This is a genomic window from Microbacterium sp. ProA8 (assembly GCF_039905635.1).
GTDB classification, from domain to species: domain Bacteria; phylum Actinomycetota; class Actinomycetes; order Actinomycetales; family Microbacteriaceae; genus Microbacterium; species Microbacterium chionoecetis.
Map to the genome: position 1 here is coordinate 2452936 of NZ_CP157000.1, position 57671 is coordinate 2510606.

At 71.1% G+C, this 57671-nt stretch carries 48 protein-coding genes and 3 tRNA genes (2 of these 51 only partly in view); 14 read left to right on the forward strand and 37 right to left on the reverse strand.

Annotated features, from left to right (window positions below; all coding sequences use genetic code 11):
• The 3 genes from leuD to ABG085_RS10935 all read right to left on the reverse strand — a co-directional run.
• Positions 1 to 277, reverse strand: the start of a protein-coding gene (gene leuD / locus ABG085_RS10925) for a 3-isopropylmalate dehydratase small subunit (protein WP_347975771.1). It extends 344 nt beyond the left edge of the window; the window shows 277 of its 621 coding nt (coding positions 1-277); the start codon lies at positions 275 to 277; the stop codon falls past the left edge of the window.
• Position 278: 1 nt separating this feature from the next.
• Positions 279 to 1751, reverse strand: a complete 1473-nt coding sequence (gene leuC / locus ABG085_RS10930) for a 3-isopropylmalate dehydratase large subunit (protein ID WP_347975772.1) — start codon at positions 1749 to 1751, stop codon at positions 279 to 281.
• Positions 1752 to 1957: 206 nt separating this feature from the next.
• Positions 1958 to 3028, reverse strand: a complete 1071-nt coding sequence (locus ABG085_RS10935; RefSeq protein WP_347975773.1) for a TerC family protein — start codon at positions 3026 to 3028, stop codon at positions 1958 to 1960.
• Positions 3029 to 3276: 248 nt separating this feature from the next.
• Here ABG085_RS10935 and ABG085_RS10940 point away from each other — a divergent pair, with 248 nt between their 5' ends.
• From ABG085_RS10940 to ABG085_RS10955, 4 genes are read left to right on the forward strand one after another with little or no spacing between them, the layout of a single operon-like run.
• The gene (locus tag ABG085_RS10940) at positions 3277 to 3846 is read left to right on the forward strand and encodes a sigma-70 family RNA polymerase sigma factor (protein ID WP_347975775.1); all 570 of its coding nucleotides are present in this window, start codon (positions 3277 to 3279) and stop codon (positions 3844 to 3846) included.
• On the forward strand, positions 3843 to 5057 hold the full coding sequence (locus ABG085_RS10945; protein WP_347975776.1) for a DUF4349 domain-containing protein: 1215 nt from the start codon (positions 3843 to 3845) through the stop codon (positions 5055 to 5057). The genes ABG085_RS10940 and ABG085_RS10945 overlap by 4 nt, the downstream gene beginning before the upstream one ends.
• Positions 5058 to 5078: 21 nt before the next feature.
• Complete coding sequence (locus ABG085_RS10950) at positions 5079 to 5441, forward strand: DUF202 domain-containing protein (protein WP_347975777.1); 363 nt, start codon at positions 5079 to 5081, stop codon at positions 5439 to 5441.
• Positions 5438 to 5794, forward strand: a complete 357-nt coding sequence (locus tag ABG085_RS10955; RefSeq protein ID WP_347975778.1) for a DUF202 domain-containing protein — start codon at positions 5438 to 5440, stop codon at positions 5792 to 5794. Before ABG085_RS10950 ends, ABG085_RS10955 begins: the two co-directional genes overlap by 4 nt.
• A 77-nt stretch (positions 5795 to 5871) precedes the next feature.
• On the opposite strand, the gene ABG085_RS10960 is transcribed toward ABG085_RS10955, so the two are convergent.
• A tRNA-Glu gene (locus ABG085_RS10960) sits at positions 5872 to 5944 on the reverse strand.
• Between the two features lie 42 nt (positions 5945 to 5986).
• A tRNA-Glu gene (locus ABG085_RS10965) sits at positions 5987 to 6062 on the reverse strand.
• A gap of 119 nt (positions 6063 to 6181) precedes the next feature.
• Between ABG085_RS10965 and ABG085_RS10970 the strand changes: the two genes are divergently transcribed.
• Positions 6182 to 6820, forward strand: a complete 639-nt coding sequence (locus ABG085_RS10970; RefSeq protein WP_347975779.1) for an MBL fold metallo-hydrolase — start codon at positions 6182 to 6184, stop codon at positions 6818 to 6820.
• 130 nt (positions 6821 to 6950) lie between these two features.
• Here ABG085_RS10970 and ABG085_RS10975 read toward each other — a convergent pair whose 3' ends face one another.
• From ABG085_RS10975 to ABG085_RS10990, 4 genes are all read right to left on the reverse strand, one after another.
• On the reverse strand, positions 6951 to 7220 hold the full coding sequence (locus ABG085_RS10975) for an HPr family phosphocarrier protein (RefSeq protein ID WP_347975780.1): 270 nt from the start codon (positions 7218 to 7220) through the stop codon (positions 6951 to 6953).
• 63 nt (positions 7221 to 7283) lie between these two features.
• Positions 7284 to 9365, reverse strand: coding sequence for a fructose-specific PTS transporter subunit EIIC (locus tag ABG085_RS10980; protein WP_347975781.1), 2082 nt, complete (start codon positions 9363 to 9365; stop codon positions 7284 to 7286).
• Positions 9366 to 9398: 33 nt separating this feature from the next.
• Entirely contained in the window at positions 9399 to 10355 is a 957-nt protein-coding gene (locus ABG085_RS10985; protein ID WP_347975782.1) for a 1-phosphofructokinase family hexose kinase, read from the reverse strand.
• Positions 10352 to 11131, reverse strand: a complete 780-nt coding sequence (locus ABG085_RS10990) for a DeoR/GlpR family DNA-binding transcription regulator (protein WP_347975783.1) — start codon at positions 11129 to 11131, stop codon at positions 10352 to 10354. Before ABG085_RS10990 ends, ABG085_RS10985 begins: the two co-directional genes overlap by 4 nt.
• An 86-nt stretch (positions 11132 to 11217) precedes the next feature.
• On the opposite strand from ABG085_RS10990, the gene ABG085_RS10995 reads away from it, so the two are divergent.
• Positions 11218 to 12144 carry an aminoglycoside phosphotransferase family protein gene (locus ABG085_RS10995; protein ID WP_347975784.1) on the forward strand — a complete coding sequence of 309 codons (927 nt, stop codon included), beginning with the start codon at positions 11218 to 11220 and terminating at the stop codon, positions 12142 to 12144.
• Between the two features lie 25 nt (positions 12145 to 12169).
• Here ABG085_RS10995 and ABG085_RS11000 read toward each other — a convergent pair whose 3' ends face one another.
• Positions 12170 to 14146: a serine/threonine-protein kinase gene (locus ABG085_RS11000; RefSeq protein WP_347975785.1), complete on the reverse strand. Its 1977-nt coding sequence runs from the start codon at positions 14144 to 14146 to the stop codon at positions 12170 to 12172.
• Between the two features lie 137 nt (positions 14147 to 14283).
• Positions 14284 to 17469, reverse strand: coding sequence for an MDR family MFS transporter/patatin-like phospholipase family protein (locus tag ABG085_RS11005; RefSeq protein WP_347975786.1), 3186 nt, complete (start codon positions 17467 to 17469; stop codon positions 14284 to 14286).
• Positions 17470 to 17574: 105 nt separating this feature from the next.
• Between ABG085_RS11005 and ABG085_RS11010 the strand changes: the two genes are divergently transcribed.
• Positions 17575 to 18540, forward strand: coding sequence for a hypothetical protein (locus ABG085_RS11010; protein WP_347975787.1), 966 nt, complete (start codon positions 17575 to 17577; stop codon positions 18538 to 18540).
• A gap of 9 nt (positions 18541 to 18549) precedes the next feature.
• On the opposite strand, the gene ABG085_RS11015 is transcribed toward ABG085_RS11010, so the two are convergent.
• Positions 18550 to 22386 (reverse strand): AAA family ATPase, encoded by a 3837-nt coding sequence (locus ABG085_RS11015; RefSeq protein ID WP_347975788.1) that lies wholly within the window; start codon positions 22384 to 22386, stop codon positions 18550 to 18552.
• A 74-nt stretch (positions 22387 to 22460) separates the two neighbouring features.
• Between ABG085_RS11015 and ABG085_RS11020 the strand changes: the two genes are divergently transcribed.
• Positions 22461 to 25310, forward strand: a complete 2850-nt coding sequence (locus tag ABG085_RS11020) for an AAA family ATPase (RefSeq protein ID WP_347975789.1) — start codon at positions 22461 to 22463, stop codon at positions 25308 to 25310.
• Positions 25311 to 25573: 263 nt separating this feature from the next.
• Here ABG085_RS11020 and ABG085_RS11025 read toward each other — a convergent pair.
• The 3 genes from ABG085_RS11025 to ABG085_RS11035 form a co-directional block, all read right to left on the reverse strand.
• A tRNA-Gln gene (locus ABG085_RS11025) sits at positions 25574 to 25648 on the reverse strand.
• A 107-nt stretch (positions 25649 to 25755) separates the two neighbouring features.
• Entirely contained in the window at positions 25756 to 27288 is a 1533-nt protein-coding gene (gene gltX, locus ABG085_RS11030; RefSeq protein ID WP_347975790.1) for a glutamate--tRNA ligase, read from the reverse strand.
• Between the two features lie 4 nt (positions 27289 to 27292).
• A complete protein-coding gene (locus ABG085_RS11035) occupies positions 27293 to 28303 on the reverse strand; it encodes a LysR family transcriptional regulator (protein ID WP_347975791.1) in 1011 nt (336 codons plus the stop codon).
• Between the two features lie 81 nt (positions 28304 to 28384).
• Here ABG085_RS11035 and ABG085_RS11040 point away from each other — a divergent pair, with 81 nt between their 5' ends.
• From ABG085_RS11040 to ABG085_RS11055, 4 genes are all read left to right on the forward strand, one after another.
• Positions 28385 to 29452 (forward strand): aminotransferase class V-fold PLP-dependent enzyme, encoded by a 1068-nt coding sequence (locus ABG085_RS11040; protein ID WP_347975792.1) that lies wholly within the window; start codon positions 28385 to 28387, stop codon positions 29450 to 29452.
• A gap of 73 nt (positions 29453 to 29525) precedes the next feature.
• Complete coding sequence (locus ABG085_RS11045; RefSeq protein ID WP_347975793.1) at positions 29526 to 31190, forward strand: amidohydrolase family protein; 1665 nt, start codon at positions 29526 to 29528, stop codon at positions 31188 to 31190.
• Positions 31187 to 31573, forward strand: a complete 387-nt coding sequence (locus tag ABG085_RS11050) for a Rid family hydrolase (RefSeq protein WP_347975794.1) — start codon at positions 31187 to 31189, stop codon at positions 31571 to 31573. The genes ABG085_RS11045 and ABG085_RS11050 overlap by 4 nt, the downstream gene beginning before the upstream one ends.
• Complete coding sequence (locus ABG085_RS11055) at positions 31570 to 32832, forward strand: alanine racemase (RefSeq protein WP_347975795.1); 1263 nt, start codon at positions 31570 to 31572, stop codon at positions 32830 to 32832. The genes ABG085_RS11050 and ABG085_RS11055 overlap by 4 nt, the downstream gene beginning before the upstream one ends.
• Here ABG085_RS11055 and ABG085_RS11060 read toward each other — a convergent pair.
• The 5 genes from ABG085_RS11060 to ABG085_RS11080 all read right to left on the reverse strand — a co-directional run bounded on the left by ABG085_RS11060 (position 32804) and on the right by ABG085_RS11080 (position 38936).
• Positions 32804 to 34111: an MFS transporter gene (locus ABG085_RS11060; protein ID WP_347979173.1), complete on the reverse strand. Its 1308-nt coding sequence runs from the start codon at positions 34109 to 34111 to the stop codon at positions 32804 to 32806. The genes ABG085_RS11055 and ABG085_RS11060 overlap by 29 nt on opposite strands.
• Positions 34112 to 34186: 75 nt before the next feature.
• Complete coding sequence (locus ABG085_RS11065) at positions 34187 to 34954, reverse strand: fumarylacetoacetate hydrolase family protein (RefSeq protein ID WP_347975796.1); 768 nt, start codon at positions 34952 to 34954, stop codon at positions 34187 to 34189.
• A gap of 222 nt (positions 34955 to 35176) precedes the next feature.
• Positions 35177 to 36289, reverse strand: coding sequence for a branched-chain amino acid aminotransferase (locus ABG085_RS11070; protein WP_347975798.1), 1113 nt, complete (start codon positions 36287 to 36289; stop codon positions 35177 to 35179).
• 39 nt (positions 36290 to 36328) lie between these two features.
• The gene (locus ABG085_RS11075) at positions 36329 to 37390 is read right to left on the reverse strand and encodes a 3-isopropylmalate dehydrogenase (protein WP_347975799.1); all 1062 of its coding nucleotides are present in this window, start codon (positions 37388 to 37390) and stop codon (positions 36329 to 36331) included.
• A 7-nt stretch (positions 37391 to 37397) separates the two neighbouring features.
• The gene (locus tag ABG085_RS11080; protein WP_347979174.1) at positions 37398 to 38936 is read right to left on the reverse strand and encodes an MFS transporter; all 1539 of its coding nucleotides are present in this window, start codon (positions 38934 to 38936) and stop codon (positions 37398 to 37400) included.
• 66 nt (positions 38937 to 39002) lie between these two features.
• On the opposite strand from ABG085_RS11080, the gene ABG085_RS11085 reads away from it, so the two are divergent.
• A complete protein-coding gene (locus ABG085_RS11085) occupies positions 39003 to 39548 on the forward strand; it encodes a TetR/AcrR family transcriptional regulator (RefSeq protein WP_347975800.1) in 546 nt (181 codons plus the stop codon).
• An 11-nt stretch (positions 39549 to 39559) separates the two neighbouring features.
• Here the strand turns inward: ABG085_RS11085 and ABG085_RS11090 are convergent, their stop codons facing one another.
• From ABG085_RS11090 to ABG085_RS11155, 14 genes are all read right to left on the reverse strand, one after another.
• Positions 39560 to 40072 (reverse strand): DUF2867 domain-containing protein, encoded by a 513-nt coding sequence (locus ABG085_RS11090; protein ID WP_347975801.1) that lies wholly within the window; start codon positions 40070 to 40072, stop codon positions 39560 to 39562.
• Between the two features lie 3 nt (positions 40073 to 40075).
• Entirely contained in the window at positions 40076 to 41680 is a 1605-nt protein-coding gene (serA, locus tag ABG085_RS11095; RefSeq protein WP_347975802.1) for a phosphoglycerate dehydrogenase, read from the reverse strand.
• A 168-nt stretch (positions 41681 to 41848) separates the two neighbouring features.
• On the reverse strand, positions 41849 to 42283 hold the full coding sequence (locus ABG085_RS11100) for a bacitracin resistance protein (RefSeq protein ID WP_347975803.1): 435 nt from the start codon (positions 42281 to 42283) through the stop codon (positions 41849 to 41851).
• Positions 42280 to 42831 carry a DNA polymerase III subunit gamma/tau gene (locus ABG085_RS11105; RefSeq protein WP_347975804.1) on the reverse strand — a complete coding sequence of 184 codons (552 nt, stop codon included), beginning with the start codon at positions 42829 to 42831 and terminating at the stop codon, positions 42280 to 42282. Before ABG085_RS11105 ends, ABG085_RS11100 begins: the two co-directional genes overlap by 4 nt.
• Before the next feature lie 75 nt (positions 42832 to 42906).
• A complete protein-coding gene (locus ABG085_RS11110) occupies positions 42907 to 43761 on the reverse strand; it encodes a peptidoglycan-binding protein (RefSeq protein WP_347975805.1) in 855 nt (284 codons plus the stop codon).
• A 104-nt stretch (positions 43762 to 43865) separates the two neighbouring features.
• Positions 43866 to 44582 carry a copper homeostasis protein CutC gene (locus ABG085_RS11115; protein ID WP_347975806.1) on the reverse strand — a complete coding sequence of 239 codons (717 nt, stop codon included), beginning with the start codon at positions 44580 to 44582 and terminating at the stop codon, positions 43866 to 43868.
• Positions 44583 to 44667: 85 nt separating this feature from the next.
• The gene (locus tag ABG085_RS11120; RefSeq protein ID WP_347975807.1) at positions 44668 to 44874 is read right to left on the reverse strand and encodes a hypothetical protein; all 207 of its coding nucleotides are present in this window, start codon (positions 44872 to 44874) and stop codon (positions 44668 to 44670) included.
• Between the two features lie 208 nt (positions 44875 to 45082).
• Complete coding sequence (locus ABG085_RS11125) at positions 45083 to 46930, reverse strand: 5'-nucleotidase C-terminal domain-containing protein (RefSeq protein WP_347975808.1); 1848 nt, start codon at positions 46928 to 46930, stop codon at positions 45083 to 45085.
• 172 nt (positions 46931 to 47102) lie between these two features.
• On the reverse strand, positions 47103 to 48128 hold the full coding sequence (gene ilvC / locus ABG085_RS11130; RefSeq protein ID WP_347975809.1) for a ketol-acid reductoisomerase: 1026 nt from the start codon (positions 48126 to 48128) through the stop codon (positions 47103 to 47105).
• 40 nt (positions 48129 to 48168) lie between these two features.
• Complete coding sequence (gene ilvN / locus ABG085_RS11135; protein ID WP_347975810.1) at positions 48169 to 48678, reverse strand: acetolactate synthase small subunit; 510 nt, start codon at positions 48676 to 48678, stop codon at positions 48169 to 48171.
• A gap of 4 nt (positions 48679 to 48682) precedes the next feature.
• Positions 48683 to 50488 carry an acetolactate synthase large subunit gene (locus tag ABG085_RS11140; RefSeq protein WP_347975811.1) on the reverse strand — a complete coding sequence of 602 codons (1806 nt, stop codon included), beginning with the start codon at positions 50486 to 50488 and terminating at the stop codon, positions 48683 to 48685.
• A gap of 47 nt (positions 50489 to 50535) precedes the next feature.
• Positions 50536 to 52254 (reverse strand): dihydroxy-acid dehydratase, encoded by a 1719-nt coding sequence (gene ilvD, locus ABG085_RS11145; RefSeq protein WP_347975812.1) that lies wholly within the window; start codon positions 52252 to 52254, stop codon positions 50536 to 50538.
• 47 nt (positions 52255 to 52301) lie between these two features.
• Positions 52302 to 53096 (reverse strand): trehalose-phosphatase, encoded by a 795-nt coding sequence (gene otsB / locus ABG085_RS11150; protein ID WP_347975813.1) that lies wholly within the window; start codon positions 53094 to 53096, stop codon positions 52302 to 52304.
• The gene (locus tag ABG085_RS11155; RefSeq protein WP_347975814.1) at positions 53093 to 54574 is read right to left on the reverse strand and encodes a trehalose-6-phosphate synthase; all 1482 of its coding nucleotides are present in this window, start codon (positions 54572 to 54574) and stop codon (positions 53093 to 53095) included. Before ABG085_RS11155 ends, otsB begins: the two co-directional genes overlap by 4 nt.
• Before the next feature lie 138 nt (positions 54575 to 54712).
• On the opposite strand from ABG085_RS11155, the gene ABG085_RS11160 reads away from it, so the two are divergent.
• The gene (locus tag ABG085_RS11160; RefSeq protein ID WP_347975815.1) at positions 54713 to 54967 is read left to right on the forward strand and encodes a hypothetical protein; all 255 of its coding nucleotides are present in this window, start codon (positions 54713 to 54715) and stop codon (positions 54965 to 54967) included.
• Positions 54968 to 55060: 93 nt separating this feature from the next.
• On the opposite strand, the gene ABG085_RS11165 is transcribed toward ABG085_RS11160, so the two are convergent.
• The 3 genes in view from ABG085_RS11165 to ABG085_RS11175 are tightly spaced (at most 1 nt apart) and all read right to left on the reverse strand, a layout consistent with a single transcriptional unit that may run on beyond the window.
• On the reverse strand, positions 55061 to 56245 hold the full coding sequence (locus ABG085_RS11165) for an acetyl-CoA C-acetyltransferase (protein ID WP_347975816.1): 1185 nt from the start codon (positions 56243 to 56245) through the stop codon (positions 55061 to 55063).
• Complete coding sequence (locus ABG085_RS11170; protein ID WP_347975817.1) at positions 56242 to 56895, reverse strand: CoA transferase subunit B; 654 nt, start codon at positions 56893 to 56895, stop codon at positions 56242 to 56244. The genes ABG085_RS11165 and ABG085_RS11170 overlap by 4 nt, the downstream gene beginning before the upstream one ends.
• Before the next feature lies 1 nt (position 56896).
• On the reverse strand, positions 56897 to 57671 hold the 3' portion of the coding sequence (locus ABG085_RS11175) for a CoA transferase subunit A (protein WP_347975818.1). 26 nt of this gene lie beyond the right edge of the window; 775 of the gene's 801 nt are visible here — the last part of the coding sequence; its start codon lies off the right edge, out of view — the gene reads right to left on this strand; the stop codon is at positions 56897 to 56899.

Sequence of the window (57671 nt, forward strand, 5' to 3'; positions counted from 1 at the left end):
GCACGACCTTGAAGCCGAAGTCGCGGAGGGCCCAGACGGCGTGCTCGCGGCTCGAGCCCGTGCCGAAGTCCGGCCCGGCGACGAGGATGCTCGCGCCCGCGTAGGCCGGCTGATTGAGCACGAACCCGGGGTCCTGACGCCAGCTGGCGAACAGCGCGTCTTCGAACCCTGTCTTGGTGACCCGCTTGAGGTATACCGCCGGGATGATCTGGTCCGTGTCGACCGCCGACCGCTTCAGCGGGGCGGCGATGCCGGTGTGCGTCGTGAACGCGTCCATGTCAGGCCTCCGAACCCTGTGCGGCGGCTGCGACAGCCGTGGGAAGATCGCTCGGGCTGGCGAGACGGCCCATGACGGCGGTCGCCGCGGCGACCAGCGGCGACACGAGGTGCGTACGCCCGCCCTTGCCCTGACGACCTTCGAAGTTGCGGTTGCTCGTCGAGGCGCAGCGCTCGCCCGGCGCGAGCTGGTCGGGGTTCATGCCGAGGCACATCGAGCAGCCGGCGAAGCGCCACTCGGCGCCGAACTCCTGGAAGACCTTGTCGAGGCCCTCGGCCTCCGCCTCGAGGCGGACGCGCGCGGATCCGGGCACGACCATGACCCGCACCCCGTCCGCCTTGCGGTGACCCTGGATGACCGATGCGAACGCGCGGAGATCCTCGATGCGGCTGTTGGTGCACGAGCCCATGAAGACGGCGTCGACGGGCACCTCTTTGAGCGGGGTGCCGGGGGCGAGGTCCATGTACTCGAGGGCACGCTCGGCGGCGGCCCGCTCGTTGGCGTCGGCGAAGTCGTCGGGCGACGGCACGGCGCCCGACAGCGACACGCCCTGCCCGGGGTTGGTGCCCCACGTGACGAAGGGCTCGAGCTCGTTCGCGTCGAGGAACACCTCGGCGTCGTACACGGCGCCCTCGTCGCTGGGGAGCGTGCGCCAGTAGGCGACGGCATCCTCCCAGTCCTGGCCCTGCGGCGCATGCGGGCGGCCCTTGACGTAGTCGAAGGTGATGTCGTCGGGCGCGATCATGCCGGCGCGGGCACCGGCCTCGATCGACATGTTGCACATCGTCATGCGCCCCTCCATCGAGAGGGAGCGGATGGCCGAGCCGCGGAATTCGAGCACGTAGCCCTGGCCGCCGTTGGCGCCGATCTTCGCGATGATCGCGAGGATGACGTCCTTGGCGGTCACGCCCGGCTTCAGCTCGCCCTCGACCGTGATCGCCATGGTCTTGAAGGGCTTGAGCGGCAGCGTCTGGGTGGCCATCACGTGCTCGACCTCGCTGGTGCCGATGCCGAACGCCATCGCGCCGAACGCGCCGTGCGTGGAGGTGTGGCTGTCGCCGCACACGACGGTGATGCCGGGCATCGTCAGGCCCAGCTGAGGACCGACGACGTGGACGATCCCCTGCTCCTTGTCGCCCAGCGAGTGCAGGCGCACACCGAACTCCTCGGCGTTGCGGCGCAGCGTCTCGATCTGCGTGCGGCTCGTCAGATCGGCGATCGGCTTGTCGATGTCGAGCGTGGGGGTGTTGTGGTCCTCGGTCGCGATCGTCAGGTCGAGCCGGCGCACCGGACGGCCCTCCGCGCGCAGGCCGTCGAACGCCTGCGGGCTCGTGACCTCGTGCACCAGGTGCAGGTCGATGTAGATGAGGTCCGGCTGGCCGTTCTCGCCGTGGACGACGACATGGTCGTCCCATACCTTTTCGGCCAGGGTGCGGGGGCGATCGGGGATGCCGGACGCGTCGGTGATGCTCATTGCTTGTCGTTCTCCTCTGTGGGACTGTGCCCGCATGGGGTGGGCCCGCGACGAACTCCGCGACGAGAGAGGCCTGGAAACTAGGACTCGTCGCGGCCGCTAAGGAGAAGGCGAGCGATCCGCACGGGGCCAGATTACCACTCGACCGCACGACACCGGGTCGCGTCCGACGTCGGTGGACGTCAGGCGCGACCCGGGGAGTGCGATCAGCGGGCGTCGTCGTGCGGCTGCTCGACCGTCGGCGGCGTGCCCTTCTCGTCCGCGACGACGGCGGCCGCGGCATCCGCATTCGCCGCCTTCTTCTCGCGCGACGACGCGATGAGACTCGCGATCGTCGCCACCGCCATCGAGACCACGATGACGGCGAGGGACATCCAGGTGGAGATCTCGGGGGCCCACTCGATGTGCTCGCCGTTGTTGATGAACGGGAGCTCGTTCACGTGCATCGCGTGGAAGACGAGCTTCAGGCCGATGAACGCGAGGATGAACGCGATGCCGTAGTGCAGGTAGCGCAGGCGATCGAGCAGGTCGCCGAGCAGGAAGTACAGCTGACGCAGGCCCATGAGCGCGAAGATGTTCGCCGTGAAGACGATGAACGCGCTCTGGGTGATGCCGAAGATCGCCGGGATCGAGTCGATCGCGAACAGCAGGTCGGTCACACCGATCGCCGCGAACACGATGATCATCGGCGTCCACATCTTCTTGCCGTCCACGATCGTGCGGACCTTGGCGCCGTCGTAGTGATCGCTGATGTCGATCGTGCGGCGGAGCAGGCGGACCACGAAGTTCTCCTGCTTGACGTCGGAGTCGTGGTCGCCGCCCGGGAAGGCCTGCCGCCACGCGGTCCAGACCAGGAACGCGCCGAAGATGTAGAACACCCAGCTGAACTGCTCGATGATCGCCGCTCCCGCGAGGATGAACAGGCCACGCAGCACCAGCGCGATGATGATGCCCACCATCAGCACCTCCTGCTGATAGCGGCGCGGCACCGCGAACTGCGACATGATCAGCACGAAGACGAACAGGTTGTCGATGGACAGGCTGTACTCGGTGAGCCATCCGGCGACGAACTGGCCGGCGTACTCGGGGCCGGCGATGACCCACATCAGGCCGGCGAAGATCAGCGCCAGACAGACGTAGAAGACGACCCACAGGGTCGACTCCTTGGTGGAGGGGATGTGCGGACGTTTGAGGATGATCAGCAGATCAGCCAGGAGGATCAGGGAGAGGATCACCAAGGATCCGATTTCGAACCACAGCGGGAGTTCGAGGTCCATTCAGGGCCTTTCGGAGGGATGTGCAGCGGGGGTCGGTCGAAGCCGAAAGTCTCTCCCCCGCCGGCCGATCGGCCTGCGTCGCACACCCGGGGTCACTCTGTCGGGACCCGTGATGACGGATGCGCGGTGTCGGGATACTCCCTCTCGCTCGCAACAGAATACAGGGTGGGGATGCCGGGTCCGCGTGCCCTGAGACGATCCCGCCCGTGCGGACACTGACACAGTGAGAGACAATTCGGAGGATGGGCATGCCCGACGACGACCTGCCGCACGGCGCCACCGGCGACGCTGAGCTCGTGGTGCTGGCTGCGGGCGGGAGCGAGCACGCCTTCCGCACGCTGTACCGGGCTTATGTGCGCCCGGTGTACTGGATGGCGCACGGGCTGGTCGGCAATCCGGCCGACGCCGAGGAGGTCACCCAGGAGACGTTCCTCGTCGCCTGGCGCAAGCTCCCCGAGCTCGAGCTCGCCGGGGACTCGCTCCTGCCGTGGCTGGCGACGATCTGCCGATTCCAATCCGCCAACCGCGTGCGCCGGCAGCGACGCGACCGTGTGCACACCGCGGCGGCTGCCGATGAGGAGCTCCCGTCGACGGTCGACGTCGAGCAGCAGGTGATCGACGAGCGGCTCGCCGACGCGATCCTGCGGGAGGTCGCCGGTCTCGGCGAACTCGATCGCGCCATCTTCCGGCTGTGCGCCACCGAGGGCTACGCCTATCAGGCCGCCGCCGATGAGCTCGGCGTCGCGCACGGCGTCGTCCGCAACCGTCTCTCCCGTATCCGCACCCGGCTGCGGACCGTTGTGAAGGAGAGCACATGAACACGCAGTCCCCGGTGCCCGAGGCATCCGAACCCCTGCCCGAGCTCAGCGCCCAGCGCATCGACGAGATGGAGGACGCCCTCTTCGCCGACATCGCGCGGGAGCGCGCCCGCGGATCGGTCCGGCGCACCCGCCGCGGTCGTCTGTGGATCGCGGGCGGCGCTGCGGCCGCGGTCATCGCGGTGGCCGCCCTCATCGCCCCCTCCGTCGGCTCCCTCGTCGGAACCGCCGGCGGCACGGCCGAGGAGTCCGCCGTCGCACCCGCCGATTCCGTTGCCGGCTCCGACGGCGCCTCCGACTCGGCCACCGACCAGACGAGCGAATCCGCGCCCCTCACCATCGCCCCCGATGCCGCTGAGGGCGACAAGGCCACCGGCGCGCAGCTGGACAGCGGGCTCGACACGGACCGCGACATCATCACGACCGCCTCTGCCACCGTGTCCGTCGACGAGGTGGATGCCGCGACGCGCTCCATCGCCAACTCCGCCGTGGCGCACGGCGGCTACGTCGAGTCGATGAGCGTCGGCAGCGACGGGAGCGTCTACCCGGTCTCGCCGACCGATGGCGGCATCGTCTACGACACCATGCCTTACCCTCCCGCCCCGACGGACGGCGCGTGGATCACCGTCCGCGTGCCCGCCGACCAGCTGCAGGACGTCGTCGACGAGCTCGAGGACGTCGGCGAGGTGACCGCCACGAACCTCTCGCGGCAGGACGTGACCGAGCAGACCATCGACCTCGAGGCACGTATCGAGGCCGCACAGGCATCCGTCGACCGTCTCACCGCACTCATGGCTCAGGCGCAGTCCGTCGCCGATCTGATCTCGGCCGAAGCGGCGCTGTCGGAACGGCAGGCCATGCTGGAGTCCTACCAGCAGCAGCTGGAGATGCTCGACGATCAGGTCGCGATGTCGACGCTGTCCGTCACGGTGGTGCCGGACATCGAGCCGGTCACCGCGGATCCGGCCGGCTTCGGCGACGGCCTCGCCGCCGGGTGGAACGGGCTCGTGGCGACACTGAACGGCATCGTGATCGCGCTCGGCTTCCTTCTCCCCTGGCTCGCGGTGGCCGCCGTCGTCGCACTCATCGTGTGGGGCGTCGTCCGGCTCGTGCGCGGCCGGCGCCGTCGTCGAGCGGATGCCGCTCCCCCGGCGTCCTCCGGTGACGAGCCCGCGCGACGCGATCCGTCGAGAACCGCCGATCCGTCCTGACGGGTCGAATACTGTGAAGCGGTGACGCGCAGCAGATTCCCCGGCTCGGTCTACCGCACGGGCACCGAGCCGGATCCGCGGTTCAGCCTGGCCAACGAGCGGACCTTCCTGGCGTGGAACCGCACCGCCCTCGCGCTCATCGCGGGCGGGGTTGCGCTCGAGGCGCTCGGCCTGGACCTGCAGCCGTCGCTGCGGCTGGCGGCATCCGTGATCCTCATCGCCGCGGGGCTGGCGGTGCCGGTGCTCGCGTGGTTCGAGTGGGCGCGGACCGAGCGCGCCCTTCGCGCGGCGACGCCGCTGCCGGGGTCGGCCACGAGCATCGCACTGGCCGTCACCATCGTCGCGGTGGGCGTGCTCGTCCTCCTCGGAGTGATCCTGCGATGAGCGAGCGGCGGCTCTTCGACCCGGGCCTGCAGCCGGAGCGCACCGAGCTCGCATGGCGGCGCACGGCCCTCGCGATCGGCGTCGGATCGCTGCTGGCGCTGCGCGTCCTGCCGTCGATCGCCACCGCGCCGGCCGCGCAGCAGCTCCTGCTCGCACCGGGGATCGCCGGCGTCGCCTTCGCGGTCCTGCTCTGGGCCGGGGCGCGCGCGCGGCACCGTGCCGTCAATCGCGCGCTTCTCGACGACCGACCCGCCGACCTGCCCGACGCGCGCCTGCTCATGACGCTCACGCTCTTCGTGGTGGGCTGCGGCGTGGTCTCGGCCGTGATCCTCGTCGTGGTCGCCACCACCTGAGAGAGCTTCTCGCGCCACGGGAGCAGAAACGGCTCGAGGCCCCGGATCCTGGCGGATTCGGGGCCTCGAGCGGGTTGTGACCCCAGCGGGATTCGAACCCGCGTTACCGCCGTGAGAGGGCGGCGTACTAGGCCGCTATACGATGGGGCCGCATAGCCTGTCGCCAGCCGAAGCTGGGACGTGTTGCCTGACTGGTGACCCCAGCGGGATTCGAACCCGCGTTACCGCCGTGAGAGGGCGGCGTACTAGGCCGCTATACGATGGGGCCGTTCAGGCAACCGTTCGATTATGCCACGTCGCGCATGCCCGCTCCAAATCGTCGCGGGTCCGGCGCCTGACCGGGGACGCGGCTTGCTCCAGCGGCAGCGGGGCGGTTGACTCGTGGACATGCGAGTCACGAAGTTCGAGCATGCGGCCCTCACCATCGTCGACATGGGCAGGACGCTGATCATCGACCCCGGTTCCTTCACCGCCCCGCTGGGCGAGCTCGAGGACGTCGTGGCGATCGTGGTCACGCACGAGCACGCCGATCACTGGACCGCTGACCACCTCGATCGCATCCTGGGCATGTTCCCGGGCACGCCGATCTTCGCTCCCGAGGGCGTGAGCAAGGCGGCCGCGGCGTACGACATCACCGTGGTGCACCCCGGCGACGTCGTCGAGGTCGACCCGTTCCGTCTCGAGTTCTTCGGTGGCCGCCACGCGCTGATCCACGAGTCCATCCCCGTGGTCGACAACGTCGGCGTCCTCGTGAACGACGACTTCTACTACCCGGGCGACTCGTACGCGGTTCCCGAGGGCCGCTCCGTGAAGCTCCTGGCCGCGCCCGTCGGGGCGCCCTGGCTCAAGATCGGCGAGGCGATGGACTTCGTGCTCGCCGTCGCACCGCGGCGTGTGTTCGCGACCCACGACATGACGCTGTCCGTCTCAGGGCGCGATATGGGCCGGGCGCGCCTCGGCTGGGCCGCCGAGCAGCACGGCGGTGAACTCGTGGTCCTGAACCCCGGAGACACCACCGAGAGCTGAGCCGGCGTCCGCGAACGCGGACGAAGGCCCCCGCGCCCGAGACTCCAGCCGCCGCGCCGGCGGCGGCTGGAGTGGGCGTCAGGGGCCTTCGTTCAGCGATATCGACGTCGCGAGCGTCGGGACGCGTGGACTACTGCGCGTCGAGGTCGGTCTCGAGCAGGGCGACCAGTGCGTCGAGGGCCTCCTCCGCACCGTCGCCCTCGGCCTTCAGCGTCACGACGGTCCCCTGCGAGGCGCCGAGGCCCATCAGCGACAGGATGCTGCCGGCGTTGAGATCTGCGCCACCCTCGACGGCGATGGTCACGGGGACGGACTGCGCCTGCACGGCCTGCACGAAGAGCTTCGCGGGGCGCGCGTGGAGTCCCGAGCTGCTGGCGATGGTGGCCTGACGTTCTGCCATGGTTCTCTCCTGTCTGCGTCGAACCTCTGCGGCCGACGCTTCCGATTCTGTCGGACGCGGGCGTCAGGCCGCCACGGGCACGGCGGACTCGATCGCTTCGGCCTGCTCGAGCTCCTTGCGGCCGACCCACTTCTTCAGGGCGACGACGATGAGGGCGGTCACCACGGTTCCCGCGGCGATCGCCACCAGGAAGCCCCAGATCGGCTGGATGGCGAAGAGCACGAACACGCCGCCGTGCGGGGCGAGCGACTGCACCGCGAACGCCATGCTCAGGGCGCCGGTCACCGCGCCGCCCACCATGGAGGCGGGGATGACGCGCAGCGGATCCGCGGCGGCGAAGGGGATGGCGCCCTCGCTGATGAAGGCAGCACCGAGCAGCCAGGCCGCCTTGCCGTTCTCGCGCTCGACGGGCGGGAACAGGTTGCGGGCGAGGACGGTCGAGGCGAGCGCCATGGCGAGCGGCGGCACCATTCCCGCAGCCATCACCGCGGCCATGATGTAGTACGGCGTCGGGTTCTCGGGCGAGCCGGCGGCGAGTCCCGCCACGGCGAATGCGTACGCGACCTTGTTGATCGGACCGCCGAGGTCGAAGCACATCATGAGGCCGAGGATGACGCCGACGACCACGATGCCTGCCGTGCCGGCCAGATCGGTGAGCCAGACGTTCAACCACTCCATCAGCGTCGCGATGGGGCGTCCGAGGAACAGGATCATCAGCCCGGAGGCCACGATCGAGGCCAGCAGCGGGATGATGACGACCGGCATCAGCCCGCGAAGCCAGCGGGGCACGCGCCACGATCCGATCCACCAGGCGGTGACTCCGGCGAGCAGACCGCCCACGATGCCGCCGATGAAGCCGGCGTTCATGAGCACGGCGACCGCGCCGGCGACGAAGCCGGGCGCGATGCCCGGACGGTCGGCGATCGCGAAGGCGATGTAGCCCGAGAGCGCCGACACGAGGAAGCCCATCGACGTGGCCCCGATCATGAAGAACACCGAGCCGAGGTACTGGCCGAGCGGCCCGTAGTTCGAGGTGATCTCCTCGGTCGGCAGATCCCACAGCGAGTTCTGCACGATGACGTTCGCGGCGTTGTCGGTGACGTTGTAGCCGCCCAGGAGGAAGCCGAGGGCGATGAGGAGTCCACCGCCGGCGACGAACGGGATCATGTAGCTCACACCGGTGAGCAGGATGCGCTGGATGCGGGCACCCCACGACAGCTTCTCCGCGGGCGCGGATGCGACCGCCGCCGCCTCGCCGCCGACGCGCGTCGCCGACGGGCTCTTCGCCGCGGCCACCGCCTCGGCGATGAGCTGATCGGGCTGCTCGATGCCGCGCTTGACGCCGGAGCGGACGACGGGCTTGCCGGCGAACCGCTGAGGTTCGCGCACGTCGACGTCGGTCGCGAAGATGACGGCGTCCGCGCCCTGGATGACGTCCGCAGGCAGGGCCTGGTATCCGCTCGAGCCCTGCGGTTCGACGACGAGGTCGATGCCCGCCTTCTTGCCGGCCGCGGTCAGCGCGTCGGCCGCCATGAAGGTGTGGGCGATGCCGGTGGCGCACGCCGTGACGGCGACGATGCGGGCAGGGCGGCCGTCCACGGCGAGACCTGCCGCAGCGGCGGGTGCGGCATCCGTCGTCGCAGCCGTCGTCGGCGACAGCGGCGCTGCGGGCGCCGCCGCGGGAGCCGGGGCGCCCTCCCCGATCGCCGTCTGCACGATCGCCACCACCTCCTGGTCGGTCGTCGCCGCGCGCAGGCCCGCGGTGAAGTCCGCCTGCATGAGGCTGCGCGCGAGCTTGGAGAGCACGGCGAGGTGCGCCTCGGCCGCATCGGCGGGCGCGGCGATGAGGAAGACCAGGTCGGCGGCGCCGTCGGGGGCGCCGAAGTCGACGCCCGGCTTCAGTCGCGCGAAGGCGAGCGACGGCGTCGTCACCGCCGCGCTCTTGGCGTGCGGGATCGCGATGCCGCCGGGAAGCCCGGTCTCGTCCTTCTCTTCGCGGGCCCACGCGTCGTCGAAGAGGGCCTGCGCGTCGGTTGCGCGACCCTCTGCGACCACGCGTGCGGCGAGGGAGCGGATGACCTCGGACTTGTCGGCGCCCAGGGCGGCGTCGAGGCTGACCAGGCCTGGGGTGATGGTGTCGGACACGGTGACCTCCTGCGGTCGTCGAGTGGGGTGGTGCTAAGGAAGGCGGGTGACGGTCACGTCGCCCGCTGGTAGGTCTGCGGGCGTCGGCGCCTGCGAGCCGGGAAGGGATGCCGCGGCCGCCCCGTACCGGATCGCATGACGCAGGCGCTCCTCGGGGCGTGCCTGTCGCGTCGCGGCGAGCACGTAGCCGGCCAGCGAGCTGTCGCCCGCACCGACGGTGCTCATCACCCGGATGGGAGGCGGCCCCGCCGTCCACGCGCCGTCGGCGGTGACGAGCACCGCGCCCTGCGCGCCGAGCGTGACCAGCGCGGCCCCGACGCGAGCCGGCACGAGCGATCGCGCCACGGCGAGGACCGCGGCGGGGTCGGTGCTCTCGAGTCGGGTGCCGGCGAGTTCGGCGAGCTCATCGTCGTTGGGCTTGATCAGGTCAGGCGCGCCCTCGGCCACGACGGCCGCGAGGGCCGGTCCCGAGGTGTCCACGGCGATCAGCGGGGCTGCGGCGCCGTGCGCCTCCCGCACGGCACGGGTCACCCGGACGTAGAAGTCGTCGGACACGCCGGGAGGCAGCGAGCCCGCCAGGACGAGCCAGCCTGCGTGGGCGGATGCCGCCACCGTCGCGTCCACGACGGCCGCGACTTCGTCCGGCGAGAGCCGCGCGCCCGGCAGGTTGAGCTTGGTCGTGACGCCGGCGGGATCCGTGATCGCCAGATTGGCGCGGACCCGGCCTCCGACCGGCACGAGACAGGTGTGGAGTGCGGACTCGAGGAGCGTCGCGTCGCGGAGCAGGGCCTGGAACGGGTCACCGGGGGCGAGCGGCACCACGGCGGTGCACTCCTCCCCCGCGGCCGCGACCGCGCGGGCCACATTGATGCCCTTGCCGCCGGCGTCCTCCCGGGCAGAGTCCGCGCCCTGCACTTCGCCGACCTGCAGCGACGCCGGCAGTGTGAGCGTCCGGTCCAGGGACGGATGGGCGGTGAGTGTCACGATCATGCGAGCCAGACCTCCACATCGGCCTCCGCGAGCGCGTCGGCCAGTTCGGCGTCGGGTGCGGCATCCGTGACGAGCACGTCGATGTCCGACAGCGAGGCGAACCCGACGAGCAGCTCTGCGCCGAGCTTCTCGGCGTCCGCGACGACGACCACCCGGCGCGCCGACGCGACGATCGCGCGTTTCACCGCCGCCTCGTCGGGATCGGGCGTGCTGAGGCCGAACGTCGCCGACACGCCGTTGGTGCCGACGAACGCCACGTCCGGGCGCAGTCCTGCGACCGCCCGCACGGTGTCGGCACCGACGGCCGCGGCCGTGAGACCGCGCACCCGCCCGCCCACGAGCGAGAGCGAGGCACCGGGGACGGCGGCGAGCGCGTGACCGAGGGTGAGCGAGTGGGTGACGACCTCCATGTGCCCGCGTGCGACGCGCGGCGCGAGCGCCGTGGCCACGGCAGCGGTGGTCGTGCCGGCGTCGAGGAAGACCGAGCCGGTGAAGTCCGGACCGAGCGCATCGAGAGCGCGCCGGCCGATGGCCTCTTTGGCGCGGCCGTGATGCTCGAGGCGCTCGGCGAGCGAAGGCTCGCGCGTGCTGGCGCGCTCCCGCCCGACGGCGCCGCCGTGCACGCGACGCAACGCGCCACTGGACTCGAGGTGATCGAGGTCTCGGCGGATGGTCTCTGTGGTGACGTCGAAGCGCTCGGCGAGTTCGACCACACCCACCCGGCCCTGCGCAGCCAGCAGCAACTCGATCTGCTCGTGGCGCTCCGTCGCGTACATGTGCGAACCCTTCGTTGGATTCCCACACAATACAACGCATTCCCACACAAACACAACCCCTTCGTGCCGCCCGGTATCTTCGTACGGTGCCAGCCAAACCCGCCGCCGAGATCCTGATCGACAGTCGCCTCGTTCGCAGCCTGCTGGCCGCCCAGGCCGCCGAGGCGATCCCGGGTGCCTCCGAGCTTCCCCTCGAGAAGGTCTCCGAGGGCTGGGACAGCGAGGTCTGGCGGCTCGGCGACGCCTACGCCGTGCGTCTTCCTCGTCGCGCACTCGCCGCGCCGCTCGTGCTGCACGAACAGGCGGTGCTGCCGGGTGTCGTCGCGCGGCTCGCCCCGACAGGCCTGCGCGTTCCCGCGCCCCTCGTGAACGGCACCCCCGCCGAGGGCTTTCCGTGGGCGTGGTCGGTCGTGCCGTGGATGGAGGGCGAACGCGCCATGGATGAGTCCCGCGCCGCGCGCGGATCCTGGGCGCCGACGCTCGCCCGCGGGCTCGCCGCTCTCCACGTCGACGCGCCGGAGGAGTATCCGGTCAACCCGTTTCGCGGCGCCCCCCTCGCGACGCGCGCCGACGCCGTTGCGGAGCGCCTGCGCACCGTTCGCGACGCCGGCACGCTGAGCGCGCCATCCGCCACCGGACTCGAGACGGTGTGGCGGGCCGGTCTGGCGGCGGCCGCCTGGGATCGCCCGCCGGTGTGGATCCACGGAGACATGCACCCCGGCAACCTCGTGACCCATGAGGGCGCGCTCGTCGGGATCATCGACTTCGGCGATGTGACGGCCGGCGATCCCGCATACGACCTCGCGATCGCGTGGCTCGCGTTCGACGCCCAGGGACGCCGGCGTTTCATCGCCGCCTCGGCATCGCACTACGACCCCGACATCTGGGTCCGCGCCCGGGCATGGGCTGGCGCCGTCGCACTCATGCTGCTCGGCCACAGCGACGACAACCCCGACTACTTCGCGCTGGGACAGGATGCCGCCGCCGAGGTGATCGCCGACGACACCGTGTGAGGCGATCCCCGCCGGCGCGGCCGGCTCACTGGCTGCTCAGCACCTCGGTCGCCGCGATCTTCAGCACGCCACCCTCGTCGGTGAAGCGGTACGCGGTGACCTCTTCCGCCACCCGGCCGTCGCGGAAGTAGTAGGTCAGCGTCGCCTGCCCGGTGTCGGGTCCCGTGGCGCGGACGTCGGAGATCGAGACGTCGGAGATCTGCGACCAGAAGGCGTCGTACCCGCCGCGGCCACCGGCATGATTCTCCTGATAGTCGGCGGTCATCAACGGCCAGGCGCTGTCGCGATTCTCCGGCATCATCGCGTAGTACCCCGAGATCGTGTCGACCACGCGCTGCTCAGGCGACACCGGCGCGGGCTCCGGTGTCGGCTCCGCTTCGGGCGGCGCCGACTCAGCGGGCGCGGGCGCGACGACCTCGGGTTCGGGCGTCTCCTCGGCCGGGCTCGTCTCCTCGGCCGGGGTCGACACCGAGGTCGGTGCGGGCGTCGGATCCGCCTCCGGCTGGACGCCCGGCCACAGCAGGCTGAACAGCAGGACGGCACCGACCCCCACCGCCCCCAGCAGGATCAGCGCGCCGGCGATGCGACCCCGACGACGGCGGCGCGGAGGCCGGGGAGGCTCGTCAGGAGGGGGCGCGGTCGTCCATGACGGCGCGGTGCCGATCGCACCCACCGCCGCGCCGGCGGGCGCGGCCGGACGCAGCGGCTCCGTCTCGGCCGTCGGAGCCTCGTGCCGGGTGGGCTGATCGACGGCGATGGTCTTCCCGGTCGGCAGCCGGACGGTCGACGAGTCTGCGGGTAGCGGAGGAACGGGCGGTGGCCCGGGCGGAGACCCGGCAGCGGCGGGGAGCGTCGGCGGCGTAGGCGAGCCGGGATCCGGCTCCTCGAGCCCTCCGTCCTCGACCGGGATCGTCGGCGGCGTAGGCGAGCCGGAATCCGGCTCCTCGAGCCCGGCGTCCTCGACCGGGATCGTCGGCGGCGTAGGCGGGCCGGAATCCGGCTCCTCGAGCCCGGCGTCGTCGACCGGGATCGTCGACGACGCGTCGGCGGCGTGCGCGGTGGTCGATGGCGTGGAAGCGTCCTCCGCCACGGTCGCAGCGTCGGCGTCAGCGATCCCGCCGACGGCGGCCGCATCGAATCCGAGTGCGACGAGACCCACCGAGACCTCCCGGGCGGCGGCGCTCTCGCGATGCACGGACTCCAGCGCATCGGCGACCGACGCCATGGTCGGGCGCCGCTTGGGCTGGGAGGCGAGCATCTTGCGCAGCAGCGGCGTGAGCGGGCCGGCGCGCTTCGGTGCCGCGTACCCGCCTCTCGCGACTTTGTGGAGGAGGGCGATGGAGTTCTTGTCGGTGCCGAACGGCGGCTGGCCCTCGACCATCGCATAGAGGGTGGACCCGAGCGAGAAGACATCGGAGGCGAAGCTCGTCGGCAGTCCGCGCGCCACTTCAGGGGCGAGATAGGCCGGGGTGCCGTGGACCATGCCCGTCGCGGTGAGCGACGCGTCACCCAGGGCATGCGAGATGCCGAAGTCGCTGATCAGCGCCGAACCGTCGCCCGCGATGAGGATGTTCCCGGGTTTCACGTCACGGTGGACGATCTTGAGCGTGTGTGCGGCGGCCAGCGCGGACGCGACCTCCGCCCCGATGCGCGCCGCCGCGGCCGGCGAGAGCGGGCCGTGTTCGCGCAGGAGCTCGGAGAGCGGCGTGGACTCGATGAGCTGCATCACGATGCAGGGCTGCCCGTCGTGCTCCACCACGTCGAAGACGGTGACCGCGTGGGGGTGGTGCAGGCCCGCGTTGATCCGGGCCTCGCGCATCGCCCGATCCGTCGCGAGCTGGCGCTCGCCGTCGGTCAGCTCCGGCTGAGTACGCAGCATCTTCAACGCGACCGGTCGGCGCAGGCGCGAGTCCCAGGCCTGCCATACGATGCCCATCCCGCCCGCGCCCAGCATCTTGACGAGCCGATAGCGGTCGGCGACGAGGGCGGTAGGAGTACTCATGCGTGTGCCGCCCCTCGAACCTCCCGTGAAGGCTACGCCGCCTCCAGCGGTGTGAGAGGGGGTTGCGCCGGGCGGCTCCTTGTGGAAGGAGCGCTGTTCTCGCGACGACGTCGGCCGGCGGCTGACCCGCACCCGCGTCAGCGGACAGCGCCGCCGGACAGGTCGCCGCCGGTCTGGTCCAGGAGAGCCCGGGCGGCCGCGCGACCGGACTCGACCAGTCGGTCGAATTGGTCGAACTCCAGGAATCCGGCTCCCATCGAATGCGGGGTCAGGACCCATGCGCCCAGCCTCTGGGCGCCGGCCGCGTCTCCGCCGTTGATCAGGAAAGTGCGCATCATCGTCTCGCCCAGCGCAGGCACGCGCACCGGTCGCGGTGGCTGGCCAGGTGCGACAGTCCGGCCGCTGGCGGCCGAGATGTTCACGGCGATGATGGGGCCCTCTGCCCGTTCGGTCACGGTGTCGACCGGGAGGTTGTCGAGCACGCTGCCGTCGACGAGCAGCCGACCGTCGCTGACGATCGGCGTGAAGACCACCGGAAGGCGTGACGAGGCCTTGATGGCGTCGACCATGGGCCCGGCGCGGTGCACCACGGCCGACCGCTTGACGAGATCGGTGCTGACGCACCGGAATCCTCTCGGCAGTTCCTCGAGGCGCCAGTCCCCGTAGGTGCGCACGAGCGCCCGCTGCACCCGCTTGCCCCGAATGAGAGAAGTGCGCGGCAGCCCGTAGTCGCCGAACATGTCGTGCCGCACGAATTCACGGTAGGCCGCATCGCCGACCTCGGCCGCGCTCGCGCCGGTGGCGTAGAGGCCGCCGATGAGGGCGCCCATGCTGGTGCCCGCGACCCTGTCGACGTGTATGCCGGCCGCCTCGAGTTCGATGAGGACTCCGATGTGGGTGAGCGCCCGTGCTCCCCCACCGCCGCATACGAGCGCCAGCGATCTGCCCGCCAGCCTGTCCACCAGACCACGGATGGCAGGGGGTATCCCGGTGGCCGTCACATCGCCCTGTGTGAGTTCGCTGAAACGCCACGGATCCACCCCATCGAGCCACGCCTGCCGTGCCCGCCGCGTCGCGCTGTCGGCGTCGCCGATCAGGACGAGCTCCGGGCGACGTGCCATCTCAGGTCGGGTGTCGCTCGGAGAATCGGCCGTCCGGCCGACCAGCACCACGGTGTCGGCCTCGCGGACGCAGCGGGCGACCCAGTCGTCGTGACCGGCGGCGACGAGGAGGACCAGCTGATTCGCACTCTCGGCGCGATCGATCTCCTCGGGGGTTCGGGGGCCGCGCAGGACCTCGACTCGAAGATGCGCCGAAATGCCGCGATGCAGCAGCGCCGTCACCTCCTCGACCGGTGCGTGCGCATCCGCGCCGACGACCGCCACCAGGCTCGGACGTGCCGCATGACGCGTTGTGGGCGGGCTTGCGTCGGCGAGCTGATGCGCCAGGGCCGTCACCAGGGCAGAGAGTGCCGCCGGGTTCTGACCGATCGCCTCGTCGAGCACCGAGCGAGGCACCTCGAGCACGCGGCAGTCCCGCCGCGCCCGGATGGATGCCGAGCGCAGGCCGCCGGTGAGGAGAGCCAGCTCTCCGATCACGGCGCCCGGCCCCAGTTCGCGGACGACCGCTCCCCCGATGACGACCTCTGCGCGGCCGGCGAGGAGCACGAACATCGACGAGGCGGGAGCCCCCTGTTCCAGCATCCACTCACCCGCCGGCACGGTCCGCCGCGGAGCCGTGGCCTCGATGTGCCGACGGACGTCGGCAGGCAGCCGGCCGAAGAGCGATTCCTCGAGCGGCGGAAGGGTACGGCGCAGCAGCACATTGCGGTCCGCCGCCGGCTCTTGGAACTTCGAAAGATCCGTCGACTCGACCGCGAGGTCCTCGGTCGAAGACCGCACCCGCCCGAGGAACAGTGTGATCACGGCGCCCGCCATGAAGGACGCGATGCACAGCATCCAGCCCTCGCGGAGATCCTCCACGACAGTGAGCGGGGTGGGCGTCCCCAGGATCACCACCAGCAGCGCCACGCCGATCGTGCCGCCGGTCTGGCGGGCGCTGGAGATCACGGCCGAGGCTGTCGCGTAGCGTCCGCCCGGCTGGGTCGCGAGAGTGGATGCCGCCAGCAGCGGCAGCGTCGCGCCCACGCCGATGCCGCTGAGCACCTGACCGGGCAGCCATGCCCCCCAGAAGTCCGGCGTGACGTCGACCGCGGTGAGGTACCAGACGAATCCCAACCCCCACACGATGAACCCGGCGACGATGATCCACCGGTACCCGAAGCGCGTCGCGACGGGTTCCAGAGCGCCTGCGGTGATCGCGGCCACGAGCGCGCCGGGGACCAGCGCGAGGCCGGCCTCCAGGACCGAGTACTGCCAGACGTACTGCAGCCACAGCACGTTGGTGAGCAGGTAGGCGAAGAACCCGACGCCGGCGACGAGCGTCGCGATGTTGGCGACGAGGAATGGCCGGCTGCGCATCATGGCGAGATCCAGCACCGGCACCGGGTGCTTCATCGAGCTGGCGACGAATGCAGCGAACAGCACGAGGGCGCCGCCGATCACCAGCCACAGCGTGACGCTCGCGGCCCCCCACTCGTCGCCCTTGATGATCGCGAGGGTCGTCAGGCCCAGCGCCCCGGCGAGCAGGACGGCACCGCGCAGGTCGGGAATGCGCCGGCGTCCCGGCGCCCGGCTGTTCACGAGCAGGCGACGACCGAGCCACCAGGCGAGGATTCCCAGCGGCAGGTTGATCCAGAACGCCCAGCGCCAGCCGCCGGCCTCCACGAGGAGCCCGCCGATCGGCGGGCCGAGACCCGCCGCAACAGCAGCGGCTGCCGCCCACAGTCCAACGGCCCGCGCCCGCTTGCCCGCGGGAGCCCCCTCGATCACCACGGCCAGCGATGCCGGCACCAGCATCGCCGCGCCCAGGGCCTGCACCACCCGGGCGGCGACGAGCAGTGCCACCGACGGCGCCACCGCGCACGCCAGGGATGCCAGCGTGAACAGGACCACCCCGAAGAGGTAGAGCCGACGGCGCCCCATCACGTCGCTGAGACGGCCGAAGACGATCATGAACGACGCGAACACGATGTTGTAGGCGTTCAGCACCCAGGAGATCGTGCCGATGGACTCGTCCGGGAAGTCCTCGCGCATGCTGGGGAACGCGATGTTCACGATCGTCGCGTCGAGGAACGCCAGCAGCGCCCCGAAGGACGCCACGAGCAGCACGGTGCGCCCGGGGATGCGGCTGCCCCGCACCACGGGGCGCGGCGCTTCGCTGAGCGGTCCCGAACCGGCATCAGCACGAGACTCGATCGCCATGGGGTCAGCATGCGCGAGGGAAGCCCATCGAAACCTCAGTGAGCTCACGGATCTTTTCCGGGCCCGCGCGCGCGAGGCTGAGAGCACCTGACACGAGGAGCGGCCATGTCATCTCGCCTGTTCCGGGCCGGACACCGGCTCGTCGCCTTCGTCGGCCTGGCACTGCTCGCGCTGCTGGCGCCACTTGCTCTCGCCGAGCCGGCCTCCGCGACCAACATCCCCAAGCCCACCTCGATCACCGTGACCGCCCGCACCGATCCGGGTATCGCCGGGCAGCTGACGGGCGTGCCCGCGGCATCGATGCCGGCGGTCCTCGCCGCCGTCGGCACGCCGTTCGTGGTCGAGGTCTCGCTGTGGAACGGCACGACACCGGCGACCTACCCCAGCGCGACGGCCGTCAGCCTCACGGCACCAGGCCCCGGGCAGCTGGCCACCACGCAGGCGACGATTCCGGCAGGCGCCTCGACCGTGACCATCTCCACGTCGTACTCCAGCCCCGCCGCGGCGCTTCAGATCACCGCGGGCACAGTGAACAACAAGTCCGTGCTCACCGGCACGACGGCATCCTTTCCGATAGATCTCGTCCTGAACCTCCTGGATGGCGAGTCCGCCGCGCTGAAGGACGGCACGGCGGGCGCAGACGGCAGCGCGTGCACGACGGTGGATGCCGCACACCCGATGTGCGGTCTGCTCTCGCTGCCGAGCGGCGCCGGCGGCCGAGTCGCGTTGTCCCTCGGGGTGTGCCCAGCCGGGCAGACCTGCCGCGACGGTGCACTCGTCACCCAGTTCATCGCGGACATGGCCGATCGGTACACGCGCACCAGCCCCGCGCGGATGACCATCGTGTGCGACAAGTCCCTCTGCGGCGGCGGCGGCGTGCCGAAGTACCGCGCCCTGTGGTCCCCGACAGGGACCACTGAGCTGGTGACGACGCCCACGTGCCCTGCCCAGGGTGTCATCGGCGCCGATCAGGAGTTCTGCACCGACACCGTCTCCAGCAGGCGTGACAACGCCGGCGATCTGCGACTCGTCGTGCTCTTCCTGGAGGACGTGCGCGGCACGATCAAGTAGCGGCGACGCTCACCTCACGACGCCCAGCGAGTCGAGCATCCGCGTCGAATCGGCTCGCAGCCCGTCGTCCTGCGTCGCGTCGGCGAGTGCGAGGCCGAGCAGTGCCGGCTCGAATCCTCCGTACGTCCCGGTGGTGCGCGCCAGGCCCGCTCGAGCGGCAGACGCGGCCTGCTCGGCGCGCCCCTGGGCCAGCAGGGCGTGCGCGCGCACCCGGTGCAGACGGGCGAGTGCGTCGGGCGCCTTCGCCTGCGCAGGCGGGATGGCCTCGTCCAGCAGTGCGAGCGCTTCGGTGGTCCGCCCGTCAGCTGCCAGGGCGTCGGCGTGCGCGGCGTCCAGCAGCGCCACCTCCGTGGCGAGATCGAGACCGGCCAGCACCAGGCGGGCCTGCCGGAACGACGCCCACGCTCGATTCGGATCGCCCGTCGCGGCCTGCGCCCGAGCCTGCTCGCGCAGCGCCAGCCCCACCAGCTCCTCGTCGTCCGCGCGGCGTGCCAGCTGCAGCGACGCTGCCAGTACGGGCAGCGCCTCGCCGCATCGGCCCTGCGCGACCAGCACGTCCCCCCGGTTGTAGAGGGCGGTCGCCTCGTCGGCGTCGTCGCCGAGGCGGTGGAAGCGCGGGGCGACCTCGGCGAAGGCGTCGACCGCCTCGTCCCAGCGGCCCCCGTTGTACGCGTCGATCGCGAGGTTGTTGAGCGTCAGCGCCTGGCCGCTGAGATCGTCGAGCTCCTCATACAGGCCGAGCGCGATCTGCCCGTACGGGCGATCCTCGGCCATGGCGGACGCACCGTACGACAGGTGCAGCGCGTTGCAGGCGTTCGCGAGCACCTCCTGGTCTCCCGAAGCCTCAGCGGACGCCACGGCGCGACGGCCCCACTGCACCGCCGCGTCGTCCCGGCCCTGCAGATGCAGGCAGAAGCCGTACCAGGTCGCGATCCGTGCTCTCACCGCATCCGCAGCGGTCCCGTCCACGTCGTCGAGCACACGCATCGCTCGGGTCAACTGCGCGAGGGCGGCGCGGTAGCGCCCCAGGCGCAGGGTGATCCGCGCCTCCTTGTGGAGCGTGTCGGCCGTGGCGACGGGGTCGGCGAGCATGTCGCGGCGGGCGCGCCGCAGCGCAGCCAGTGCTCCGGCCGCATCTCCGGACATGTCGAGACACTCGCCGAGCCAGACCGCCACGCTCGGTCGCTCGGCGGGGCTGTCCGCCAGGTGCGCGGCGCTGTCGAGAGCGCGCGCGAAGAAGGCCGCCGCCTGCGCGTGGGCGTACTTCGCTCGCGCCTCCTCGCCGGCCCGAAGGGACGCGGACCAGGCCTCGCCGTGAAGTCCGGCGGCGTGGAAGTGCAGGCTGAGCAGATCCGCGCCGGCGAAGCGGCCGGCGCGAGCCTGAAGGGCGACCGCGACGCGTTCATGCATGTTGCGACGCACGCGGTACGGGAGCCCGGCATAGGCGACGTCCCGCACCATCATGTGCCGGAACTCGAACTCGCCGTCGTCCGCGATGCGCACGAACTCGTGCAGCCGCGTGGCGATGTCGTCGCCGGTGATCCGTGACCCATGCACGTCCGCCAGGATGCCGCCGTCGAAGCGGACGCCCAGCACGGCCGCGAGCCGCAGCAGGGTGCGGTCGGCGGCGCCGAGCCGGTCGATGTCGACGAGCAGCAGGGCCTCCACCGAACCAGGAAGGTCGTCGGTGGCGTCACCGGTCCGCACGCTCGTGGCGAGCGACGTGAGGAACAGCGGGTTTCCGTTGGCGCGCTCGGCCATCGCAGAGATCCTGTGACGACTCGGGCGTGAGACGCCCATCGCGGACTCGAGGAGTTCGAGCGCCGTCTCGGGCGGCACACCGTCGAGTGCGATCCGTCTGTCGTGCGGGCCCGTGAGGCGCGGCACGTAGCCCACCGTGGTCGCGCGCCGGATGACGATGACGCACCAGGGATGACGCGGCACCTCGTCCTCGAAGCGATGCAGCAGCGCAGCCGACGCCTCGTCCATCAGATGGGCGTCCTCGATCACCACCATGACCGGTGCGGTGAGGCGAGCGGCCAGCAGCGCGATCGTGGTGTCTTCGATCCGACCGCGGCGGAAACGGGGGTCGAGGTCGTCGACCTCGCGTGTCGCGGGCATGTCGAGGCCGAGCGGTGCGCCGAGCAACGGCAGCCACGGCAGGAGATCCGGCGCGGCCTGCCGCACCACCTCGGCCAGCACGACCGCGGCAGTCGCGGGCTGCTCGTGCACACCGATGCCGAGAACCTGGCGCAGCAGCATCCCGAGCGCGGCGTACGGGGTGCCGCTGTCGTAATTGCTGACCGTGACGGCGACCCTGCGCATGGGCGCCGGGATGCTGAGCTCCGCGACGAGCCGCGATTTGCCGATCCCGGGGTCGCCGACGATTTCGAGGACCGCTCCCCGGCCTGCGGATGCACCGGCCAGCGCAGCCGCCATCTCGGTGAGCTCCGCCTCGCGCCCGAGGAACGGGATCCTCACCTCTGCGGTCTCTCGCCGCTCCCCGCGGAGGATGGCGGCTTCGACCGGCGCACGCTTGCCCTTCACCGTGAAGGGAGCCAGCGGCGCCGCGTCGAACACCGGACCGGCATCGGCCAGGACCCGGGTCGTGGCGACCACTTCTCCTGCTTCCGCGCGGCCGAGCAGACGCGCCGCGAGGTTCACGGCATCTCCCTTGACCGAGTAGGTGCGCCGTTGTGGCGGCCCGAAGTCCCCGGCGAAGACGTGACCCGCGTTCACCCCGACACGGACCGCGAGTGCGCCCCGGAAACCGGCGATCTCGTGGGCGGTACGCAGCATCCGTTCGGCATCGCGGCCCGCGCTGCGCGGCGCGCCCGCAGTGAGCATGATCTTGCCGCCGTCGACCGCGATGTCGGACTCGAAGAAGGTCGCACCGTGTTTGCGGCATGCCCGCTGCACGGCGACGATCACCTCGTGGATCGCCTCGGTCGCGGCGGCCGCGCCGCCGCGCTCGCGCAGCAGCGCGTCCGTGCCGGCGAACTGGACGAATCCGACGGCGATCGGTCGATGCTCGGGTTCCGCTGCTCCCGACTCGATGTGCGCCCGGATGCCGGGCGGCAGGGTTCCTGCGACGCTCGCGATGCCGGCCGCCGCGGCGTCGGACCGGCGGCGTGCGGGTGGGGACCCGGGTTCGGCGTGAGGCTTGCCGGCGGCAGGTTGCGGGCGCGACCGCAGCAGCCGAGCGGTCGAGCCCGCGCCGTCGAGGTCGATCTGCGCTCCCAGCGCTCGGGACGGCAGCCGCGCGACCGTCGTCGTGCTGAGCAGGATCTGGCCGGCAGCGGCGGCTTGTTCCACCAGCGCGAGGTGGCTGACCTGCGGCCCGGCGACGATCAGCTCGCGGTGGCTGACGGGATCGCCGACCAGGAAGACGTCGAATCCGGCGGCGCCCCCAGCCGCGGGGTCGCCATCGGCGCTGTGGATGCCGATCGACATGCGCAGCGGCGCCGACGCCAGCATCCCGGCGCCGCGGGCGCGCACCAGGTCGCGCAGCGCCGCCCGCATCCCGTGTGCCGCCCGCGCCGCACAGCCGGCGTGGTCGTCGCCACGGAACAGGAGAAGCACCGCGTCACCGCCCCACTTCAGCAGGTCGGCACCGTCCTCGAACGCCGGAGCCAGGACGGTCGCGAACGTCTCATCGAGTGTGTCGCTCAGCAGCTCGGCGCCGATCCGCCCCCGTCGCGCGAGTCGCTCCGTCAGCCGGGTGAAGCCGGAGATGTCGGCGAAGACCATCGTTCCCGGCACCCGTCGGTGGCGCTCCTCCGGGGCGGCACTCAGCCACTCCGCCACGAGGCGCGAGGCGAAGGGCTCCGCAGGTTCCTGTGTCACGGCGTCCGCCGCCCTCTAGAATCTGCCCAGGAGTGCCGCAGCGTCGTCCTGGGGGGCGATGGGGAGGCGAACGAATGCACACCACCATGGGGCCGACGGTGCCTGTGCAGCGCCCGCCGCGCGTCTTCCTCGGCCGTGACGCCGAACTCGCCATGCTCGTCGCCGCGAGCGTCAGCGTCGCCGGCAGGTTCATCCTGGTGCACGGCGAAGGGGGAATCGGGAAGACCACGCTGCTCGCCGCGGCGCTCGAGCGGATACCGCCGGACCACACCGTGCTGCACGCGTCGGCCGATGCGATGGACCGACGCCGCACCCACGGCCTGCTGCTGGACGCCTTCGCGCCGATGCTCGATGAGGACGGGCGGCGCACCGTCGCACGGCAGAACGAGCATGCGGTCGGCGAGCGACTGCTGTCGCTGATCGACATGGTCGCCACGGACGCGACCGTGCTCGTGCTCGAGGACCTGCAGTGGGCGGATGCCGCATCGCTCCGGCTGCTGGCACGTCTGAGCCGCACGCTCGAGCAGCTGCCGCTGGTCATCCTCGGATCGATGCGCACACAGGCCCGTCACGAGACACCGCCCGAACTCGATCATCTGCTGAGCGTACTCAGCGAGCGCGACCTGCTGGTGCCGATGGAGCTCGGCCCGCTCGACGGCGCGACCTGCATAGCGATCGCGGAGCGCCTGACCGGCGGGAGAATCGGCGGTGCGCTGGAGCGCTACGTCGGGGCGGCGGGCGGCAACCCCCTGTTCCTCACCGAGATGATCCGCGCGCTCCGGCGTGACGGGGCGTTCACGATCGGCGACGGGGGTGAGACGCTGCTGGACTCCCCGCTCGGCCCCTCGCCGTCGCTCGCGATGGTGATGATGCGCCACCTCAGCCACCTGAGCGTGCCGACACGGGAGCTGCTGACCTCGGCGGCGCTGCTCGGCACCCGCTTCTCGGTAGCCCACCTGCGGATCGTCGCCGACCAGCCGGTGACCACCCTCGTGCCGCTCCTGCGTGAGTCGTTCGCCGCGGGGTTCCTCGAGGAGATCGACCAGGATCTGGTCGGCTTCCGGCACGAGCTCATCCAGGAGGTGCTGCTGCACGATCTGCCCGCGGCGGTACGGGGCGGGCTTCGACGCGAGATCGCCCTGCTCCTGGACGCCGCGCAGGTCCCGCCCGAGATCGTGGCGGCACATCTGCTGCAGGCGCCGACCTCTCCCGAAGACCTGAGCTGGATGCTGCGTCTCGCTCAGAGCACCGCCGTGATCGCACCCGCCACCGCGACCGAGCTCTGGGGCCGCGTCGTCGAGGCGGTCGCGCCCGGCGACCCCCTGAGCGTGCGCGCCACCGCGGGCCTGGCGCGTGCGGCGCTGAGCGCGGGTCACGCGGCGCAATCGACCGCTCTCGCCGAGAGCGCGCTGAGCCACGAGGTCCCTGCGGATGTGCTGGCGGAACTCTCGGCGACCTACACCCATGCGCTGATGCAGCAGCACCGCAACATCGCCGCACGCGACGAGTCCGAGAAGTACGCCGTCGCCGACGTCCTGGAGCCTGCGGACCGAGCGGCCCATCTCGCCTTCGCAGGCTGGCCGCGCTTCATGCTCGGCGACCTCGCGGGGGCGGAACGGCTGGCGCGGGAGGGTGCCGCCATGGCTGCCGCGGCGGACAACCCCGGAGCCGAGGTGATGGCTCTCACGCTGCATGGGCAGATCGCCAATCTGCAGGGTGATCTCGACGACGCGATCACCCTGCTGACGTCGGCCACGCAGCGTGCCGACCGACACCTCCGTCTCGCGTCGATCGAGTCGTTCCCGCACGCGCTTCTGGCGCTGGCGCTGGCCGATGCGGGCCGCACCGCCGACGTGTTCGAGCTGCTTCAGCGCAGTGTGCAGGTGTCGGAGGAGTTCGGGTACCGCACCGGCGTGCTCGCCGCCCATGCATTCGGCGCACAGGTGCGCGGCCACATCAGCAGCCTCTCCGACATCTCTGCCGAGCTCGACGCCCATCGTTCGATGGTCGGGTCGATGGATGTGCGGATGGGCGGTCCCATCCTCGGGCTGCGGACCTGCGTGGTCGCGCGCCAGGACGGCCCCGACGCGGCGCGGGAGTGGGCGGCCGGGCTGGACCCGGTACCCGCCCGCGCAACCTGGGCCGGCCGAGGGCGCAGCTGGATCTGGCTCGGGCTGAGCCGCCTCACGTCGGATGGCCGCGACGACGCCGCGGCCCTCGACGTGCTGTGGAGCGGATGGCGAGAGCTGCACGAGGTGGACATGCTGATGGACTGCGCCGAGCTCGGGCTCGCGCTGGTCGACGTCGCTGCAACGATGGCGGAGTCCGATTCCCCGGAGCGGGCCGTCGCACGCGAGCGCGCGCTCGAAGTGGTCGACGTCCTGACGAACCTCGCCGACCGCAATCCGGCGGTCTCCCACCTGCGAGCCACTGCGCTGGCCGTGCGGGGGCGCGCGACGAAGAGCGCTGATCCACTCCTCGAGGCGACCCGGATGCTGGCGGGAAGCCCGCGGCGCCTCGATCATGCACGAATCGCGGAGCTCGCCGCCGGCGCGCTGCCCTCTCGGGGCGACGAGCGCCGGGTGCTGGCCGAGGCATCGCTGCGCTCGTACGCCGAGGTCGGGGCCGACTACGACGTGGTGCGCGCGCGAGCGTCGTTCCGGCGCGCGGGCATCCAGATCCGCACACACCCGCGCACCCGGCCGACCTCCGGCTGGGACGCCCTCACCCGCACCGAGGAGCGGATCGCGGGGCACGTCGCCACGGGCGCCACCAATCCCGAGATCGCACAGGCGCTGAGCGTGTCGCGACGAACGGTCGAGACGCATGTGTCAAACGTCCTCGCCAAGCTCGGGCTCCGCTCGCGCACCGAGCTGGCGGTCCTCGTCTCGCGGCGTGCCGACGATCTGGGACAGCACGGCTAACAGGTCGATCCACCCGCAGAACGGCACGTCCACGCCGCCGTCGGCGACGTGCCCCGCCGGCGGATCGTCGCCGTCCACCCAGATCTCGATGCGCACACGGCCAGCGTCACACTCCGGCGCACCCAGAAGATCCGTGAGCTCACCGATCTTCGCAGCCGACCGGGATGCACATGCCCGGCGCGAGCGAGGCGCGGGCCGGAGCATCCTGTCGAGGAAAGACTCGAGGAAAACGAAAAACCCCCGCTGAGCGGGGGTTATTTCGTTGGCTGGGGTACCTGGACTCGAACCAAGAACAAAGGTACCAGAAACCTCCGTGTTGCCAATTACACCATACCCCAAGGCTGTCAGCCGAAGCCGTGCCGAGGACCAAGTCTACGCGACTTCGGCGCCTCCTCCAAACCGACACGGCCTGCCGCGCATCCCGGGCGAGTCACACGAAGCAGGCCTAACCGAGCCGGAACGCCACCAGCGCTTCGAGCCGCCGGATCGACTCCGACTTGCCCAGCAGCTCCATCGACTCGAACAGCGGCGGCGAGATGCGGCGGCCGCTCAGAGCGACACGCAGGGGGCCGTACGCGACGCGCGGCTTGAGCCCGAGCCCGCCGTCCTCGACGGGCGCGATCAGTGCGCCGGCGAGGGCGTCCTGCACCGCAGTGGCGGCGAACTCGGTGTCGGGCACTCCTTCGAGGGCACCGACCGAGGCGACGAGCACCTCGTTCGCGTTCGCGGGCAGCGACACCAGGGCGTCGTCCTGGTAGGCGACGACGTCGGTGAAGAGGAAGCCCAGCAGCGCGGGTGCGTCGCCGAGAAGCTGCATCCGCTCCTGCACGAGCGGGGCGGATGCCGCGAGCATCGCCTTCTGCGCAGGTGTCGGGTTCTCGTCGATCACGCCGGCGGCGGTGAGATACGGCACCAGGCGTTCGGCGAACTCCGCGGGCGCCAGCATCCGGATGTGGTCGCCGTTGATGGATTCGGCCTTCTTCTGGTCGAAGCGCGCAGGGTTGGGGTTCACATCGACGATGTCGAACGCGGCGACGAGCTCCTCGAGCGAGAACACGTCGCGGTCGGGAGCGATCGACCAGCCGAGCAGAGCGAGGTAGTTGAGCAGTCCCTCGTGGATGAAGCCCTTCTCGCGCTGGAGGAAGAGGTCGGCCTTCGGGTCGCGCTTTGAGAGCTTCTTGTTGCCCTCTTCGCCGAGCACGAGGGGCATGTGCGCGAACCGCGGGATGAACGTCGTCACACCCGCGTCGACGAGCGCCCGGTACAGCGCGAGCTGGCGCGCGGTCGACGGCATGAGGTCTTCACCGCGGATGACGTGGGTGATTCCCATGAGCGCGTCGTCGACCGGGTTCACGAACGGGTAGAGCGGCACTCCCCCGGCGCGCACCAGGACGAAGTCGGGGAACGACCCGGCGGGGAAGGTCACTTCGCCGCGGATGAGGTCGACGTAGGTCAGATCCTCGTCGGGGACGCGCAGGCGCCAGGCCGGCTCGCGGCCCTCGGCGCGGAACGCCGCCTTCTGCTCGGCGGTCAGGTCGCGGTCGAAGTTGTCGTAGCCGAGCTGCTTGGCACGGCCGTTGGCCTCGTTGCGCGCGTCGATCTCTTCGGCCGTCGAGTAGCTCTCGTACACCGCGCCCGCGGCGATGAGCCGGTCGAGCACCTCGCGATAGATGCCGTGACGCTCCGACTGCCGGTACGGCGCGTGCGGCCCGCCCACCTCGACGCCCTCATCCCAGTCGATCTCGAGCCACCGCAGCGCGTCGAGCAGCTGCAGGTAGCTCTCCTCGCTGTCGCGCGCGGCATCCGTGTCTTCGATGCGGAACACGAGCTTGCCGCCGTTGTGGCGCGCGTACGCCCAGTTGAACAGCACGGTGCGGACGAGTCCGACGTGCGGCAGCCCCGTCGGTGACGGGCAGAACCGGACGCGGACGTCGGCGCCGGTGGCGGTCGTGGTGCGGGGATCAGGCGAAGAAGGCATCGCGTCAGAGTGTAGTTGGCGAAGCCGCGACGGTCTGCCGCGCCGGGTTGCGGGAGGCAGCCGCCTCGGGCCGGCCGCCGGACATGGCGATCAGGCGCGCGAGCGCCTCCAGCGTCGCCCGCACGGCGGGCACGCGCTCGGCCCCCCGCGCCGTGACGGTGTGGATTCGCCGCTGCTCGCCGGCCGGCAGCGGCACGACCGCGACCCCGGGCAGCTGCGGGAACGACTCGACCGCCATCCTCGGCAGGGTCGCCACGCCGATGCCCTGCGCGACCAGGCCCTCGACGGCCACGAAGTTGTCGGTCTCGAAGGCGATGCGCGGTGCGAAGCCGGCACGACCGCACAGCTCGAGCAGGTGACCGCGGCAGCGGGGGCAGCCGGCGATCCAGTCCTCGTCGGCGAGCACGCCGACGTCGAGCGCCTCGGCGGTCGCCGCGGGATGGCCGGTGGGCAGCACCGCGAGCAGCTCGTCGGCGCCGACGGTGTTCACCGAGAGCCCCCGGGCGCTGGATCCGTGCGGGTCGTCGCGGTCGCCCGGGTAGCTGAAGGTGAGGGCGATGTCCGTGCGGTCCTCACGGACCGCCTCGACCGCCTCCGGCGGCTCCGCCTCCACGTACGTGAGCGAGATCCCCGGATGCCGCTGCGCGAGGTCCGCCAGCAGGCGCGGGACGATCGTGGGCGACGCCGACGGAAAGGCCACCAGCCGGACGCGCGCGGCGCGCAGCCCTCGCAGCTCTGCGAGCTCGCCGGCCGCGGCATCCAGCGCCGTCGTCACAGCGGGGGCGTGCCGCGCGAGGATCCGCCCCGCATCGGTGAGGCGGACGCTCCGCCCCACCCGCTCGACGATGGCGACGCCGAGGCGCTGTTCCAGACGCTTGAGCTGCTGGCTGACCGCCGGCTGGCTGTAGCCCAGGGCGACCGCCGCCCCGGTGATCGAGCCGGCGTCCGCGACCGCCTTGACCACGCGCAGCTCGCGCGCGTCGAACCCCGGGTCGTCGTCGAACACGTCGCTCACGCGCCAATCATAAGCATTCGTTATGTGCGGCATGGAACACCTGCCGTAGACGTGCGCAATAGCGACCTCCACGCTGGAGTCATGCCCACGATCGCCGATTCTCCCGCCCTCGTCGCCGCGCGGCGCGAGTTCGACGGGGGCCGCGACTACCTCGCCGCGTGCACGGTCGGCCTGCCCAGCCGAGCGACGCGGCGTGCCGTGATCGCCGACCTCGACGCCGCCGCGTCCGGTCGCCCCGACCTCGCCGCCTACTGTGCGGCAGTGGAGCGCTCGCGCGGGCTGTTCGCCTCTCTCGTCGGCATCGGCGCCGAACGCGTGGCGATCGGCTCGCAGACCTCCGTCGCTGCGGGGATGGTGGCGTCGGCGCTGCCCGACGGCGCCGAGGTGCTCGTGCCCGACGGCGAGTTCTCGTCGATGGTGCTGCCGTTCGTGCACTCGGGCCGCGGTCTCGTGGTGCGGACCGCTCCCCTGCGCGACCTCGCCGCACACGTCCGCCCCCGCACGGCACTCGTCGCCTTCTCGGTCGTGCAGTCCGCCACCGGCGAAGTGGCGGATGCCGCGGCCATCGTGGCCGCCGCCGCGCAGCACGGCGCACTCACACTGTGCGACGCGACCCAGGCCGTCGGCTGGCTCCCGGTCGAGGCATCCGACTTCGATGCCGTGGTCTGCCATGCGTACAAGTGGCTCTGCGCGCCGCGCGGAGTGTCGTTCCTCACGGTGTCCGACCGGCTCGCCGCCCGCATGACGCCGGTCAACGCGGGCTGGTACGCCGGCGACGACCCGTGGGCGTCGTGCTACGGCGGCGAGGTGGAGCTCGCCCCCGACGCGCGCCGGTTCGATGTGTCGCCGGCCTGGCAGGCGTTCGTCGGCGCCGCACCGGCGCTCGAGCTGTTCGCCGCGCTCGACCCGTTCGAGCTGCACGCCCACTCCACGGGGCTCGCGGCCGCGTTCCGCGCCGGGCTGGGCATCGCGGAGCCCGAACGCCCGTCGGGGATCGTCACGTGGGACGATCCGGAGGGCAGCGCGCTCGCGCGGCTCGGCAGCGCGGGCATCACGGCATCGGGGCGGTCGGGGCGGGCGCGCGTCGCGTTCCACGTCTTCAACGACGAGGACGACGTCGACCTCGCGCTCGCAGCTCTCGGGCACTGACGCCGGCGACGGCACGGACTGCGTAGAATTCCCCCGCGGGTCAGCCGGGGCCCGCGCTCCCACGGAGGCCGCGATGACCGCCCACCCCGACCGCACGGTGCTGCGCGGCGGAACGGTGATCGATGGAACGGGCGCACCGAGGTACGACGCCGACGTCGTGATCGTCGGCGACAGGATCGGTCACATCGGCGAGGTCGCTCCTCGAGCCGACGATCGCACCGTCGACTGTCGCGGCCGCTTCGTGATGCCCGGCTTCATCGACGCCCACGCGCACGCCGACGGAGCCGTGTTCGACAGCGACGTGCAGCTCGCACTGCTGCGCCAGGGGATCACGACGGTCGTCGGCGGCCAGGACGGCGTCTCATACGCCCCCGGCTCCGGCGCGTGGGCGACCCGCTACTTCGCGGCGATCAACGGCCCGCATCCGACCTACGCGGGTGGCGGCGTCGGCGAGCTGCTGCACTCGTACGACGCCGCCACGCCCGTCAACGTCGGCTATCTCGTCCCCGCCGGAACGGTGCGCCACGAGGTGATGGGCATGGACCGCGGACGGGCGGATGCCGCGCAGCTCGCCCGCATGAAGCAGCTCGTGGCCGACGGGCTCGCCGCCGGGGCACTGGGGCTTTCGAGCGGGCTGGACTACGTCCCCGGGATCTTCGCCGGCACCGCCGAGCTCGCCGAGCTGTGCGCCCCGGTCGCCGCGGTGGGCGCGCTGTACGTCACCCACATGCGAGGCGGTTACGAGACGAACACGGCGGCCGGTCTCCGCGAGGTCGTCGCGATCTGCGCCCCGGGTGAGGCGCACGACGGTGTGCGGGGCCACGTCTCGCACCTGCATGTGGATGCTGACGAGGCCGAGCGCCTTCTCGCCGAGGCTGCGGCGTCCGGAGCCGACCTCTCGTTCGACATGTACCCGTACACGCGCGGCTGCACGCTGGTGTCGATGGCGGTGCTCCCACCGGAGTACAGCGCCCTGGACCCCGACGACGCCGTCGCGCTGCTGTCGGACCCGGCGCAGCGCGCGCAGCTGCGGGAAGAGTGGTTTCCCGCCGTCGCGCACAAGCCCAGCCTCGGGCCCGACTGGCCGACGATGATCCGCGTCGCGCACACCCCCGCCGATGACTGGGCGTGGGCGGCCGGGCTCACGCTGGCGGAGATCGCCGGGCGGCGCGCCACTTCGGTCGAGGACGCGACACTGGATCTCCTGATAGCCGGGCGCCTCGAGGTCAGCGCCGTGATGGCGGTGCGCGAGGAGCGATCGGTCGAGAACCTCGCGCGCCTGTTCGCGCATCCCGCCCACATCGGGGGCTCGGACGGCATCTTCGTCGGCGCCGTCCCCCACCCGCGCGCGTGGGGCGCCTTCGCCCGCTTCCTCGGCACCTATGTCGGCCGGTCCTTCTCGTGGGAAGACGCGGCCGTCCACCTCTCTGCCCGCACCGCCGCGCGCTTCGGACTGCACGAGCGCGGCATCCTTCGCCCGCGTAACGTGGCCGACATCGCCGTGGTCGATCCTTCGACCGTCACGGATGCCGCCACCTACGACGAGCCACGTCAGCCGGCCCGCGGGATCGACGATGTGTTCGTCAACGGCCGGCAGGTCTTGCGGGGCGGCGAGCTCACGGGCATCCGCGCCGGTCGTGGTCTGCGCCGCTCCCCCGCCACGTCGCCCGAAACCGCCGCGGCGGAACCCCTGCCGCTGCAGACGAACAGTCAGAGTCCGACGAAAGGAACCGCATGACCAAGCACGCCGTGCTCATCGAGAACGCCCCCCGACCAGCCGGGCCCTACAGCCACGGCGTGGCCGCAGCGGGCCTGCTGTTCACGGCCGGCTTCGGCCCGCAGGATCCCGCGACCGGCGAGGTCGTGGCCGGCGGCGTCTACGAGCAGACGCAGCAGGTGCTGCGCAACGTCGGCAGCGTGCTCGCCGCCAAGGGCGCCTCGTTCGACGACGTCGTGAAGGTCACCGCCCACCTGCAGCACCTCAAGCGCGATTTCGCCGAGTACAACCGGGCCTACGCCGAGTTCTTCCGCGAGCCGTACCCCGTGCGCACCACCGTCGGCTCGGAGCTCTACGACATCCTCGTCGAGATCGACGTCGTCGCGGTCCTGCCCGGCGAATGACGCTCGCTGCGCGCCGCGGGCCGGCGGGCCGTGTGCTCGAGACCGGCGACAGGGGGCTCCCCGCAGACGCCGCAGGCCTCACCGTCGCCGAGTTCCTCGCGCGGGAACCACGGCTCGCCGACCTCTGGACCCCTCTGCTCGTGATCGACGACGGGGCGCTCGACGACAACATCGCGTTCCTCGCCGGCTGGGTGGCCGAGCGCGGGCTCGAGCTGATGCCGCACGGCAAGACGACGATGGCGCCGCAGCTGTGGTGGCGCCAGCTGGACGCCGGCGCGACGGGCATCACGGTGGCCACGCCGTCGCAGCTGCGCGTCGCCGTGGAAGCCGGCATCCCCGCCGTCATGCTCGCCAACCAGCTGGTGCAGCCGGGGGCCATCCGCTGGACCGCCGAGGCCGTGGCGGCGGGCACCCGTGTGTGGAGCTGGGTCGACGACGTCGCCGGCATCGACGCGATCGAGCGCGCGCTCGGCGGCTCGCCCGCGCAGCCGCTGGAGGTGCTCGTCGACGTCGGGCGCCGGGGCGGGCGAACAGGCGCCCGCTCGCTGGAGGCGGCGGTCACCGTCGCGCGTCGTGCCGCGGCGTCGCCCGCCGTGCGGCTCGCAGGTGTGACGGGCTACGAGGGCTCGGTGGCGCACGGCCGCGGTGCCGAGGCACTGGCCTCGGCGCGCTCCTACGTCGACGAGCTCCTCGCCGTCCACGACGCGTTGGCGCCGCTGTACGACGACAGCGACGTGCTGGTGTCGGCCGGTGGCAGTGCCTACCCCGACGTGGTCGGCGCCGCGTTCGCCGCGGCATCCGTCGACGGCGACCGCACGCGGTTCGTGCTGCGGTCGGGTGCGTACGTCGTGCACGACCACGGCTACTACCGCCAGAACTCGCCGTTCGACGGTGCGGGGCTGCGCCCCGCGGCGCGCGGACTGGCCCGGGTCGTGTCGCGCCTCGATGCGGGGACCGCGATCGTCGACGCGGGCAAGCGCGACTTCCCGTTCGATGAGGGTCTGCCTGAGCCGCTGTACGCGATCGACGCCGCCGGAGAGCGGATGCCGCTCCCCGGCGCGGTGACGACGAAGCTCAGCGATCAGCACGGCTTCGTGCGCATCGCGCCGGACTCGCCGCTCGCGGTGGGCGACGTCGTGGTGTTCGGCCTTTCCCACCCGTGCACGATGTTCGACAAGTGGCGCCTGGTGCCTGTCGTCGACGCGTGGGGCGACCGGCTGGATGCCATCGTCACCGACCTCGTCGAGACGCGGTTCTGAGCTTCAGCCCGTCTGACCGGCGGGGCCGAGCTCGGGAGGCGCGCCAGCCGAGCGGCGCGAGCAGCACCGAAGCCGCGACGAGCACCAGCACGACCAGGGCGAGGCCGCCGTAGCCGATCCAGCCGAGCAGGGCGCCGGCGATGATCGCGCCGAGACCTCCCACGATGCTCATCGTGAAGTCGCTGAAGCCCTGGCGTCGCGTGCGGAGCTCTTCGGAGGACGACTCGGTGAGCAGGGTCGAGCCCGCCACCGTCGACGCGCTCCATCCCAGGCCCAGCAGGACGAGTGCCACGGTCACCGCCGTCGTCGACGTCTGGCCGAACGAGGCGGTGAGCAGCGCCGCGACGAGAAGCGCCTGGCCGACCAGGATCGTCGGCACGCGTCCGACCCTGTCGGAGAGGATGCCGAAGACCGGCGAGAGCACGTACATGCCCACGATGTGCAGACTGATCGTCAAGCCGATGATCGACAGGGTCGCCGCCTCGGACGCCCCGTGCGTCAGGTGGGCCAGATGCACCGGTGTCATCGCCATCACCGACACCATCGTGCCGTGGGCGGCCGCCACGGCGAAGATCGCGTACCGGGCTGCGACCGGCCGATCCGCCTTGGCGATCACGCGGCTGCCGGCCCGCGCCGAGGCGACCACCCGCTGCGCGAGCAGCAGCGGGTCGGGTCGCATCGCCACGAGGTAGAGCACGATCGCGAGCCCCTGCGCGACGAGGGTGAACAGGTAGGCCCCCGTCAGCGCGGGCATGCCGATCGCGCTGCCGAGCACCTCACCGGGTCCGGTGAGGTTCGGACCGAGAACCGCGCCCACCGTGGTCGCCCACACGACGATCGAGAGATCGCGGCCGCGCGTGGCATCCGTCGCCAGATCCGCCGCGGCGAAGCGCGACTGCAGGTTGGCAGCCTGGCCCGCCCCGATGATGAAGAAGCCGACGAGCAGCAGCGGGAACGCGGCGAGGGCGACGGCGACGATCACCAGTCCGACGCCGACGAGGGCGACCGCCATGCCGGTGGTGAGCGACAGTCGCCGGCCGTGCCGGCGCGCGATCGCCGCCAGGGGCACCGCCGTCAGCGCGGTGCCGAAGGTCACGGCGGCGGCGGCGAGTCCCGAGAAGGCGTCCTCGCCCGAGATGTCGGCCGCGAGCACCGCACCGAGTGACAGCGTCGCACCGAAGGCGAGCCCGCCGAGCACCTGGCCGAGTGAGAGCACCCACACGGTGCGCCGCTGGACCGCGGCCACCTCTTCGGCGGTGGTCCCGCTGTCGGTCCTCACGCCGACGGCGTCGGCGTGAGGTGAGCTGCCGCCCTCGTCAGGCGTCACGGGCCTTGTCACGCATCTCGAGCAGTGTCACGCGTCACGGGCAGTGTTGCGCAGGATGCCGAGGCCGGTGATCTCCACCTCGACCGTGTCGCCCGCGACGATCTGACCGACGCCTGCGGGGGTGCCGGTGAGGATCACGTCGCCGGGCAGCAGCGTGAAGGCCGCGGACGCATAGGCGATCACGTCGGCGAGCGAGAAGATCATGTCGCTGATCGGGCCCTGCTGGCGCACTTCGCCGTTCAGCCGCGTCGTGATGACGGCGGGGCCGTCGACGTCGAAGTCCGTCTCGATGGCGGGGCCGAGCGGGCAGGACGTGTCGAAGCCCTTCGCTCGGGCCCACTGACCGTCGGACTTCTGCCAGTCGCGGGCCGTCAGGTCGTTGGCGATCGTGTACCCGAAGACGTAGTCGAGGGCATCGGCGGCCGGCACATTCTTGGCGATGCGACCGATGACGGCGGCGAGCTCGCCCTCGAAGCTGATGAAGTCCGAGCCCTTCGGCAGCACGACCGCGTCGCCGGGCCCGACAACGGTGGTGTTGGGCTTGAAGAACAGCATCGGCGCGGTCGGCACGTCGTTGCCGAGCTCCGCGGCATGGTCGCGGTAGTTGCGGCCGACGCAGACCAGCTTCGAGCGCGGGATGACCGGGGCGAGAAGGGCGACATCGCCGAGCGGCACGCGCTCCCCCGTCGTGTCGTATCCGGCGAACATCGGGTCGCCGGCGAGGACGACGAGTTCTCCTTCGTCGACGATTCCGAACTTGATGGCGTCGTTGTGGCTGAAGCGCGCGATCCTCACCGGATCAGCCTAGCCACAAGCACCGACGCAGGTCTCGGCGTCCGCGCCCCCTCGCTTTGGCAGCCGATGTCCCGCTTTCTCGCCGTCGTGTCCCGTTTCCAACCACTCGGGGTCCCGGGAACGGCAGAAAGTGGGACGCGCATCGTCGTCGGTGGCGCTGCCCGGACGGCGGAACGGACGGATGCCGCAGCATCCGTCCGTTCTCGAACCTCCCGCAGAGGCTCAGCCGTCGAGACGCATCAGCCAGCCGTGGCGATCGGCCACACGCCCATACTGGGTGCCGGTGAGCTCCTCGCGCAGCGACATCGCCAGCTCGGACGCCGCGTCACCCTCGTGCACGATCTCGTAATCGTCGGCGACGAGCTTGCCGATCGGCACGATGACCGCGGCCGTGCCGCAGGCGAACGCGCCGACGATGGAGCCGGATGCCGCGCCCTCGCGCCACTCTTCGATCGAGACCTTGCGCTGCTCGACGACGAGCCCGCGGTCCTCGGCGAGCTGCAGCACCGACGCGAGAGTGATGCCCTCGAGGATCGACTCGGACTGGGGCGTGATGAGCCGGCCGTCGTTCGTGACGAGCACGAGGTTCATGCCTCCGAGCTCCTCGATGTAGCCGTCGTCGAGGAACAGCACCTGCTGGCAGCCCTTCTCGTACGCCTCGGCCTGCGGCAGCAGGCTCGACGCGTAGTTGCCGCCGGTCTTCGCGGCGCCGGTGCCACCCCGGCCTGCGCGCGCGTAGCGCGTCGACAGCGCGATGTTCACCGGCTGGACGCCGCCCGGGAAGTAGGCGCCAGCGGGGCTCGCGATGAGGTAGTACCCGACCTTCTTCGCGGCCCGGACGCCGAGGAAGGCCTCCTTGGCGAACATGAAGGGCCGCAGGTACAGGCTCGTCTCGGGTGCCGTGGGAACCCACGCGCCATCCACTGCGACCAGCTGGCGGAGCGACTCGAGGAAGTACTCGCTGGGCAGCTCCGGCAGCGCCAGCCGCTGCGCCGAGCGCTGCAGGCGAGCAGCGTTGCGGTCGGCGCGGAAGGTCCAGATGGACCCGTCGGCGTGACGGTAGGCCTTGAGCCCCTCGAAGATCTCCTGCGAGTAGTGCAGCACGGCCGCCGCAGGGTCCAGCGGGATCGGACCGTAGGGCTGCACGCGGGGACGGTGCCATCCGCCCTTCTCGGACCAGCAGATGTCGACCATGTGGTCGGTGAAGTGCTGCCCGAAGCCCGGGTCGGCGAGGATCGCCTCGCGCTCGGCATCCGGAGTCGCCTCGGTGTTCCGAGTGACGTTCCAGACGAGGCCTGCGGCCGAGGGCGCCTGGAGGGGAAGGTCGATGGTCATGGGTGGAATCCTCTGTCGGTAGGACGACGTGATCTCAGATTACGCCTGGAGCCGGGCGACGATCGCGTCGCCGATCTGCGTCGTCGTGCGGGTCGCGCCCGCGTCGGCGCCGCGTGCGGCCAGATCCTCCTCGACCGCGGTCGTGACGCGGCGAGACTCGTCCGGGAGCCCGAGATGGTCGAGCAGCAGTGAGACGGAGAGGATCGCGGCCGTGGGATCGGCCTTCTGCTGGCCTGCGATGTCGGGCGCCGATCCGTGCACGGGCTCGAACATCGAAGGGAACGCGCCGTCGGGATTGATGTTCCCCGAGGCGGCGAGGCCGATGCCACCGGTGACGGCGCCGGCCAAGTCGGTGAGGATGTCGCCGAAGAGGTTGTCGGTGACGATCACGTCGAAGCGGCTCGGGTTCGTGACCAGGTAGATGGTGGCCGCGTCGACGTGGACATAGTCTACGGTCACGTCCGGGTGCTCGAGCGCGACCTCGTCGACGACGCGCTTCCAGATGCCGCCGGCGTGGACGAGCACATTCGTCTTGTGCACCAGCGTGAGCTTCTTGCCGCGACGCTCGGCCAGATCGAAGCCGTAGCGCACGAGGCGCTCGACGCCGAACGCGGTGTTGACCGACGTCTCGTTGGCGACCTCGTGCGGCGTGCCGGTGCGGATCGACCCGCCGTTGCCCACGTACGGACCCTCGGTTCCCTCGCGGACGACGACGAAGTCGACATCGCCGGGTGCGGCCAAGGGCCCGGGCACGCCCGGGTAGAGCTTCGACGGCCGCAGGTTGACGTAGTGGTCGAGCTCGAACCGCAGCTTCAGCAGCAGGCCGCGCTCGATGTTCGCGTTCTTCAGGCGAGGATCGCCGGGGACTCCCCCGACCGCTCCGAGCAGGATGGCGTCGTGCGCCTTGATCGCCTCCAGGTCGTCGCTGGTGAGCGTGTCGCCGGTGTCGAGGAAGCGGCCGGCGCCCAGCGAGAACCGCGTCTTGTCGAAACGGATGCCGCTGCCCGCGGCCGCCGCATCCAGCACCTTCTCCGCCTCGGCGATGACCTCGGGACCGATGCCGTCACCCGGGATGACGGCCAGCTTCACGACACGCGACATAGTGCTCCTACGACTTCTGGCGGGACTCTCCCAGGGTAGTGGCCGCGATGACCCCCGCGACGACGACCAGGGCGGCGCCGATGAGCGCGGTGACCGTCACGCCGGCATCGAACGCCGTCGCCGCCGCCTCGAACAGCGCCTCGCCCGCGGTGCCGCCGATCTCGCCCGCCGCGTGCATCGCACCGGCGAGGGTCTCGGACGCGGCCGCGGCCGCGGCATCCGGGATCCCCTCGGGGACGACCAGATTCGTGCGATAGAGCGCTGTGAGGATGCCGCCCAGCACGGTCGTGCCGAGCACCGCGCCCAGCTCGTACGCCGTCTCGGAGACGGCGCTCGCGGCGCCGGCCTTCGCCGGCGGCGCGCTGGAGAGCACCAGCTCGTTCGAGACGGTCTCGGCGGCGCCGATGCCGATGCCGAGCGATATGAAGGCCGCCACCAGCGCGCCGATGCTCTCGGGTCCGGTGGCGAAGGCCACCGTGATGTACCCCGCGACGGAGAACACCAGGGCCACCGGCACCACGACGCGAGCAGGCCACCTCTTCGAGATCGGCACGACCACGAGTCCGGCCACGATCATCATCGCGAGGCCCGGCACCAGCGCGAGACCCGCCTGCATCGGCGAGAGGCCGACGATGAGCTGCAGGTGCTGCGCGACGAAGAACAGGAACCCCACGAGCGCGATGACGCTGAGGAGGTTCACCAGGAGCGCGCCGCTGAAGCTTCCCCGGCGGAACAGGCGCATGTCGAGCATCGGCGTGCGGGCGCTCAGCTGGCGCCGCACGAAGAGCACGCCGAAGGCCAGCCCGGCGAGCATCGGCAGCCACGCCGCGACGGCGAAGCCGTGCACCGCGAGTTCCTTGATGCCGTAGACGATGGGGATCATCGTCGCCATCGAGAGGGCGATGCTGAGCGGGTCGATGCGGCCCGGCTTCGGATCGCGGCTCTCGGGCACGAGCAGGGGCGCGAGCACCAGGAGCGGGATGAGCACGGGCACCGAGAGCAGGAACACGGATCCCCACGAGAAGTGCTCGAGCAGGAGTCCGCCCACGATCGGGCCGAGCGCCGCGCCGGCCGAGAACATCGCCGCCCACACGGCGATCGCGAGCCGGCGCTGGTCGCGGTCGGTGAAGATGCTGCGCAGCAGCGACAGCGTCGAGGGCATCAGCATCGCGCCGAACACGCCCATGGCGGCGCGCGCGACGATGAGCCACCCCGCGCTCGGAGCGAAGGCGGCGAGCACGGAGACCGCCGCGAAGCCGGTGGCGCCGATGAGCAGCATCCGTCGCCGTCCGAACCGGTCGCCCAGCGTGCCCATCGTGACGAGAAGCCCTGCCAGCACGAGCGGGTAGGCGTCGATGATCCAGAGCTGCTGGGCGCTCGAAGGCCCGAGCTCGAGCGCGATCGACGGCAGCGCGAAGCTCAGCACCGTGTTGTCGACCGAGACGAGCAGCACCGGCAGCATGAGCACGACGAGCGCAGCCCAGCCGCGCCAGCCGACCTTCCGTCCCTGGGCGTCGGCGAGCGAGAGTTCTTGAGTGAGAGTCATCATTTCTATACCGTCCAGCCGGTATAGTAACAGGATACGGCCGCCCCTGTCGATACGATCGACGCCATGAGTCGCCCTCCCCTCGCCCGCGAGAAGGTGCTCGACGCGTTCGAGCAGATCCTCATCGAAGAGGGCGAGCGCGCTGCGACGATGGATGCCACCGCCAAGGCGGCCGGCGTGTCCAAGGGCGGTCTGCTGTACCACTTCGGCACCAAAGAGGCCCTGGAATCAGCGATCATCGACCGCTTGCGGACGCTGGTGGCCGACGATGTCGCCGTGATGATCGCTGCCCCGGAGGGGCCGATCGCGTACTTCCTGCGCACGTCGGTCATGGCGAACGACCCCATCGACCGCGCGATCCTCGCGACGTCTCGCCTCGCGCAGGGTGGCGACGCCGTGGCGAGCAATGCACTGCGCGACGTGCGGGAGCAGTGGGCCGCGGCTCTCCGGCCGCACACGAAAGACGCGGTCGCGCTCGACCTGGTGATGCTCGTGAGCGACGGGCTGTACTTCAACAACGCGCTCTCGGGCGGCTCGATCCCGGGGCCGGTCCCCCGCGGTCCGGCGCTCGACGCGCTCATCGCCCTCGTCGAAGCCGCGACGAGGGTCTAGACCCCCTCGTCTCAGCCGTGCCGGGCGAGGGCGCGGCGCGTACGCCGGAGCATGGCGTGGACGACGAGCGGGTGCGCCAGCGAGACCGGCGTGAAGTACACCCGGCCGCGCCAGTCGTTGAAGGTGACGACCGCGGTGACGCGCACGACGGCGGCCGCGGCATCCACCCCCACTCCGCAGCGGAAGGTGAGGTGCTTGTCGGCGTACTCGATGAGCGCCTCGTCTCCGACCACCCGGCGCACGTCGAACACCCCGCGCGGCGCGGCCTCCAGTCCGAGAAGCGGGGCGAGCGCCATGCGCACGCCCATCGCGGCCTTCACCCACGCGGGCGCGGACGACGGCCGGAACAGCGTCTCGGCCCAGACGCGAGGGTCGTCGGTGCTGCGCGGCGGCTTGGACGCGAGGATCACGTCGCCGTAGTCGAAGCGCGACAGACCCTCGAACGCGAGGCTGCGGAAGACGGGGCCGCCGCCGGACGCGGGCACGGGAGCGGCAGCCTTCGCGGATGCCTCCCCCGGTGCCATCGCTCAGTCCTCGGTGACCTCGATGCGGCGGAACAGGTCGGCGCCCACCGCTTCGCGCATCTCGTCGAGGAGATCCTCGGGCACCGGCGAATCCACCGTGAGCACCGAGAGCGCGCGGCCGCTGGCGTCGGCCTGCGCCACCTGGAGCCCCGCGATGTTGATGCCGGCGCTGCCGAGCTTCTGGCCGTAGATCGCGACGATGCCGGGACGGTCGGCGTACCGCATGACGAGGTGGTGCCGCTCGATCGGCACCTCGATCTCGTAGCCGTTGATGCCGACCACCTTCGGCACCATGCGCGTGCCCGCGAGGGTGCCGGCGATCGTGAGCACCGAGCCGTCGGCGAGGGTGCCGCGGAGGATCGTGATGTTGCGGTAGAGCGGGCTCTCGGACTCGACGATCAGTCGTGTCTCGATCCCGCGCTGCTCGGCGAACAGCGGCGCGTTGACGTACGAGACGTTCTCGCTGACGACGTTGGCGAGGATGCCCTTGAGCGCCGCCAGGCGGTAGACGCTGACGTCGTACGCCGCGAGCTCGCCGCGCACCTCGATGTCGAGGCTCGTGAGGGCGCTGTGGGCGAGGCCCGTGAAGAACTGGCCGAGCTGCTCGACGAGGGAGATTCCCGGGCGCACGAACGGGTCGATGACGCCGCCGGCGACGTTCACCGCGTCGGGCACGAGGTCGCCCTCGAGGGCGAGCTTGACCGACTTCGCGACCGAGACGCCCGCCTTCTCCTGCGCCTCGTCGGTCGAGGCGCCGAGGTGCGGCGTGACGACGACGTTCGGCAGGCTCAGCAGCGGGAAGGCGGTGCCGTCGGCGGCCGGCGGCTCGCTCGTGAACACGTCCAGGCCGGCCCCCGCGATCTCGCCCTCGGTCAGCGCGGTGTACAGCGCCTCCTCGTCGATGAGGCCGCCGCGTGCGACGTTGACGACGAACGCCGTCTTCTTCATGAGGCGGAACTGCTCGGCGCCGATCATGCCGGTCGTCTCGGGCGTCTTCGGCATGTGGATCGTGACGAAGTCGCTCTGCGCGAGCAGCTCGTCGAGGTCGAGCAGCTGCACGCCGAGCTGCTGCGCGCGGGTCGGCGTGACGTAGGGGTCGTAGGCGACGACCGAGACGCCGAACGCCTGCAGTCGCGCCGCGATGAGGGCGCCGATGCGGCCGAGGCCGATGATGCCGACCGTCTTCTCGAACAGTTCGGTGCCGGTGTACGAGCTGCGCTTCCAGGCGCCGCCCGAGAGCGACGCGTGAGCCGCCGGGATGCGGCGGGCGAGGCTGAGGATGTGCCCCACGGTGAGCTCGGCCGCCGAGATGATGTTCGAGGTCGGCGCGTTCACGACCATGACGCCCGCGGTGGTGGCGGTCTTGATGTCGACGTTGTCGAGGCCGACGCCGGCGCGGGCCACGACCTTGAGCACGGGGGCCGCCGCGATCGCCTCGGCGTCGACCTTGGTCGCCGAGCGGATCAGCACCGCGTTGGCGTCGGCGAGGGCCGCCAGCAGCGCCGGCCGGTCGGTGCCGTCGACGTGACGCACGTCGAAGTCGGGCCCCAGGGCGTCGATCGTGGCGGGAGAGAGCTCTTCGGCGATGAGGACGACAGGCTTCGGCACGGGTGGTTCCTTTGGGGGCGGTGCGCGAGCGCGCGGAGCAGGGCAGACCGGATGCCGCGCCGCACGCCGTCGGGGGCGAGGCCTGTGCCAGCCTACCGCCCGTGCGGTGACCCGCCCGACCGTGTGACGGCCGACGGGCTGGACTCGGCGGCCTCAGCCCTCGGGGACTCAACCCAGGAAGGATGCCGAGTTGAGCGTCGTGTAGGCCACGACGTTCAGCCAGAACACAGCGACGAGCGCGAGTCCGGTGAGCATCACGAGCAGCAGCTCGTGCGGCGCGCGCCGGTACCCGATCGCGAAGGCGGCGCCCCACACGATCAGCGGGAACACTGCGGCGAAGATCCAGATGAACCACCCGAACGCGTTGAGGGTGAGTCCCGCTCCGGCGAACACCTGGAGGGTGGCGACGAGGTTGCCGATCGCATTCCAGACGGCGTACGCGTAGAAGAGGCCGACGACGCCCGCGATCGCGGCCACGAGCCAGGTGGGCGTCCTCCCCCTCCGCGCCCCGGATGCCGCGGCGGGGGTCCCGCGCCCTGAGGCATCGCGCGACGCGGGGCCGTCGTCGGGTGAGGGCGTGGGCGCCATGACGTCGTCGCTCATTGTCCGATCGCCCCGATCATCACGAAGGGCCAGGGCAGGAGCAGCACCACGCCGACCGCCAGCCACGCGAACCTGACCCACGCGCGCGAGCGGCGGGTGAGGAGGAAGGTCGTCGCGAACCACAGCAGCGGTGCGAGCACGGCGAGCCACAGGCTCCCCTGGTACATGACGTCGAGCACGAGGTACTGGGCCCGACCCTGGAGGCGCAGGCCGCCGATGATCCAGCCGATCGCGTAGAGCGCGTACACACCGCCCAGCACGCCCAGCGCGACGAGGGCGCCGTCGCCGAGGGGCCGCCGCTCCGTCGCGATCGCGTCGCGGTCGGCAGGCGCGGATCGTTCGACGGATGCTGCACCCGGCGCATCTGCGGAGGCCACCGTGTCGCTCCCCTTGCCGACGGCGGTGTAGCCCTTCGGAAGCCCCTCCGCCGGAGCCGGGGCCGGGACTTCGGGCTCGGGGGCGACGTCGGTTCCGGCCGCTCCGACATCGAGCGTGGGGTCGTCGTCACCGTCCCAGGTCAGGGCGTCGTCGTCGCGTCCGGTCGTCACGGTCTCAGAGTAGTGCCGCCGTGCGAGGCGGCCGAGAGCCGACCGGCGTTGCGGCGGCTCTCGGCGCCCCGCCGCTCAGTCGAACAGGCGCATCATCAGCGTGTGCCAGGTCTCGTGGCCGACGATGCCGTCGGCGGGCGGCAGGAAGACGCCCTGGAACTCCCGGACCGCCGCGTCGGTCTGCGGGCCGAAGTCCCCGTCGACGGTCACGCCGGCCAGCAGCGTCTGCACCGCACGGACAGCCTCGCCCTTCGCACCCGCCGGACCGTCGCCCTGCTTCACGGTGATGATGAGGCTCGGCCAGTCCAGCTGGCCAAGGGTGGTCGAGATCTCCACCGCGCGCAGCGTCTGCTGGAAGGCGCGCGCGGCCTGGCCGCTCAGCGGTCCGAAGGCGCCGTCGGCGACGATCGTCGCCCCGTGCGCACGCAGCAGATGCTGAGCCGCGAGCACGCGCCAGTTCGTCGCCTGCGACGAGCCCTGCTTCACGAGCGCCCACGGCCGGTCGCCCGGCACGAACGTGCTGAAGAACGACCAGGTCTCGCGTCCGGCGACGCCGTCGAGCGAGAGGCCCCACGACTCCTGGAAGAACTCGACACGCTCCTTCGTCATGGGGCCGAAGTCACCGTCGACCACGAGGGGCGTATCCCCGGGCGAGCGCAGCAGTCCGAACTGCTGGACGGCGCGAACGGCGTCACCGGTCGACCCCTGCTGCACGGCGATGACGAGGCGGGGCCAGGTGATGGGCCCGACGATCCCGTCGGACGGCACGCCCTGCGCCGTCTGGAAGGCGCTGACGGCGGCGGCTGTCGCAGGCCCGTACGCGCCGTCGACGGCCACGGCGTGGCCGTGCGCCCGCAGCAGGTACTGGATGCCGGGGACGATCGCGGCAGACGATCCCACTCCGACGGTGCTCCACGGTTCGACGTTCATGACGGCTCCTCTGATCGGTGTCCGATGCGGGGCTTCCGCCCCACTCGAATCCGAGGTGCCGCCGACGCACCGTGATACGTCCGCCCGGAAACGCGCGACGGATCTCAGCCGGCGGCCGCGACCGCCTCTGCCACGATTCCGGGGTCGGTGACGTCGTGTCCCGCAGAGCCGCCGCCCGGCCCGGACGGCGCGTCGTGGCCTGTGCGGGAGCGCGCCGACAGGTGCACGGCATCGACGCCGGCGGCGAAGAGCGCGGGGATGTCGGAGGGCTGCACACCGCCGCCGGCCATGACCTCGACGGCACCCGACCGGGCGCTGAACGCGGCGAGCGCGGCGACGCCGTCGATGGACCGGGGCGAGCCGCCGGAGGTCAGCACGCGGTCCACGCCCTCCGCCACGAGCGCGTCGAAGACCTCGGCCGGGTCGGCGGCCGCGTCGACGGCGCGATGGAACACGAGCGTGGCGGGGCCTGCGGCATCCCGCCATCTGCGGAGTGCGTCGACGTCGAGGCCTCCGGCCGGTGTCAGCGCGCCGACGACCACGCCGCCCGCGCCGCGATCGATGCAGGCGCGGATGTCGGCAGCCACCAGGGCGATCTCCTCGGGGCTGTACACGAAGCCGCCGCCACGGGGACGCACGAGGACGTTCACCGTCGACGGGTCGACCGCGGCCAGGACCCCCTCGAGGACCGCCAGCGACGGTGTGAGCCCGCCGACGTCGAGCGCCTGGCACAGTTCGAGTCGCGCCGCCCCCGCGCCGATAGCGGCGCGGGCACCGGCGGGGTCTTGGACGGCGATCTCGACGGGACGACGTGCGGGCATGCCGCGAGCCTAGCCGGGCGCGTCCTCGGGGCAACCCCAGACATGGTGAGACCCGCCGCTCCCCGGGCGGCGGGTCTCCACGGATTCATGAGAATCGCAGCGGACGCGGCCTCGTGAAGAGGCCGCGGAACCACACGCCGGCCCTGGCGACGGCATGTGCCGACGGGCTCTCCGGTGTGATCGTGGCGCCGCGATCGGCGATGCTGCGCAGAATCTCGTTCTCGCGGTTCAGGCTGGCCGCCCGCTCGCGATCGAGCCGGTCGGCCGTGAATGTGAGGGTGTTCCCGTCCATGGCCGTTCCTTTCGTGGTGATCGCCGGTTCGGGCGATGCTGTGAGGGTGAGAGCGAAGCCTCGCCCCAGGTGATACGTGAGGCGCGCCGCAGAAGGGCGACACCTGCGCGGGAGTCGGGACCCGTGGCATCCCGTGTGCGCGACCTCCTCGGGGCGCGACACCGATGGCCCGGCCCCCGCCCGAGGGAGCCGGACCATCGCCACCGGATCAGAAGACCGGCGTACCGGCCCGCACGAGCCTCCAGTTCACGACATGGAAGTCCGTGGGGTCGATGACTCCCGTCGCCGACGCGTAGGCCACGATCGCCTCGCGGATGGCGACCTGGGCGTTGTAGACGACCGGCGCGGCCGCGATGTGCGGGAAGCCGCCGCCGCCGGACTGCCGGTAGTTGTTGACGGCGACCACGAAACGCTGGTCGGCGGCCACCGGAGTGCCCTCCCACGCCAGGTTCACGATGCGCGAGCCCTGCGGCTGAGAGATGTCGATGTCGTATGTGACGCCCGAGAACTGGTCGAAGTTGTAGTCCGGGGTTCCCTGCGCGTTGGTCCAGGTGGCGGGAGCCACCGGCGCGCCCGGCGCGACGGTCAGGAAGTACTTCGCGGAGTACTCGAGGTAGTCCTTGATCTGGGCTCCGGTCAGCACCGAGCCGAGCAGCGTGTTGTCGTAGATGTACAGACCCGCGACATCCTTGATCGTCACCTGCCCCGCCGGGAAGGTCGCCGCACGGTTGAACGGCGCCGCGAGCGAGATGATCGGAAGGGATGCCTCGGCCGTCCCCGCGATCGCCTTCGAGACCACGTCGATCTGCACGTGGTTCACGTAGTCGAGGATCGCGGTGTCCTTCCAGCAGGACTCGGCCGCGGCGAGCGTCTCAGACGACGTCGCGACGGGCGTGTTCACGTAGGCGACGACGGCGTCGTGCTGCGCCTGGACGACCTGCACCAGTGCCGGATCGTCGGCGACGGTGTTGGTGTTCAGCGTGAGCGACCTCGCGGTGGCGACCCCCCACTGGCCCCGCTCCATCGTGAGCTCCAGATCGAACACGCTGAGCCGCTGGCCCCAGTTCTTCGGTTCGCTCATCACGACCTCTTTGCCGGTGACCCTGTTCGTCACCCGTACCTCGGGCTTGTCGAGGTGCGCGTGCCCGAACAGGATCGCATCGATGCCGGGCACCTCCTCGGCGAGCATTCGGGCCGCGTTCTCGACGGGGATGTCGCTGCCGTAGGACGACAGGCCGCTGTCGCCGGCATGCACGCTCACGACCACGACATCCACGCCCTCGGCGCGCATGACGGCGACCCAGCGTGCCGCGCTCTCCACGACATCGAGCACGTCGACGCGGCCGCTGACATTGCTCTTGTCCCAGATCACCACGCCGGGGTTGGTGAGCCCCAGGACGCCGACGCGGATCGGCTTGTACCCGGGCACGTGCATCTTCTTGACGACGTAGGGCTGGAACGCCGGCTCCGTGGTGCCCGCATGCACGGCGTTGGCGGCCAGCGCCGGGGCATCCAGCTGCGAGATCCAGTAGTCGAGGAACTCGAGCCCGTAGTTGAACTCGTGGTTGCCGAGCGCCACGGCGTCGTACCCGATCGCATTGAGCCCCGCTGCGACCGGGTGCACGGCGCCGGACTCCGTCACCGGGTCGACGGTCGCGTAGTAGAACCCGAGCGGAGAGCCCTGGATCGTGTCGCCGGCATCGAAGAGCAGCGTGCGCTCGCGGCCGCGGTCGGCGCGGATCTGGTTGACGAGGCTCGACACGCGCGCCAGGCCGATGGTGTTGCCGGCGCTGTCGCCGTAGGCCGCGTCCTTGTAGTAGTCCCAGTTGAGCACGTTGGCATGGATGTCGGAGGTGCCCATGATCGTGATGGTGACGGACTTGCCTCCGCCGGCCGCCACTGCCCGCGGCGTCTGCACCCACCCCGCCGCGGCGAGCACGCCGGCTGCCGAGGCGCCGACGAGGAAGTTCCGTCGGCTGAGGCCCGACCGCGGCGGGGTGTCCGCCAGAGGGGGCATGTCGCGGTCGGATTCGTGGTCGGATGCGTGATCAGGCATGTGTTCTCCCATGGCGAGGATCACACCACGCGCGCGTCGCCGCGACAAGGACCGGCGCATGAGGAAACTCTCAGCAAGACTCCGACCGGGTCTGCGCGCAAACGGAAGTGCCCGGCCCTTTGCAGGGCCGGGCACTCGGTGCCGCGCGGAATGAGCGCGGCAGAAGGGTCGATCAGCGCGCGGCGTTGCCCTCGACGTAGTCCTCGTCCTGCTGCTTCCAGGCGAAGAGCGCGCGCAGATCCCGGCCGACCGTCTCGATCGGGTGGGCGGCGGCCTTCTCGCGCAGCTCGAGGAACTCGACGGCGCCGTTGTCCTGGTCGTCGATGAAGCGCTGGGCGAACGCGCCTGACTGGATGTCGGCGAGCACGGCCTGCATGTTCTCCTTCACGTGCGGGTCGATGACGCGCGGGCCCGAGACGTAGTCGCCGTACTCGGCGGTGTCGGAGACCGACCAGCGCTGCTTGGCGATGCCGCCCTCCCACATGAGGTCGACGATGAGCTTGAGCTCGTGCAGCACCTCGAAGTAGGCGATCTGCGGCTGGTAGCCCGCCTCGGTCAGCGTCTCGAAGCCGTACTGGACGAGCTGGGACACACCGCCGCAGAGAACGGCCTGCTCACCGAACAGGTCGGTCTCGGTCTCTTCCGTGAACGTCGTCTTGATGACGCCCGCGCGCGTGCCGCCGATGGCCTTCGCGTACGAGAGCGCGGTCGCCCACGCGGTGCCCGAGGCATCCCGCTCCACCGCGATGATGTCGGGGATGCCGCGCCCGGCGACGTACTCACGGCGCACGGTGTGGCCCGGGGCCTTCGGGGCGACGAGGATGACGTCGACGCCCTCGGGCGCCTCGATGTAGCCGAAGCGGATGTTGAAGCCGTGCGCGAAGGCCAGCGTCTTGCCCGGCGTCAGCTTGTCCTTGATGCTCTCGCTGTAGATCGAGCGCTGGTGCTGGTCGGGGGCCAGGATCATGATGAGGTCGGCCCACTCGGCCGCGTCGGCGACCGACTTGACCTCGAAGCCCTCCTCCTGCGCCTTCTCGGTCGACTTCGAGCCGTCCTTGAGCGCGATGACGACCTCGACACCCGAGTCGCGAAGGTTCTGGGCGTGCGCGTGGCCCTGCGAGCCGTAGCCCACGATCGCCACCTTCTTGCCCTGGACGATGCTCAGGTCGGCATCGGCGTCGTAGAAGATCTCAGCCATCTTCGTGTTTCTCCTTGATGTTGTGGTCGTGTGGTCTGTGTCAGCCGCGCAGGACGCGCTCGGTGATGCTCTTGCCGCCGCGGCCGATGGCGACGAGGCCGGACTGCGCCAGCTCCTTGATGCCGAACGGCTCGAGAGCGCGCAGGAAGGCCTCGACCTTGCCCTTGTCGCCGGTCACCTCGACGACGAGCGCGTCGGGCGCGTAGTCGACGATCTGCCCGCGGAAGAGGTTCACGACCTCGAGCACGTTCGAGCGCGTCTGGTTGTCGGCGCGCACCTTCACGAGCATGTGCTCGCGCTGGACGGATGCCACGGGGTCGAGCTCGACGATCTTGATGACGTTGATGAGCTTGTTGAGCTGCTTCGTGACCTGCTCGAGCGGCAGCTCGTCGACGTCGACCACCACGGTGATGCGCGAGAGGCCGGGGACCTCGGTGACGCCCACCGCGAGGGACTCGATGTTGAAGCCGCGCCGCGCGAACAGCCCGGCGACGCGGGTCAGCAGACCCGGCTTGTCCTCCACGAGGAGGCTGAGCACGTGAGTCGTCATGGCCTCAGTCCTCCTGCTCGTCGAAGGCGGGCGAGTGATCCCGCGCGTACTGGACGTAGCTGTTGCTGACGCCCTGGGGCACCATCGGCCACACCATCGCGTCGGCGCTCACGACGAAGTCGATCACGACGGGGCGATCGTTGGTCTCGAGGGCGGTCTGGATCGCGGCATCCACGTCCTCCTCCTTCTCGACGCGGATCGCGAGGCACCCGTAGGCCTCCGCCAGCTTCACGAAGTCGGGGATGCGCACGGTGCCATGACCCGTGTTGAGGTCGGTGTGGGAGTGGCGGCCGTCGTAGAACAGCGTCTGCCACTGGCGCACCATGCCCAGCGACGAGTTGTTGATGATGGCGACCTTGATCGGGATCTTGTTGATCGCGCAGGTGGCGAGTTCCTGATTGGTCATCTGGAAGCACCCGTCGCCGTCGATCGCCCACACGTGGCGATCGGGCTCGGCGACCTTCGCACCCATGGCGGCGGGCACCGAGTAGCCCATGGTGCCGGCGCCGCCGGAGTTCAGCCAGGCGTTCGGACGCTCGTACTTGATGAACTGCGCGGCCCACATCTGGTGCTGGCCGACGCCCGCGGCGTAGATGCCCTCGGGTCCGGTCAGCTCGCCGATGCGCTTGATCACGTACTGCGGCGACATGAGGCCGTCGGTCGGCTGGGTGTAGCCGAGCGGGAACTCGTCGCGGAGGCCGTCGAGGAACGACCACCACTCTCCGATATCGGGAGTGGAGCCGTCGCTCACCGCACGGAAGGCGGCATCCAGGTCGACGAGCACGTCCTTCAGGTCGCCGACGATCGGGACGTCGGCCGTGCGGATCTTCGAGATCTCCGCCGGGTCGATGTCGACGTGCACGACCTTGGCGTTCGGCGCGAACAGCGCCGCCTTGCCGGTGACGCGGTCGTCGAACCGCGCGCCGAGGGCGACGAGCAGGTCGGCCTCCTGCAGCGCGAGCACGGCGGGGACGGTGCCGTGCATGCCGGGCATGCCCAGATGCTGCGGGTGCGAGTCGGGGAACGCGCCGCGTGCCATGAGCGTGGTCACGACGGGTGCGCCGGTCGTCTCGGCGAGCGCGCGCAGCTCGGCGGACGCCCGCGAGCGGATCACACCGCCGCCGACGTACAGCACCGGCTTCTTGGCGTCGGCGATCAGCTGCGCCGCCGCCTGGATCTGCTTGCCGTGCGCCTTGGTCACCGGCCGGTAGCCGGGCAGGTCGATCTGCGGCGGCCACACGAAGGGCGCCTCGGCCTGCTGGGCGTCCTTCGTGATGTCGACGAGCACGGGACCGGGGCGACCGGTCGACGCGATCTCGAACGCCGCGGCGATCGCGCCGGGGATGTCCTCGGCGCGCTTCACCAGGAAGGAGTGCTTGGTGATCGGCATCGTGATGCCGACGATGTCGGCCTCCTGGAAGGCATCCGTGCCCATGAGGGTCGAGAACACCTGACCGGTGATGCAGACGATCGGCACGGAGTCCATGTAGGCGTCGGCGATCGCGGTGACGAGGTTGGTGGCGCCCGGACCGGAGGTCGCGAGGGCGACGCCGACGCGACCGGATGCCGCGGCATAGCCCTCCGCGGCGTGACCGGCGCCCTGCTCGTGACGGACGAGGATGTGACGCACCGACTCGTCGTCCATGAGGGGGTCGTAGACGGGCATGATCGCTCCGCCGGGAAGACCGAAGACGTCGGTCACCCCCAGCAGGTCGAGGGAGCGGACGACCGCTTCCGCGCCCGTGAGCACGGGCGTCGAGGCGGTGCGGGCGGGCGGCCGGGGAACGGCCGCGGCGGTGTCGGCTGACATGGTGAGATTCCTCACAGATGGGTCGGACGGGATGCCGGAAACCAGGCTCAACCGGTGGTCGCGCCCTCCGCAGCGGAGCGCACGAGTCGGGAGTACTTGGCAAGAACGCCACGGGTATAGCGCGGAGGAAGCGGCTCCCAGCCAGAGCGGCGGGAGTCAAGCTCAGCCTCGTCGACGAGTAGGTCGAGAGTGCGAGCCGCGATATCGACCCGTATCAGATCACCATCGCGCACGAAGGCGATGGGACCAGCGTCCACCGCTTCGGGTGCTATGTGGCCGATGCACAGGCCGGTTGTGCCGCCTGAGAATCGTCCGTCCGTCAAGAGTAGTACATCTTTTCCGAGCCCAGCGCCCTTGATGGCCGCGGTGATGGCGAGCATCTCGCGCATGCCGGGGCCGCCCTTGGGGCCCTCGTAGCGGATCACTACGACGTCGCCCGCCTGGATCGCTCCGGCCTCGAGGGCGTCCATGGCGGCGCGCTCCCGCTCGAACACACGGGCCGGCCCTTCGAACACATCGGCGTCGAAGCCGGCCGACTTCACGACGGCGCCTTCGGGGGCGATCGAGCCGTGCAGGATCGTGATGCCGCCGCTCGCGTGGATCGGGTTGTCGAACGTGTGGATCACGGTGCCGTCGACCGGGTCGGGGTCCAGGTCGGCGAGGTTCTCGGCGAGGGTCTTGCCGGTGACGGTGAGCGCGTCGCCGTGCAGCAGGCCCTCGTCGAGCATGGCCTTCATGATCACCGGGATGCCGCCGTGACGGTCGACGTCGTTCATGACGTACTTGCCGAACGGCTTCATGTCGGCCACGTGCGGAACCTTGTCGCCGATGCGGTTGAAGTCGTGCAGGCTCAGGTCGACGTCGGCCTCGCGCGCGATGGCGAGGAGGTGCAGCACGACGTTGGTGGAGCCGCCGAGCGCCATCGCGAGGGCGATGGCGTTCTCGAACGCCTCCTTGGTGAGGATGTCGCGCGTCGTGATGCCCTGACGCAGCAGGTTGACGACGGCCTCGCCCGAACGGTGCGCGAAGTAGTCGCGGCGGCGGTCGGCCGAGGGCGGCGCGGCGGAGCCGGGAAGGCTGAGGCCCAGCGCCTCGGCGACCGAGGCCATCGTGTTCGCGGTGTACATGCCACCGCACGCTCCCTCACCGGGGGCGATGGCGCACTCGATGCGCTTGAGGTCGGCCTCGCTCATCTTGCCCGCGAGGCAGGCGCCGACGGCCTCGAACGAGTCGATGATCGTGACGTCCTTCTCGGTGCCGTCCGAGAGCTTGACCCAGCCGGGCGCGATCGAGCCGGCGTAGAGGAAGACGCTCGACAGGTCGAGGCGGGCGGAGGCCATCAGCATGCCCGGGATCGACTTGTCACAGCCGGCGAGGAGCACCGACCCATCGAGGCGCTCGGCCATGATCACCGTCTCGACCGAGTCGGCGATGACCTCACGCGAGACGAGCGAGAAGTGCATGCCCTCGTGGCCCATCGAGATGCCGTCGGACACCGAGATCGTGCCGAACTGCAGCGGGTACCCGCCGCCGGCGTGCACACCCTCCTTGGCGCCCTGCGCGAGCCTGTCGAGGCTGAGGTTGCAGGGGGTGATCTCGTTCCAGCTCGACGCGATGCCGATCTGCGGCTTGTCCCAGTCAGCGTCCCCCATGCCGACCGCGCGGAGCATGCCGCGCGAGGTCGTGGCTTCGATGCCGTCGGTGACGACGCGGCTGCGGGGCTTGATGTCGATGGTGTTGTCAGCGGGCGAATGGGGCTGGGCCATTGTTGAAGTCTATTCCCGCGGCTCGGCCCGCTCGCCCGGCATGACGTTCACCCGCGAGCGCGCGTCCGCTCCGTCGCCAGCACCGTGAGGAGGTCGGCGAGGGCGGCGATGTCGGGCACGCGCACGGCGGCCGCTGTCGGCCCGTCGCCGACCCGCACGCCCAGATCACCCGCGCCCAGGCTCGCCAGGGCGTCCTCGTCGGTGACGTCGTCACCCGCGAAGAGCACGGCCGTGGCACCCAACCGCTCGCGCAGCTCCGCGATCGCGGAGTCCTTGCCCTCGTGGCGGAAGGCGAACTCGACGATGTTGTGTCCGGTGCGCCGTCGCCAATGCGGGGCCTCCGCCGCGACGATCTCATCCGCCAGTCGGTTCGCCTCTGCGGCGGCCTCGGCGGTGGCACGTCGGGTGTGCACGCCGAACCCGAAGGTCTTCGGCTCGATCCAGACGCCCTCCAGGTGCGCGGTCGCGGCCTCGGCGTGCGCCCGCATCGCGTCGCGCAGCGTCACATCGCCCTCGTCCTCGCCGTGGGTCCGCAGCCCCTCGTCCGGGCTCCAGAACTCGGCACCATGGGATCCGGCGAGAAGCACGCGCGAGGCGTCGTCGTGCTCGGCGATCACCCGCAGGTCGACGAGGCTGCGCCCCGAGACCAGCGCCACGACGGTGTCGGGTGCGGCGACCACGGCACTCACCGCCTCGCGCGCGGCAGGCAGCATCCGTGCCGCCATCGGGTCGTCCGCGAGCGGTGACAGGGTGCCGTCGAAGTCCAGCGCGACGAGCAGGAGATCGGATGCCGCGACGCCGGCGATCGCCTCGCGCACGTCGTCGGCGAGATCGAGCGTCATGCGTTCGCCTCCGCAGCCCGGTTGAGGGCGGGGAACCTGTTGCGTTCGCGTGCGCCGTCGAGGGCGTCGAGGAAGGACCGCGACCAGCGCGCGACGTCGTTCTCGACCACCTTCCGGCGCAGTGCCCGCATGCGGCGGCCCTGTTCGGCGGACGGCATGTCGATGGCACGCATGATCGCGTCCTTCATGCCGTCGATGTCGTGCGGATTGATGCGCACCGCGCTCGGCAGCTCATCGGCGGCGCCGGCGAACTCGCTCAGCACCAGCACACCGCGGTTGTCGATGCGGGAGGCGACGTACTCCTTGGCGACGAGGTTCATGCCGTCGCGGAGCGCGGTGACCAGCATGACGTCGGCGGCGAGGAACAGCGCCACCATCTCTTCGCGGGGGTAGGCCTGATGGAGGTAGCGGATCGCGGTGTGGCCCATGGTGTCGTGGTCGCCGTTGATCCGGCCGACGGTGAGCTCGATCTCGTCGCGAAGCTGCATGTACGCCGCGACGCGCTCCCGGCTCGGGCTCGCGACCTGCACGAGGGTCACCTCCTCGACGGCGATCTTGCCGTCCTCCAGCAGCTCGCCGAAGGCCTTCATGCGGTGGCGGATGCCCTTGGTGTAGTCGAGCCTGTCGACGCCCAGCAGGATCTTCTTCGGGTTGCCCAGACTCTCGCGGATCTCCTTCGCCCGAGCACGCACGTCGTCGCGCCGGGCGAGCTCGATGTAGGACGAGGCGTCGATGGAGATGGGGAACGCCTTCGCCAGGGCCCGCCGGCTGGTGCCGTTCGCGCCGGGGACGGTGATGCCCGAGGCCTTGGTGTCGTAGCGCAGCTGGCGACGCACGGCTCGAGCGAAGTTGCCCGCATCTGCGACGCGCTGGAAGCCGATGACATCCGCGCCCAGCAGCCCCTCGAGCACCTGGCGGCGCCACGGCAGCTGCGAGTAGAGCCCGTATGCCGGGAAGGGAATGTGGTGGAAGTAGCCGATGGTGAGGTCGGGGCGCGCGTCGCGCAGCATCTGCGGGACGAGCTGCAGCTGATAGTCCTGCACCCACACCGTCGCGCCGTCCGCGGCGACCGCTGCGGCGGCTTCGGCGAAGCGACGGTTCACCTTGACGTACGCGTCCCACCACACGCGGCGATACCGCGGCTCGGCGATGACGTCGTGGTACAGCGGCCAGAAGGTGTCGTTCGACATGCCCTCGTAGTAGAGCTCGACGTCTTCGGAGGTGAGCATCACCGGGACGAGATGCGTGCCCTCGAACTCGAACGGGTCGACCTCGATGTCCGGCTGGCCGGGCCATCCCACCCACGCGCCGTCCGCCCGTCGCATGACCGGCTCGAGAGCGGTCACCAGCCCACCGGGCGAGCGCCGCCATCCTGCCTCGCCGTCGCCGTCCACGACGCGATCCACGGGAAGGCGGTTGGCGACGACGACCAGTTCGGCGATGCGCTCGGGTGGGGCGGGAGGGTGGGGGTCCGTCACGCGGTCTCCTGACGGTTCGTGGACTCGGCAACGGCCCCAGGCTAACAGCGCGCCCCTCCGGCCCGAGCGCCCTTGACGTGCGAGGCGTGCCCATGTCAAGGGGCGCGTCCGTCACCGGTCCCGCGCTAACGTGGCCTCATGCGCAAGTACGTCTTCGGCACCGGCATCCTCACCGCATTCACCGGCGGGCTGACGCTGTTGAGGGGCCTTCGCGAGCACGAGCCGTTCACCTGGCGCATGGCGCTCGGGTGGCTCAGCTGGGGCATCACGCTGGCCCTCGCGATCGGCGCGATCGTCGACGTGCGCCGGGCGTCGCGCGGCGAGGTCATCGCGAACGACTCCCCCGTCCACGGCCGCGAGAAGAAGCTGCTCAAGCGCCGCGTCGACCGCTGACCCCGAGCCTGGCCGCCGGCAGCGCGAGAGGGGAGACGTCGGCGTGTTCGACGTGCGGACATCTCCCCTCTCGGGATCGCCGGGGAAGCCGGGTCAGCGCGTGAGGATCAGCGCGTCGCCCTGACCTCCGCCGCCGCACAGAGCGACCACCGCCGTGCCGCCGCCTCGACGGACCAGCTCGTGCACCGCGTGGACGACGAGGCGGTTGCCGGATGCCCCGATCGGATGCCCGATCGCGATGCCGCCGCCGTGCGGGTTGACGATGTCGTCGGAGAGTCCGAGCTCGGCCTGCGAGCGCGCGACCACGGCCCCGAAGGCCTCGTTGATCTCGACGAGGTCCAGGTCGGACGCCGCGATGCCCTGCTTCGCCAGCGCCTTCTCGATCGCCCGTGCCGGCTGCGCGTGCAGTGAGTTGTCGGGGCCGGCGACCTGACCGGACGCTCCGACGGCGGCGAGGACGTTCCAGCCGTTCTCGTCGGCGTGGGACCGCGTCGTGAGCACGACAGCCGAGGCGCCGTCCGAGATCTGCGACGAGTTGCCCGCCGTGATCGAGCCGCCCTGTGCGAAGGCCGGCCGCAGGCCCGCGAGGGTATCGACGGTCGTCTCGGGCCGGACGCCCTCGTCCTTCGTCACGACGACCGGGTCGCCCTTGCGCTGCGGGATCTCGACGGGCACGATCTCGGCGTCGAACACGCCGTCCGCCTGCGCCGCTGCGGCCCGCTGGTGCGAACGTGCGGCCACGGCATCCTGTGCCTCGCGGCTGATCTCGAACCGCTCGTTGTGCCGCTCCGTCGACGCGCCCATGCTCTCGCGGTCGTAGGCGTCGGTGAGTCCGTCGTGCGCCATGTGGTCGAGCACCTCGATCGAGCCGTACGCCCAGCCGTCGCGCGAGCCCATCAGCAGGTGGGGCGAGCGGGTCATCGACTCCATACCGGCGGCCACCACGACGGTCGCGTCACCGAAGGCGATCATGCGCGCACCGTCGATGATGGCGGTGAGCCCCGAGAGGCAGACCTTGTTGACCGACCCGGAATGGACCTCCCACGGGATGCCGGCACCCACCGCCGCCTGGCGCGCGGGGTTCTGCCCGCTGCCCGCGGCGAGCACCTGACCCACGAGCACGGCATCGACGGCGTCGGCCGGGATGCCGCCCTGCTCGAGCGCGCCGCGGATCGCGGCGCTGCCCAGCTGCACCGCGGTGAGCGGAGCGAGCTGGCCCTTCAGTCGCCCCTGCGGAGTGCGCGCGGCGGCGACGATGACGACGTCGTCGTGGTTCATGCTTCCACCTTAAGTTCATCCGAGACCAGGAGCTCCGGCTCGGTCGCCGCGACGACCTCTGCCACGGTCACACCGGGGGCCGTCTCGACCAGCACGAGTCCGGCATCCGTCACATCGATGACCGCGAGATCCGTGATGATGCGGTCGACGACGCCCCGCCCGGTGAGGGGCAGCGAGCACTCGTTCACGATCTTGGCCGAGCCGTCCTTGGCGACGTGCTCCATCAGCACGATCACCTTCGCGGCGCCGTGGACGAGGTCCATCGCTCCGCCCGGGCCCTTCACCATCTTTCCCGGGATCATCCAGTTCGCCAGGTCACCGCCGGCAGACACCTGCATGGCGCCGAGGATGGCGGCATCGATCTTGCCGCCGCGGATCATGCCGAAGCTCGTGGCCGAGTCGAAGAACGCGGCGCCCGGGAGCGTCGTCACTGTCTCTTTGCCGGCGTTGATGAGGTCGGGATCGACGTTCTCCTCGGTGGGGTACGGCCCGACGCCGAGGATGCCGTTCTCGGACTGCAGCACCACCGTGACGCCGTCGGGCACGAAGTTCGGCACCAGCGTCGGCAGCCCGATGCCCAGGTTCACGTAGGCGCCGTCGGCGAGCTCCTGCGCGGCGCGCGCCGCCATCTCGTTGCGGGTGAGCGGCATGTCAGGCTCCTTCGGGCATCTCGCGGGCGGCGGCCTGGGCCACGGAGACCGTCCGTCGTTCGATGCGCTTCTCGATGTCGGATCCGACCTCCACGATGCGATGCACGTAGATGCCGGGGAGGTGGATGCTGTCGGGGTCGAGTCCGCCCGGCTCCACGAGCTCCTCGACCTGGGCGATGCAGACGCGACCCGCCATCGCGGCGAGCGGATTGAAGTTGCGCGCCGCCTTGTTGAAGACGAGGTTGCCGTGGCGGTCGCCCTTGAGCGCGTGCACCAGCGCGAAGTCGGTGACGATCGCCTCTTCGAGGACGTACGGGCGACTCGTGCCCGCGACGTCGAAGGTGCGGACGTCCTTCACGGGTGAGGCCACGGCGATGCTGCCGTCCGCGGCGTAGCGCCGCGGAAGCCCGCCCTCGGCGACCTGCGTGCCCACGCCGGTCTGCGTGTAGAAGGCCGCGATGCCCGCGCCGCCGGCCCGCAGCTTCTCGGCGAGGGTGCCCTGCGGCGTCAGCTCGAGCTCCAGCTCGCCGGAGAGGAACTGCCGCTCGAACTCCTTGTTCTCGCCCACGTACGACGACGTCATCTTGCGGATCCGCTGGGCGTTCAGCAGGATGCCGAGGCCCCAGTCATCCACGCCGCAGTTGTTGCTCACGATGCTGAGGTCGCTCGTGCCCTGCGCGAGCAGCGCCTCGATGAGCGCGATGGGGTTGCCCGAGAGCCCGAACCCTCCCACCGCGAGAGACGCCCCGTCGGGGATGTCGGCGACCGCTTCGGCC

Bases quoted from the DNA above. Each gene is read 5' to 3' on its own strand.
- ABG085_RS11075 (WP_347975799.1), bottom strand. From the start codon at position 37,390: ATGTCGCGTGTCGTGAAGCTGGCCGTCATCCCGGGTGACGGCATCGGT.
- ABG085_RS11100 (WP_347975803.1), bottom strand. From the start codon at position 42,283: ATGAGCGACGACGTCATGGCGCCCACGCCCTCACCCGACGACGGCCCC.
- ABG085_RS10975 (WP_347975780.1), bottom strand. From the start codon at position 7,220: ATGGCAGAACGTCAGGCCACCATCGCCAGCAGCTCGGGACTCCACGCG.
- ABG085_RS10985 (WP_347975782.1), bottom strand. From the start codon at position 10,355: ATGATCGTGACACTCACCGCCCATCCGTCCCTGGACCGGACGCTCACA.
- ABG085_RS11125 (WP_347975808.1), bottom strand. From the start codon at position 46,930: ATGCCTGATCACGCATCCGACCACGAATCCGACCGCGACATGCCCCCT.
- ABG085_RS11055 (WP_347975795.1), top strand. From the start codon at position 31,570: ATGACGCTCGCTGCGCGCCGCGGGCCGGCGGGCCGTGTGCTCGAGACC.
- ABG085_RS11120 (WP_347975807.1), bottom strand. From the start codon at position 44,874: ATGGACGGGAACACCCTCACATTCACGGCCGACCGGCTCGATCGCGAG.
- ABG085_RS10940 (WP_347975775.1), top strand. From the start codon at position 3,277: ATGCCCGACGACGACCTGCCGCACGGCGCCACCGGCGACGCTGAGCTC.
- ilvN (WP_347975810.1), bottom strand. From the start codon at position 48,678: ATGACGACTCACGTGCTCAGCCTCCTCGTGGAGGACAAGCCGGGTCTG.
- ABG085_RS11085 (WP_347975800.1), top strand. From the start codon at position 39,003: ATGAGTCGCCCTCCCCTCGCCCGCGAGAAGGTGCTCGACGCGTTCGAG.
- ABG085_RS11010 (WP_347975787.1), top strand. From the start codon at position 17,575: ATGTCATCTCGCCTGTTCCGGGCCGGACACCGGCTCGTCGCCTTCGTC.
- ABG085_RS10945 (WP_347975776.1), top strand. From the start codon at position 3,843: ATGAACACGCAGTCCCCGGTGCCCGAGGCATCCGAACCCCTGCCCGAG.
- leuC (WP_347975772.1), bottom strand. From the start codon at position 1,751: ATGAGCATCACCGACGCGTCCGGCATCCCCGATCGCCCCCGCACCCTG.
- ABG085_RS11170 (WP_347975817.1), bottom strand. From the start codon at position 56,895: ATGCCGCTCACCCGCAACGAGATGGCGGCGCGCGCCGCGCAGGAGCTC.
- ABG085_RS11160 (WP_347975815.1), top strand. From the start codon at position 54,713: ATGCGCAAGTACGTCTTCGGCACCGGCATCCTCACCGCATTCACCGGC.
- ABG085_RS10990 (WP_347975783.1), bottom strand. From the start codon at position 11,131: ATGTACGCGACGGAGCGCCACGAGCAGATCGAGTTGCTGCTGGCTGCG.
- ABG085_RS11050 (WP_347975794.1), top strand. From the start codon at position 31,187: ATGACCAAGCACGCCGTGCTCATCGAGAACGCCCCCCGACCAGCCGGG.
- ABG085_RS11040 (WP_347975792.1), top strand. From the start codon at position 28,385: ATGCCCACGATCGCCGATTCTCCCGCCCTCGTCGCCGCGCGGCGCGAG.
- ABG085_RS11140 (WP_347975811.1), bottom strand. From the start codon at position 50,488: ATGTCAGCCGACACCGCCGCGGCCGTTCCCCGGCCGCCCGCCCGCACC.
- ABG085_RS11005 (WP_347975786.1), bottom strand. From the start codon at position 17,469: ATGGCGATCGAGTCTCGTGCTGATGCCGGTTCGGGACCGCTCAGCGAA.
- gltX (WP_347975790.1), bottom strand. From the start codon at position 27,288: ATGCCTTCTTCGCCTGATCCCCGCACCACGACCGCCACCGGCGCCGAC.
- ilvC (WP_347975809.1), bottom strand. From the start codon at position 48,128: ATGGCTGAGATCTTCTACGACGCCGATGCCGACCTGAGCATCGTCCAG.
- ABG085_RS11045 (WP_347975793.1), top strand. From the start codon at position 29,526: ATGACCGCCCACCCCGACCGCACGGTGCTGCGCGGCGGAACGGTGATC.
- ABG085_RS10955 (WP_347975778.1), top strand. From the start codon at position 5,438: ATGAGCGAGCGGCGGCTCTTCGACCCGGGCCTGCAGCCGGAGCGCACC.
- ABG085_RS11070 (WP_347975798.1), bottom strand. From the start codon at position 36,289: ATGACCATCGACCTTCCCCTCCAGGCGCCCTCGGCCGCAGGCCTCGTC.
- ABG085_RS11165 (WP_347975816.1), bottom strand. From the start codon at position 56,245: ATGAACCACGACGACGTCGTCATCGTCGCCGCCGCGCGCACTCCGCAG.
- ABG085_RS11000 (WP_347975785.1), bottom strand. From the start codon at position 14,146: ATGAGTACTCCTACCGCCCTCGTCGCCGACCGCTATCGGCTCGTCAAG.
- ABG085_RS10935 (WP_347975773.1), bottom strand. From the start codon at position 3,028: ATGGACCTCGAACTCCCGCTGTGGTTCGAAATCGGATCCTTGGTGATC.
- ABG085_RS11090 (WP_347975801.1), bottom strand. From the start codon at position 40,072: ATGGCACCGGGGGAGGCATCCGCGAAGGCTGCCGCTCCCGTGCCCGCG.
- ABG085_RS11115 (WP_347975806.1), bottom strand. From the start codon at position 44,582: ATGCCCGCACGTCGTCCCGTCGAGATCGCCGTCCAAGACCCCGCCGGT.
- ilvD (WP_347975812.1), bottom strand. From the start codon at position 52,254: ATGGCCCAGCCCCATTCGCCCGCTGACAACACCATCGACATCAAGCCC.
- ABG085_RS11080 (WP_347979174.1), bottom strand. From the start codon at position 38,936: ATGACTCTCACTCAAGAACTCTCGCTCGCCGACGCCCAGGGACGGAAG.
- ABG085_RS11020 (WP_347975789.1), top strand. From the start codon at position 22,461: ATGCACACCACCATGGGGCCGACGGTGCCTGTGCAGCGCCCGCCGCGC.
- ABG085_RS10970 (WP_347975779.1), top strand. From the start codon at position 6,182: ATGCGAGTCACGAAGTTCGAGCATGCGGCCCTCACCATCGTCGACATG.
- ABG085_RS11110 (WP_347975805.1), bottom strand. From the start codon at position 43,761: ATGAACGTCGAACCGTGGAGCACCGTCGGAGTGGGATCGTCTGCCGCG.
- otsB (WP_347975813.1), bottom strand. From the start codon at position 53,096: ATGACGCTCGATCTCGCCGACGACGTGCGCGAGGCGATCGCCGGCGTC.